The 55,704-nt window shown below is 73.7% G+C and carries 58 protein-coding genes and 1 tRNA gene (1 of these 59 only partly in view); 12 read left to right on the top strand and 47 right to left on the bottom strand.

Annotated features, from left to right (window positions below):
* The 6 genes from ACFPK1_RS29995 to ACFPK1_RS29970 all read right to left on the bottom strand — a co-directional run.
* Positions 1-602: the 5' portion of an MmgE/PrpD family protein gene (locus tag ACFPK1_RS29995; protein WP_378024606.1), read on the bottom strand. It extends 796 nt beyond the left edge of the window; 602 of the gene's 1,398 nt are visible here — the first part of the coding sequence; the start codon lies at positions 600-602; its stop codon lies off the left edge, out of view.
* A gap of 95 nt (positions 603-697) precedes the next feature.
* Positions 698-2,083, bottom strand: a complete 1,386-nt coding sequence (locus ACFPK1_RS29990; protein WP_378024605.1) for an amidase — start codon at positions 2,081-2,083, stop codon at positions 698-700.
* A complete protein-coding gene (locus ACFPK1_RS29985) occupies positions 2,080-2,277 on the bottom strand; it encodes a hypothetical protein (RefSeq protein WP_378024604.1) in 198 nt (65 codons plus the stop codon). The genes ACFPK1_RS29990 and ACFPK1_RS29985 overlap by 4 nt, the downstream gene beginning before the upstream one ends.
* On the bottom strand, positions 2,274-3,437 hold the full coding sequence (locus ACFPK1_RS29980; RefSeq protein ID WP_378024603.1) for an acyl-CoA dehydrogenase family protein: 1,164 nt from the start codon (positions 3,435-3,437) through the stop codon (positions 2,274-2,276). The genes ACFPK1_RS29985 and ACFPK1_RS29980 overlap by 4 nt, the downstream gene beginning before the upstream one ends.
* Positions 3,437-4,651 carry a CaiB/BaiF CoA transferase family protein gene (locus tag ACFPK1_RS29975; protein ID WP_378024602.1) on the bottom strand — a complete coding sequence of 405 codons (1,215 nt, stop codon included), beginning with the start codon at positions 4,649-4,651 and terminating at the stop codon, positions 3,437-3,439. Before ACFPK1_RS29975 ends, ACFPK1_RS29980 begins: the two co-directional genes overlap by 1 nt.
* Entirely contained in the window at positions 4,648-5,205 is a 558-nt protein-coding gene (locus ACFPK1_RS29970) for a MaoC family dehydratase (RefSeq protein WP_378024601.1), read from the bottom strand. Before ACFPK1_RS29970 ends, ACFPK1_RS29975 begins: the two co-directional genes overlap by 4 nt.
* 66 nt (positions 5,206-5,271) lie before the next feature.
* Between ACFPK1_RS29970 and ACFPK1_RS29965 the strand changes: the two genes are divergently transcribed.
* Complete coding sequence (locus ACFPK1_RS29965; RefSeq protein WP_378024600.1) at positions 5,272-6,036, top strand: FadR/GntR family transcriptional regulator; 765 nt, start codon at positions 5,272-5,274, stop codon at positions 6,034-6,036.
* On the opposite strand, the gene ACFPK1_RS29960 is transcribed toward ACFPK1_RS29965, so the two are convergent.
* Positions 6,009-7,400 (bottom strand): HNH endonuclease signature motif containing protein, encoded by a 1,392-nt coding sequence (locus tag ACFPK1_RS29960; RefSeq protein WP_378024599.1) that lies wholly within the window; start codon positions 7,398-7,400, stop codon positions 6,009-6,011. The two genes, ACFPK1_RS29965 and ACFPK1_RS29960, sit on opposite strands and share 28 nt — an antisense overlap.
* Positions 7,401-7,601: 201 nt before the next feature.
* On the opposite strand from ACFPK1_RS29960, the gene ACFPK1_RS29955 reads away from it, so the two are divergent.
* Positions 7,602-8,099, top strand: a complete 498-nt coding sequence (locus ACFPK1_RS29955; protein ID WP_378024598.1) for a hypothetical protein — start codon at positions 7,602-7,604, stop codon at positions 8,097-8,099.
* 4 nt (positions 8,100-8,103) lie between these two features.
* Here ACFPK1_RS29955 and ACFPK1_RS29950 read toward each other — a convergent pair whose 3' ends face one another.
* From ACFPK1_RS29950 to argS, 25 genes are all read right to left on the bottom strand, one after another.
* A complete protein-coding gene (locus tag ACFPK1_RS29950) occupies positions 8,104-8,547 on the bottom strand; it encodes a DUF2550 domain-containing protein (protein WP_378024597.1) in 444 nt (147 codons plus the stop codon).
* A gap of 19 nt (positions 8,548-8,566) precedes the next feature.
* Positions 8,567-8,965 (bottom strand): F0F1 ATP synthase subunit epsilon, encoded by a 399-nt coding sequence (locus ACFPK1_RS29945; protein ID WP_378024596.1) that lies wholly within the window; start codon positions 8,963-8,965, stop codon positions 8,567-8,569.
* Positions 8,965-10,416, bottom strand: a complete 1,452-nt coding sequence (atpD, locus tag ACFPK1_RS29940; RefSeq protein ID WP_378024595.1) for a F0F1 ATP synthase subunit beta — start codon at positions 10,414-10,416, stop codon at positions 8,965-8,967. Before atpD ends, ACFPK1_RS29945 begins: the two co-directional genes overlap by 1 nt.
* An 11-nt stretch (positions 10,417-10,427) precedes the next feature.
* Positions 10,428-11,435, bottom strand: coding sequence for a F0F1 ATP synthase subunit gamma (locus ACFPK1_RS29935; RefSeq protein WP_378024594.1), 1,008 nt, complete (start codon positions 11,433-11,435; stop codon positions 10,428-10,430).
* Positions 11,436-11,440: 5 nt separating this feature from the next.
* Complete coding sequence (gene atpA / locus ACFPK1_RS29930; protein WP_378024593.1) at positions 11,441-13,135, bottom strand: F0F1 ATP synthase subunit alpha; 1,695 nt, start codon at positions 13,133-13,135, stop codon at positions 11,441-11,443.
* A gap of 43 nt (positions 13,136-13,178) precedes the next feature.
* A complete protein-coding gene (locus ACFPK1_RS29925; RefSeq protein WP_378024592.1) occupies positions 13,179-14,024 on the bottom strand; it encodes a F0F1 ATP synthase subunit delta in 846 nt (281 codons plus the stop codon).
* Positions 14,021-14,614 carry a F0F1 ATP synthase subunit B gene (gene atpF, locus ACFPK1_RS29920; RefSeq protein WP_378024591.1) on the bottom strand — a complete coding sequence of 198 codons (594 nt, stop codon included), beginning with the start codon at positions 14,612-14,614 and terminating at the stop codon, positions 14,021-14,023. Before atpF ends, ACFPK1_RS29925 begins: the two co-directional genes overlap by 4 nt.
* A gap of 40 nt (positions 14,615-14,654) precedes the next feature.
* Positions 14,655-14,861: an ATP synthase F0 subunit C gene (gene atpE, locus ACFPK1_RS29915; protein WP_116706531.1), complete on the bottom strand. Its 207-nt coding sequence runs from the start codon at positions 14,859-14,861 to the stop codon at positions 14,655-14,657.
* An 88-nt stretch (positions 14,862-14,949) separates the two neighbouring features.
* Positions 14,950-15,780 carry a F0F1 ATP synthase subunit A gene (gene atpB / locus ACFPK1_RS29910; RefSeq protein ID WP_378024590.1) on the bottom strand — a complete coding sequence of 277 codons (831 nt, stop codon included), beginning with the start codon at positions 15,778-15,780 and terminating at the stop codon, positions 14,950-14,952.
* Positions 15,777-16,076 carry an AtpZ/AtpI family protein gene (locus tag ACFPK1_RS29905; RefSeq protein ID WP_378024589.1) on the bottom strand — a complete coding sequence of 100 codons (300 nt, stop codon included), beginning with the start codon at positions 16,074-16,076 and terminating at the stop codon, positions 15,777-15,779. The genes atpB and ACFPK1_RS29905 overlap by 4 nt, the downstream gene beginning before the upstream one ends.
* 87 nt (positions 16,077-16,163) lie before the next feature.
* The gene (locus ACFPK1_RS29900; RefSeq protein ID WP_378024588.1) at positions 16,164-16,685 is read right to left on the bottom strand and encodes a hypothetical protein; all 522 of its coding nucleotides are present in this window, start codon (positions 16,683-16,685) and stop codon (positions 16,164-16,166) included.
* Positions 16,686-16,713: 28 nt separating this feature from the next.
* A complete protein-coding gene (locus ACFPK1_RS29895; RefSeq protein WP_378024642.1) occupies positions 16,714-17,847 on the bottom strand; it encodes a glycosyltransferase family 4 protein in 1,134 nt (377 codons plus the stop codon).
* Between the two features lie 99 nt (positions 17,848-17,946).
* Positions 17,947-19,233 (bottom strand): serine hydroxymethyltransferase, encoded by a 1,287-nt coding sequence (locus ACFPK1_RS29890; RefSeq protein WP_378024587.1) that lies wholly within the window; start codon positions 19,231-19,233, stop codon positions 17,947-17,949.
* A gap of 67 nt (positions 19,234-19,300) precedes the next feature.
* Positions 19,301-19,945, bottom strand: coding sequence for an L-threonylcarbamoyladenylate synthase (locus ACFPK1_RS29885; protein ID WP_378024586.1), 645 nt, complete (start codon positions 19,943-19,945; stop codon positions 19,301-19,303).
* A 10-nt stretch (positions 19,946-19,955) separates the two neighbouring features.
* Complete coding sequence (gene prmC, locus ACFPK1_RS29880) at positions 19,956-20,777, bottom strand: peptide chain release factor N(5)-glutamine methyltransferase (RefSeq protein WP_378024641.1); 822 nt, start codon at positions 20,775-20,777, stop codon at positions 19,956-19,958.
* Positions 20,774-21,877, bottom strand: a complete 1,104-nt coding sequence (gene prfA / locus ACFPK1_RS29875; RefSeq protein ID WP_378024585.1) for a peptide chain release factor 1 — start codon at positions 21,875-21,877, stop codon at positions 20,774-20,776. Before prfA ends, prmC begins: the two co-directional genes overlap by 4 nt.
* A gap of 82 nt (positions 21,878-21,959) precedes the next feature.
* Positions 21,960-22,181, bottom strand: a complete 222-nt coding sequence (gene rpmE / locus ACFPK1_RS29870) for a 50S ribosomal protein L31 (protein WP_337712024.1) — start codon at positions 22,179-22,181, stop codon at positions 21,960-21,962.
* 84 nt (positions 22,182-22,265) lie between these two features.
* Positions 22,266-23,840, bottom strand: coding sequence for a phenylacetate--CoA ligase family protein (locus ACFPK1_RS29865; RefSeq protein WP_378024584.1), 1,575 nt, complete (start codon positions 23,838-23,840; stop codon positions 22,266-22,268).
* On the bottom strand, positions 23,837-24,895 hold the full coding sequence (locus ACFPK1_RS29860) for a nitroreductase family protein (protein WP_378024583.1): 1,059 nt from the start codon (positions 24,893-24,895) through the stop codon (positions 23,837-23,839). Before ACFPK1_RS29860 ends, ACFPK1_RS29865 begins: the two co-directional genes overlap by 4 nt.
* Before the next feature lie 125 nt (positions 24,896-25,020).
* Positions 25,021-27,174, bottom strand: coding sequence for a transcription termination factor Rho (rho, locus tag ACFPK1_RS29855; protein ID WP_417281745.1), 2,154 nt, complete (start codon positions 27,172-27,174; stop codon positions 25,021-25,023).
* A 409-nt stretch (positions 27,175-27,583) separates the two neighbouring features.
* On the bottom strand, positions 27,584-28,504 hold the full coding sequence (gene thrB / locus ACFPK1_RS29850; RefSeq protein ID WP_378024581.1) for a homoserine kinase: 921 nt from the start codon (positions 28,502-28,504) through the stop codon (positions 27,584-27,586).
* Between the two features lie 14 nt (positions 28,505-28,518).
* Positions 28,519-29,535, bottom strand: a complete 1,017-nt coding sequence (gene thrC / locus ACFPK1_RS29845) for a threonine synthase (RefSeq protein ID WP_378024640.1) — start codon at positions 29,533-29,535, stop codon at positions 28,519-28,521.
* Positions 29,536-29,615: 80 nt separating this feature from the next.
* A complete protein-coding gene (locus ACFPK1_RS29840; RefSeq protein WP_378024580.1) occupies positions 29,616-30,977 on the bottom strand; it encodes a homoserine dehydrogenase in 1,362 nt (453 codons plus the stop codon).
* Entirely contained in the window at positions 30,978-32,411 is a 1,434-nt protein-coding gene (gene lysA / locus ACFPK1_RS29835) for a diaminopimelate decarboxylase (protein WP_378024579.1), read from the bottom strand.
* Positions 32,412-32,445: 34 nt separating this feature from the next.
* Complete coding sequence (argS, locus tag ACFPK1_RS29830; protein WP_378024578.1) at positions 32,446-34,098, bottom strand: arginine--tRNA ligase; 1,653 nt, start codon at positions 34,096-34,098, stop codon at positions 32,446-32,448.
* Positions 34,099-34,206: 108 nt separating this feature from the next.
* On the opposite strand from argS, the gene ACFPK1_RS29825 reads away from it, so the two are divergent.
* Together ACFPK1_RS29825 and ACFPK1_RS29820 are read left to right on the top strand one after the other, a co-directional pair.
* Positions 34,207-35,106, top strand: a complete 900-nt coding sequence (locus ACFPK1_RS29825) for a DUF3105 domain-containing protein (protein WP_378024577.1) — start codon at positions 34,207-34,209, stop codon at positions 35,104-35,106.
* 26 nt (positions 35,107-35,132) lie between these two features.
* Positions 35,133-35,873, top strand: coding sequence for a DUF305 domain-containing protein (locus tag ACFPK1_RS29820; protein WP_378024576.1), 741 nt, complete (start codon positions 35,133-35,135; stop codon positions 35,871-35,873).
* A gap of 143 nt (positions 35,874-36,016) precedes the next feature.
* Here the strand turns inward: ACFPK1_RS29820 and ACFPK1_RS29815 are convergent, their stop codons facing one another.
* Positions 36,017-37,015, bottom strand: a complete 999-nt coding sequence (locus tag ACFPK1_RS29815; protein ID WP_378024575.1) for an NAD(P)-binding domain-containing protein — start codon at positions 37,013-37,015, stop codon at positions 36,017-36,019.
* A 51-nt stretch (positions 37,016-37,066) separates the two neighbouring features.
* Between ACFPK1_RS29815 and ACFPK1_RS29810 the strand changes: the two genes are divergently transcribed.
* Positions 37,067-37,141 (top strand) — tRNA-Arg (locus ACFPK1_RS29810).
* Positions 37,142-37,429: 288 nt separating this feature from the next.
* On the opposite strand, the gene ACFPK1_RS29805 is transcribed toward ACFPK1_RS29810, so the two are convergent.
* The 6 genes from ACFPK1_RS29805 to ACFPK1_RS29780 all read right to left on the bottom strand — a co-directional run bounded on the left by ACFPK1_RS29805 (position 37,430) and on the right by ACFPK1_RS29780 (position 41,131).
* A complete protein-coding gene (locus tag ACFPK1_RS29805; RefSeq protein ID WP_378024574.1) occupies positions 37,430-37,606 on the bottom strand; it encodes an RGCVC family protein in 177 nt (58 codons plus the stop codon).
* Between the two features lie 85 nt (positions 37,607-37,691).
* Positions 37,692-37,889: a hypothetical protein gene (locus tag ACFPK1_RS29800; RefSeq protein ID WP_378024573.1), complete on the bottom strand. Its 198-nt coding sequence runs from the start codon at positions 37,887-37,889 to the stop codon at positions 37,692-37,694.
* Positions 37,890-38,368: 479 nt separating this feature from the next.
* Positions 38,369-39,112 (bottom strand): hypothetical protein, encoded by a 744-nt coding sequence (locus ACFPK1_RS29795; RefSeq protein ID WP_378024572.1) that lies wholly within the window; start codon positions 39,110-39,112, stop codon positions 38,369-38,371.
* 310 nt (positions 39,113-39,422) lie between these two features.
* The gene (locus ACFPK1_RS29790) at positions 39,423-39,629 is read right to left on the bottom strand and encodes a hypothetical protein (protein WP_378024571.1); all 207 of its coding nucleotides are present in this window, start codon (positions 39,627-39,629) and stop codon (positions 39,423-39,425) included.
* A gap of 158 nt (positions 39,630-39,787) precedes the next feature.
* Positions 39,788-39,991 (bottom strand): cold-shock protein, encoded by a 204-nt coding sequence (locus ACFPK1_RS29785; RefSeq protein WP_378024570.1) that lies wholly within the window; start codon positions 39,989-39,991, stop codon positions 39,788-39,790.
* 150 nt (positions 39,992-40,141) lie between these two features.
* Positions 40,142-41,131, bottom strand: a complete 990-nt coding sequence (locus tag ACFPK1_RS29780) for a fatty acid desaturase family protein (protein WP_378024569.1) — start codon at positions 41,129-41,131, stop codon at positions 40,142-40,144.
* 270 nt (positions 41,132-41,401) lie between these two features.
* On the opposite strand from ACFPK1_RS29780, the gene ACFPK1_RS29775 reads away from it, so the two are divergent.
* Positions 41,402-41,773, top strand: a complete 372-nt coding sequence (locus ACFPK1_RS29775; RefSeq protein ID WP_378024568.1) for an STAS domain-containing protein — start codon at positions 41,402-41,404, stop codon at positions 41,771-41,773.
* A 58-nt stretch (positions 41,774-41,831) separates the two neighbouring features.
* Here ACFPK1_RS29775 and ACFPK1_RS29770 read toward each other — a convergent pair whose 3' ends face one another.
* Together ACFPK1_RS29770 and ACFPK1_RS29765 are read right to left on the bottom strand one after the other, a co-directional pair.
* Complete coding sequence (locus ACFPK1_RS29770) at positions 41,832-42,017, bottom strand: hypothetical protein (protein WP_378024567.1); 186 nt, start codon at positions 42,015-42,017, stop codon at positions 41,832-41,834.
* A gap of 50 nt (positions 42,018-42,067) precedes the next feature.
* Positions 42,068-43,213 (bottom strand): fatty acid desaturase family protein, encoded by a 1,146-nt coding sequence (locus ACFPK1_RS29765; RefSeq protein WP_378024566.1) that lies wholly within the window; start codon positions 43,211-43,213, stop codon positions 42,068-42,070.
* Positions 43,214-43,773: 560 nt separating this feature from the next.
* Between ACFPK1_RS29765 and ACFPK1_RS29760 the strand changes: the two genes are divergently transcribed.
* From ACFPK1_RS29760 to ACFPK1_RS29750, 3 genes are all read left to right on the top strand, one after another.
* Positions 43,774-44,775, top strand: a complete 1,002-nt coding sequence (locus ACFPK1_RS29760) for a GAF domain-containing protein (RefSeq protein ID WP_378024565.1) — start codon at positions 43,774-43,776, stop codon at positions 44,773-44,775.
* Entirely contained in the window at positions 44,775-45,524 is a 750-nt protein-coding gene (locus tag ACFPK1_RS29755) for a GAF and ANTAR domain-containing protein (protein WP_378024564.1), read from the top strand. Before ACFPK1_RS29760 ends, ACFPK1_RS29755 begins: the two co-directional genes overlap by 1 nt.
* 211 nt (positions 45,525-45,735) lie before the next feature.
* Positions 45,736-45,969: a hypothetical protein gene (locus tag ACFPK1_RS29750; protein WP_378024563.1), complete on the top strand. Its 234-nt coding sequence runs from the start codon at positions 45,736-45,738 to the stop codon at positions 45,967-45,969.
* 187 nt (positions 45,970-46,156) lie between these two features.
* Here ACFPK1_RS29750 and ACFPK1_RS29745 read toward each other — a convergent pair whose 3' ends face one another.
* The 6 genes from ACFPK1_RS29745 to ACFPK1_RS29720 form a co-directional block, all read right to left on the bottom strand.
* Positions 46,157-46,588, bottom strand: coding sequence for an ATP-binding protein (locus ACFPK1_RS29745; RefSeq protein ID WP_378024562.1), 432 nt, complete (start codon positions 46,586-46,588; stop codon positions 46,157-46,159).
* Positions 46,589-46,661: 73 nt separating this feature from the next.
* Positions 46,662-48,074, bottom strand: a complete 1,413-nt coding sequence (locus ACFPK1_RS29740; RefSeq protein ID WP_378024561.1) for a wax ester/triacylglycerol synthase domain-containing protein — start codon at positions 48,072-48,074, stop codon at positions 46,662-46,664.
* A gap of 169 nt (positions 48,075-48,243) precedes the next feature.
* A complete protein-coding gene (locus ACFPK1_RS29735; RefSeq protein ID WP_378024560.1) occupies positions 48,244-48,600 on the bottom strand; it encodes a hypothetical protein in 357 nt (118 codons plus the stop codon).
* 13 nt (positions 48,601-48,613) lie between these two features.
* The gene (locus tag ACFPK1_RS29730) at positions 48,614-48,886 is read right to left on the bottom strand and encodes a hypothetical protein (protein ID WP_378024559.1); all 273 of its coding nucleotides are present in this window, start codon (positions 48,884-48,886) and stop codon (positions 48,614-48,616) included.
* 436 nt (positions 48,887-49,322) lie between these two features.
* A complete protein-coding gene (locus ACFPK1_RS29725) occupies positions 49,323-49,922 on the bottom strand; it encodes a GNAT family N-acetyltransferase (protein WP_378024558.1) in 600 nt (199 codons plus the stop codon).
* A 148-nt stretch (positions 49,923-50,070) separates the two neighbouring features.
* Positions 50,071-53,301, bottom strand: a complete 3,231-nt coding sequence (locus ACFPK1_RS29720) for an ATP-binding protein (RefSeq protein ID WP_378024557.1) — start codon at positions 53,299-53,301, stop codon at positions 50,071-50,073.
* A 124-nt stretch (positions 53,302-53,425) separates the two neighbouring features.
* Between ACFPK1_RS29720 and ACFPK1_RS29715 the strand changes: the two genes are divergently transcribed.
* The 3 genes from ACFPK1_RS29715 to ACFPK1_RS29705 all read left to right on the top strand — a co-directional run.
* The gene (locus ACFPK1_RS29715) at positions 53,426-54,283 is read left to right on the top strand and encodes a class I SAM-dependent methyltransferase (RefSeq protein ID WP_378024556.1); all 858 of its coding nucleotides are present in this window, start codon (positions 53,426-53,428) and stop codon (positions 54,281-54,283) included.
* Positions 54,280-55,257 (top strand): carbon-nitrogen hydrolase family protein, encoded by a 978-nt coding sequence (locus ACFPK1_RS29710; protein ID WP_378024555.1) that lies wholly within the window; start codon positions 54,280-54,282, stop codon positions 55,255-55,257. The genes ACFPK1_RS29715 and ACFPK1_RS29710 overlap by 4 nt, the downstream gene beginning before the upstream one ends.
* Positions 55,258-55,361: 104 nt before the next feature.
* Positions 55,362-55,704, top strand: a 343-nt coding sequence (locus ACFPK1_RS29705; protein ID WP_417281744.1) for a mechanosensitive ion channel family protein, incomplete at its 3' end; no start/stop codon positions are given.

The following is a 55,704-nucleotide window of genomic DNA, read 5'->3' as shown; positions in this document are numbered from 1 at the left end:
TCCAGCAGCCCCGCCGACATCGACCCGACGACGCCCTGCGCCGCCGCGATCCCGGCGGCGTCGAGCCCGGAGAGCTTGCCGGCCGCCACCGCGGCGCCGAACGCGCCCGCGACGGCGGTCGGGTGGAAGCCGACGTCGTGGAACCCGCCGGCCCCGCCGAGCCCGACGCGCGCGGACACCTCGACGCCGAGCACGTAGGCGGCCAGCAGGTCACGGGTGCTGGCCCCGGCGACGGTCGCCGCCGAGATCGCCGCGGGCAGCGCGGCGGCGGAGACGTGGGTGACCGCGGGGATGTGGGTGTCGTCGAAGTCCATGCCGTGCACGAGCACGCCGTTCAGCACCGCGGCGTCGCGCGGCGAGAGCCGGTCGGGCATGCCGAGCACCGGGTGCTCGCCCCCGCCGAACGTCGCCAGCGCCTCGCGCGCCACCCCCGGGAAGCGGTAGGCCGTGGACGCGAAGGCCAGCCCGACCGCGTCGAGGACGAGGTACCGCGCCCGCTCGAGGACCTCGTCGGGGATGTCCGTGGCGTCGAGCCCGGCGGCGAAGTCGGCGACCCGACCGGCGTGGCCGGTGGTCGCGCGGGTGGGGCTGTCCAGGGACAAGAGGGCTCCTTGGCGGCACGTAGCGCAGCGGAGCTGCCGCGCCGGAGGCGGACGACTGTCGGGTGACTGGCCTCACAGGACCATACGTCAGACGTTTAACGGGCGGAAGGGGGCGCCTGGAGGTGGTGCGTCGTCCGCTCCTGGAACACGCGCGCCGCCCACAGCGCGAGCCCCTCGCGGTGCGGCGGCGCGACGAGCTGCGCCGACACCGGGCAGCCGTCGGGCGCGAGGCCCGTCGGCACGGCGAGGCCGGGCGCGCCGGTGAGGTTGCCGAGCATCGTCGAGCGCGACTGCGCGGCGTAGAGCGGGAACTCCTCGCCGTCCACGACCACCGTGCCGTCGGGCAGGCGCGGCGCCGTCGACGGGCAGGTCGGCACGACGAGCAGGTCGGCGCCGGCGAACACCGCGTCGAGCTCGCGCTGCAGCTCGACGCGGAACTGCAGGGCGCGCAGGTAGTCGACGGCGGGCGTGACGATGCCCTGGCTGATCCGCCGGACGACGACGGGGTCGTAGGTGTGCCAGCGCTCGGCGTCGACGCGGTGCAGCGTGGCCGCCTCGGTGAACACGATCTGGTAGCCGATCGGCAGCGCGTCGCCGGCCGACGGCACCTCGCCCGGCACCACCTCGGCGCCGGCGGCGGCGAGCTCGCCGACGAGGTGGTCGACGCCCGCCCGCACCGCGGCGTCGCAGAGCTCGGTGAACGCGCCGCCGGGCACGGCGATGCGCAGGCCGGTGAGGTCGTCGCGGGCCGGCACGTCGAGCGGGGGCAGCGGCTCGGTGCGGGGGTCGGCGCCGTCGGGCCCGCGCAGCACGGCGAAGAGTGTCGCGACGTCCCGCGCGCTGCGGGCCAGCGGGCCGACGGTCTCGGTGGTCCACGACAGCGGGAAGACGCCGGTGCGCGGGATCGCGCCGGACGTCGGCTTGAGCCCGGTGAGCCCGCACCACGCCGACGGCAGGCGCACCGAACCACCGACGTCGGTGCCGAGGGCGAACGGGACCGCGCGCGCGGCGACCGCGGCCGCCGACCCGGTCGACGACCCGCCCGCCCAGCGCTCCGGGTCCCACGGGTTGCGCACCGCGCCGAACCGCGGCGGGTGCGGCCCGCCGACGGCGAACTCGGTGGTGCCGTCCTTGCTGACCGGGATCGCGCCGGCGTCCTCGAGGCGCCGCACCACGGTCGCCGACACGCTCGCCGGGGTGTCGCCGTGGTTCCACGACCCCTGCGTGGTCGGCACCCCCGCCACGTCGATGACGTCCTTGACCCCGAACGGGACGCCCTCCAGCGGGCGCGCGCTGCCGTCGGCCCAGCGGCGGGCGGACTCGCGGGCCGCCGCCCGGGCGCGGTCGTCGAGCACGGCGATGGTGCAGTTCAGCGCTTCGTGCGCGGCCTTCAGCCGGGTCAGGGCGTCGTCGACGGCCTCGACGGGGTCGGTCTCCCCCGTGGCGTACGCGTTCAACAGGTCGGTGACGTCCGGGGTCACGGGTGCACCCACCGATCGCCGTGGGCCGGGTCGGCGGCGCCGTCGGACGGGAGCGGGCGGGCCCGCAGGCGGGCGACCGCGGGCTCGGCGGCCTCGACGGCCGCCCGCATCACGTCCACGATCTCGTCGTCGACGGTGTAGCCGAGGCGGGCGGCGAGGGCGGCGAGCTCCTCGGCGCCGGGGACATCGCTCACCCGATGGTCGCCTTCCCCGCCAGCAGCGACCGCGCGACGACCGTGCCGAGCATGTCGTTGGTGCCCTCGCCGATCGACATCAGCGGGGCGTCGCGGTACAGCCGCTCGACCTCGAACTCCGTGGAGTAGCCGTAGCCGCCGTGGATGCGCATGGCGTCGGTCGCGCACTCCAGCGCCGCGTCCGACGCGAAGATCTTCGCCATGCCGGACTCGGTGTCCATCCGCACGCCCTCGTCCATCCGCGACGCCGCCCAGTAGGTCATGAGGCGGGCGGCCTGCAGCTTCACGGCGATGGCGGACAGGCGCAGCTGCACGGCCTGGAAGTCGCCGATCGGCTGCCCGAACGCGCTGCGCTCGCGGGCGTAGGCCAGCGATTCCTCGTAGGCCCGCTGCGCGATCCCGACCGAGCGCGCGGCGATGTTGATCCGCCCGGTCTCCAGCGACGAGAGCGCCTGCTGCAACCCACGGCCCTCGACGCCGCCGAGCAGCTGCGAGGCCGGCACCCGCACGTCGTCGAGCACCACCTCGCAGGACTCGGTGCCCTTGTAGCCGAGCTTGCCCATGTCCTTGGTGATCTCGAGGCCCGGCGAGTCCGCCTCGACGAGCAGCATGCTCATCCCGCGGTGCGCCGGGGACGCGCCCGGGTCGGTCTTGACGAGCACGGGCAGCGGGTCGGCGTGCCGGGCGTTCGTGATCCACATCTTGGTGCCGCGGACGACGTAGTCGTCGCCGTCCTTCTTGGCCGTCGTGGTGATGCTCTGCAGGTCGGTGCCCGCGCCGGGCTCGGTGAGCGCGATCGCGGTGCGCCGCTCCCCCGTCGCGAGCTCGGGCAGGTAGCGCTGCTTCTGCTCGTCGGTGCCGTGGCGGGCGATCATCCAGCAGGACACCGAGTGGCTGCCGAGGATGCCGGCGATGCCCATCCAGCCGCGCGAGATCTCCTCGAACGTCAGCGCGAACGAGACGGTGTCCGCGGCGAGGCCGCCGTACTCCTCGGGGACGGCCAGGCCGAACAGGCCGAGGTCGCGCATCCCCTGGACGATCTCGGTCGGGTAGCGGCCCTCGTGCTCCCAGTCGCGCGCGACCGGCACGATCTCGCGGTCGACGAACGAACGCAGCGTCTCGCGGAAGAGCCGCTGCTCGTCGTTGAGCCGGAAGTCCATCAGGAGTCCTTTCCTGGCCCGAAGGCCCCAGCAGCACGGAGCGCGTCCAGCCACTCGTCGTCGTAGCCGAGGCCGCGCAGCACGGCGTCGGTGTGCTCCCCCATCGCGGGCCCGCCGCGGACGGGCCGGGTGTCGTCCCCGGGCGGGCCGACGCGCACGGGTGAGCGCAGCGACCGCACGGTGCCCCAGTGCGGGTGCTCGGTCTCCGCGATGAGCCCGCGGGCGACGGTGTGCTCGTCGGTCAGGGCCTCGCCGACGTCGTGGATCGGCGCGCACGGGATGCCGGCCGCGCTCATCATGGCGATCCAGGTGGCGACATCGCGCCCGCGGAACAGGTCCTCGAGGAGGGGCACCAGGACGTCGCGGTGCCGGTCGCGGTCGCGGAACGTGGCGAAGCGGGGGTCGGTGGCGAGGTCCGGGTTCTCGAGCACGACCGTGAGCCGCTGCCAGAACTTCTCCTTGGCGCACCCCACGACCAGCCAGCCGTCGGCGGCCTCGAACGCCTGGAACGGCACGAGCGAGGGGTGGGCGGAGTGGTGGGTGCGCGCCGGCTCGTAACCCTCGGTGAGGTGCCACGTCGCCGGGTAGGTCAGCAGGCTCACCGCGGTGTCGTAGAGGCTGACGTCGCAGTCGGTCCCGACGCCGTCGCGGCGGGCGGCGTGGATCGCGGCCAGCAGCGAGATCGCCGCGACGAACCCGCCGCTGTAGTCGACGAGCGACAGGCCCGCCTTCTGCGGCGCCCCGCCGGGCTCGCCGGTCAGCGACATCCACCCGCCGAGGGCCTGCAGGACGTAGTCGTAGCCCGGCTCCCCCGCCCGCGGCCCGGTCATCCCGAACCCGGTCAGCGAGCAGCAGACGATCCGCGGGTTGACGTCCTGCAGGTCGGAGTAGCGGATCCCGAGCTTCGCGGGGACGTCGCCGCGCAGGTTCGAGTAGACGGCGTCGGCGGAGCGCACGAGGTCGTGGAACACCTCGCGCCCCGCCGGCGTGCGGATGTCGAGCAGCACCGAGGACTTGTTCTTGTTGAACGACTCGAAGAACAGCGAGTCCCCGTCCTGCGCGTACGGCGGGACGTAGCGCCCGACGTCGCCGCCCGACGTCGGGTCCTCGATCTTGACGACCTCGGCGCCCAGCTCGGCCAGGTGCATCGAGCCGAACGGCCCCGCCCCGTACTGCTCGAGCGAGATGATCCGGATGTCCTCGAGCGGCCTCACTGCTCGTTCTCCCGGGTCTCGTTCTCCAGCGCCTCGTTCTCCAGGGACAGCGGCACCGCGGCCTGCGGGAAGTGCGACGCGGCGCGCGGGGCGTCGCGGCGGTGGACGTAGAAGGCACGCTTGAACGTCAGCACCTCGACGCCGTCCTGGTTGAGCCCGCGGCTGCGCACGCGCACGATCCCCGCGTCCGGGCGGCTCTTCGACTCCCGCGTCTCGAGCACCAGCGACTCCGACCAGAGCGTGTCGCCCGCGAACACGGGGGTGGTCAGCCGCAGCTCGTCGATCCCCAGGTTGGCGAAGGCGTTCTGGCTGGTGTCCGACACCGACTGCCCGAGCACGATCGAGATCGTCAGCGGCGAGGCCACGATCATGCGCCCGAACTCGGAGTCGGCGCCCACCTGCGCGTTGAAGTGCGCCTGGTTCGTGTTCATCGTCAGCAACGTGAACCAGGTGTTGTCGGTCTCGGTGATCGTGCGCCCCAGCGGGTGCTGGTAGACGTCACCGACCACGAAGTCCTCGAAGAAGCGTCCCTGCCACCCCGCGACCACGGCCATGCTCCGGGACGCTAAAGGTCAGACGTTTTCCCCACAAGGATCGTCCGACCGTCTACGCTCACTTCCGTGCCCGCGCAGCCGCCCACTCCCGGCACGACCGGCTCGCCTGCACCCGTCGCCCACCTGCGGGTGCAGCGTGTCCGTCCGGCCTACCGACAGGTGGCCGACGAGCTGCGCACCCAGATCCTCGCCGGCAGCCTGCCCGCGGGCACCCGGCTGCCCAACGAGGCGGAGCTCGGGCGGGCGTTCGGGGTCAGCCGCAGCACCGCCCGCGAGGCTTTGCGGGTGCTCTCCAGCCAGCACCTCGTCGAGACCCACCGCGGCGTGCAGGGCGGCACGTTCGTCAGCGAGCCCGACCCCGCGCGCGTGGTCGAGGACGTGGGCAGCGCGCTCGGCGTGCTCGTGATGACGCCACAGCTGCACGTCAGCGACCTCCTCGAGGCCCGGCTGCTGCTCGAGCCCGCCGCCGCCCGCCTGGCCGCGCAGCGCGCCGACGCCGAGACCGTCGAGGCCGTCCGGTCCGCCGCCGCCGCGCCGCGCGACGACCGTGATCCGAGCGGCTTCGTCGGGCACCTCGACTTCCACACCACGCTGCTCATGGCCACGGGCAACCTCATGCTCACGCTCATGGGCCAGCCGGTGAACGACGTCCTGCGCACGCGCCTGCGCCGCGCGGGCGTCGAGGCGGGCGAGTGGGACAAGGTCGACGCGTGCCACCGCGAGATCGCCGAGCACATCGCCGAGGGACGCGCGGGCGAGGCCGAGGAGGCCATGCGCGACCACATCATCGAGCTGCGCCGGCTCTACGAGCGCGACGGCATCTGGGCCTGACCCGGGGCCGGCGGGGGTGGTCGCCCGCCGATCCTCGGTCGCCGGTCGAGGTCGATCCAGGCCGGCGGGGTGAACCAGGGCCGGCCGTGGACCATCTCGACCCGCCAGTGGCCGTGGTGGACCACCTGGTGGTGGTGCGAGCAGAGCAGCACCAGGTTGTCGAGGGCCGTGGCGCCACCCGCGATCCAGTGGACGATGTGGTGGGCGTGGCAGCGGCGGGGACGCCGGGTGCAGCCAGGGAACGCGCAGCCGCCGTCGCGGACGTTGAGCGCCCGGCGGATGGCGTCGGTGACCGTGCGGGAGCGCCGCCCGACGTCGAGGGGCTCGGAGCGCGTGCCCAGCACCATCGGCACGACATCGGCGTCGCACGCCCACCGCCGGACGGTGTGTACGTCGACGAGGGCCTCGTCGTCCAGCGTCCCGTATCCGGTCGCCCGACGGAGCCACCGGTGGTCGATCGTGATCGTCAGCAGGGCCCGGCCGGCACCCGCCGGCGCGGACGCCCGCTCGGGGCGTCGGGGCGCGGGGACGAGAGCGCCCTGGACGCCGTCGGCCTCGGGCGCGGTGGCATCGGGGTCCGGCGAGCCGGCATCGGCGCCCTCGCCCTCGTCCGGCGTTCCTTCGCGGCGGGTGTCGGTGATCAGCCCGCCCGGGCCGTGCGCGGCGGCGAACAGCTCCTTGAACGCGTCCGCCCGGCGTCTCGGCAGGTCCCGCGGGTCGTCGGGCCCGGCCGGGGTCGACATGACGTCGAAGCCCTCGTCGATCATCGCGGCCGCGGCGGCGTCGGCGATGACAGCCCTCAGGTCGAGGGTGCCGTCACGGCGCCGCAGCAGCTGCACCCCGTCCGACCGACCCTTCCCCGGATCAGGCGCGGCGCCGTCGGGGTCCAGGCGGGCGAGCAGGCGGTCGGCCACCTTGCCCAGCCCGTTCGGTGAGAGCTCGCGGGCGTGCTCCGCGAGCGCCTGCTCCGCGTCGGTCACGACCGCGGGGTCGAGGTGCTCCACGGCCGCGAGACGGCGCATGGCCCGGCGGATGACGACGACGTGGGCGTCGCCGATCGCGCCGGCGGCCAGCGCCGCGGCGGTGTGCGGGAGGCGGGGCGGCAGCGGCTCCCCGGACAGCTCGACGCGCGGCACGAGATCGCGGGCCTCGTCGACCAGCCGCATCGCCTCCGCGCGGTCACAGCGCCCGAGGTCCTGGACGAGCCGCTCGACCAGCCGGTCGCCGGTGCGCTCGGCGACGCCCTGACGGTCGAGCTCGGCGACCTCCACGAGCAGGCGGTAGTGCTCGACGTTGCGAGCGACCAGGCGCGTGCGGGTGCGCTCGAGCAGCTCCCGCTCGGCCGGTCCCACCCGTTCGCTCATATGTTCGATTCTAGCGCAGAAGGACGACATCCGCGACATCGACGTCAGCTCCGCCGGCGAGCGACACGGGTGGCGGCGCCGGTGATCGTGGGGGCTCCCCTGACGCTGAACGTCAGCCTGGCCGCCAGGCTGGGACACCCGCACCCCGCCGGCCCCGGCCGCGTCCTTGACCCTCGCTGCCCGCCCCAGCACGGTGAGGTCGTGGGTGCGCGCAACCTCATGTCTCACGCCATCACCGTCGACGACCTCCCGCCGTCGTTCGCGGAGTTCGTGCGGGGGCAGGGGCGCGCGCGGGGGCTGGACGACCCGCTGCCCGCCGTCACCCACGGGCTGCGCACCGACGAGGAGACGATGAACCGGGAGTCGCGCGGCGGCCCGACCTCGGACCGCTACGTCGTCGAGATGCTGCTGACCCCGGATCTGCTGATCGTCGCCCACCGGCAGAGCGACGACGCCGAGACCGACCCGGGCGCGCGGGTGCGCTTCCACCGGCTCGAGCAGCTCGAGGTCGCGACGGACACGGGCTCCGCGAAGGCGGCCACGGCGCGCCTGGCGATGCCCGCGAAGTCGATCCCGGTGACGAGCACGCCGCTCGGGGGCATGAAGCGCGCCACCTACCAGCTCCCGATCGCCATCGACCCGGACGTGCAGCGCTTCCGCGACGCCCTGGTCGCCGCCGTCGACGCCGCGCGCGCCTGACGGGTCAGCTCGCCTGCCGGTACCCCGTGCTCCGTCCCGGCGGGATGGACTCCAGCCAGGACGAGAAGCCCGTCAGCGCGTCGGCGCCGATGGCGAGCTCCCACTCCCGCCCGCCCTCGCGGCACAGCAGCACGGTCGAGCCGGCGGGGTGCATCTCGCCGGCCACGGGGGCGCGGCGGTCGACGATCTCGAGGCGGGTGCGGTCGAGGACCACGTTGGGTCCGGAGCGCAGCCCGCTGATGCGGTACCAGCGGAACTCGTCGCCGCGGTAGCGCCCGAGACCCGAGTGCCAGCCGCGCCCGTCGTCGGGGTCGCGCCGCTCGCGCAGGGCGACGTCGACGCCGCCCTTGCGCAGCAGCCGGACGCGGCGCAGCAGCAGAAACAGGATGACGAGCAGCACCGCGAGCACCACGATGGCCGCCAGCTCGGCGATCATCGTCGTCCCCACCGGTGCTGCTCGCCCTCCCTCAGCGGCCGGGGTTCTCGCCGGCGGCCCGCAGGCGGGCGCGTGCCCGTGCGGCGGCCGCGGCCGTGTCGTCGACGTCGTCGCCGCCGCCCTCGGCGCGCTGCAGCTCGTCGCGCGCCGCGGCGACGTCGATCTCGGAGGCCAGCTCGGCGAGCTCGGCCAGGACCGTCACCGACTCCGCGGTGACCGAGAGGAACCCGCCGAAGACGGCCGCGTGGAACGACTCGCCGTCGGTCGGGTCGATCCGCACCACGCCGGCCTCGTCGAGCGCGGCGATCATCGGCTGGTGCCCGGGCAGCAGACCGATGTCGCCCTCGACCGTGCGGGCCGAGACGAAGCTCGCCTGGCCCGACCACAGCCGCTTCTCGACGCCGACGATGGCGACCTCCATCTCGGCCATCAGGACTGGTACTTCTTGATGTTCGCCTCGACGTCGTCGAGACCGCCGCTCATGGCGAACGCCTGCTCGGGCGCGTTGTCGTACTCGCCCTTGGTGATCTTGTCGAACGCCTCGACGGTGTCCTTGACGTCGACGAACGAGCCCGGCTCGCCGGTGAACTGCTCGGCGGCGTACATGTTCTGCCCGAGGAAGCGCTCGATGCGCCGCGCGCGTGCGACGGTGAGGCGGTCCTCCTCGGAGAGCTCGTCGATGCCGAGGATGGCGATGATGTCCTGCAGGTCGTTGTAGCGCTGCAGGATGCGGATGACCTCGCGGGCGACCCGGTAGTGGTCCTCGCCGACGTACTGGGCGTCGAGGATCGTCGAGGTCGAGGTCAGCGGGTCCACGGCCGGGAAGATGCCCTTGGCGAACACCGACCGGGAGAGCTCGGTGGTCGCGTCCAGGTGGGCGAACGTGGTGGCCGGCGCCGGGTCGGTGTAGTCGTCGGCGGGCACATAGATCGCCTGCATCGAGGTGATCGAGCGGCCGCGGGTCGAGGTGATCCGCTCCTGCAGCTCGCCCATCTCGTCGGCCAGGGTCGGCTGGTAGCCCACCGCCGAGGGCATGCGGCCCAGCAGCGTCGAGACCTCCTGGCCGGCCTGCGTGAACCGGAAGATGTTGTCGATGAACAGGAGCACGTCCTGCTCCTGCACGTCGCGGAAGTACTCCGCCATCGTCAGCGCGGAGAGCGCGACGCGCATGCGGGTGCCCGGCGGCTCGTCCATCTGACCGAAGACCAGCGCGGTGTCCTTGAGGACGTCCGCCTCGCCGAGCTCCACCCAGAGGTCGTTGCCCTCGCGGGTCCGCTCGCCCACGCCGGCGAACACCGAGGTGCCGCCGAAGTTGCGGGCGATGCGCTGGATCATCTCCTGGATGAGGACGGTCTTGCCCACGCCGGCGCCGCCGAACAGGCCGATCTTGCCGCCCTCGACGTACGGGGTGAGCAGGTCCACGACCTTCAGGCCCGTCCACAGCACCGAGGTCTTGCCCTCGAGCTGCTCGAACGGCGGCGGGTCGCGGTGGATGCCCCAGCGCTCGGCGTCCGAGGCGTAGCCCGGCTCGTCGAGGCAGTCGCCGAGGGTGTTGAACAGGTGGCCCTTGACGACGTCGCCGACGGGCACCGAGATCGGGCCGCCGGTGCTGCGCACGTCCTGGCCGCGCACCGCACCGTCGGTGGGCTGCATGGAGATCGTGCGCACCTGGCCGTCACCGAGGTGCTGGGCGACCTCGAGCGTCAGCTTCTTCGTGACGCCGGACAGGGTCACGTCGATGTTCAGGGCGGTGAACAGGTCGGGCACCTCGCCGCGCGGGAACTCCACGTCGACGACGGGCCCGAGGATGCGGGTGATGCGGCCGTCGGCACCAGGCGAGCCCTGCTCGGTGCCCTCGGCCGTGGCGGTGGACTGGGTCATCGTCAGCTCCCCTACTCGGCGAGGGCGTTGGCGCCGCCAACGATCTCGCTGATCTCCTGCGTGATCTGGGCCTGGCGCGCCTGGTTCGCCTCACGGGTCAGGTTGTCGACCAGGTCGTTGGCGTTGTCGGTCGCGGCCTTCATGGCGCGCTGCCGGGCCGCGGACTCCGACGCCGCCGCGTCGAGCAGGGCCGCGAACACGCGCGCGCGGAGGTACTTGGGCATGAGCCGGTCGAAGAGCACCTCGGGCTCCGGCTCGAACTCGTACTCGGCCTCCCGCTCCTCGGAGCTGCTCGAGGACTCGTCCTCGGAGGACTCGTCGTCCTCGAGCTCCAGCGGGGCGATCTGCCGAGACACGACGGTCTGGCTCGCGACCGAGTTGAACGCGGTGAACACCACGTGCAGCTCGTCCACCCCGTCCAGACCCTCCGCGTCCTGCGGCGGGACGAACGACACCGAGCGCGACGAGCCGCCCTCGCCGTCGCCGCTCTCGTCGTCGTCGGACGGGCGCTGCACCGTCTCGTCGCCGCCGGCGAGGAACGTCGCGGTCAGCGTGTCCGCCGCCTGGGCCGCGTTCGGGTAGTCGGGGACCTCGGAGAAGCCCGTCCACTGCCCCGCGGTCTCCCGGTTGCGGAAGCGGAAGTACGCGACGCCCTTGCCCCCGATGACGAACAGCGAGGTCTGCTTGCCGGCGTCGGACTGCTCGCGCAGGACCCGCTCGGCCTCGCGCAGCACGTTCGCGTTGTAGCCGCCGCACAGACCGCGGTCGCTGGTGATGACGAGCACGCCGGCCCGGCTGGGCTCCTCGCGGGCGACGAGCAGCGGGTGGTCGCTCGCCCCCGCCTTCGCCGCCGTGGTCAGCACGTGGGTGAACTCGTCGGAGTACGGACGCGCCGCGTGGACGCGGGCCTGCGCCTTCGCGATGCGCGAGGCCGCGACCATCTCCATCGCCTTCGTGATCTGGGCGATGTTCTTGGTCGACCGGATGCGCCGTCGCAGGACGCGGAGGGATGCAGCCATAGGGCCTAGCTCCCCGAGCCCTGGGTGGTGGACGAGTTGGACGAGGCGTCGGTCTCCGAGTCGTCCGACGACTCGCTCGGGCCCTCGTCGGAGTCCGTCCCGGACTCGTTCTCGCCGAGGAGCTCGCCGCTGCCGCCGTCGTCGGCCACGCCCTCGCCCGACCCGGTGGAGAACTGCTCCTTGAAGTCGGAGACGGCCTTGGTCAGCCGCTCCTCGTTCTCGTCGGAGAGCTGCCCGGTGTCGCGGATCTCGGCGAGGATGCCGCCGTCGCGCCGGACGTGCTCGAGGAACTCGGTCTCGAAGCGGGCGACGTCCTCGACGGGCACCGAGTCGAGGTGACCACGGGTGCCGAGGAAGATGCTCACGACCTCCTCCTCGACCGGGTACGGCTCGCCCTGGCCCTGCTTGAGCAGCTCCATGAGGCGGGCGCCGCGGTCGAGCTGCGCCTGGCTGGTGGGGTCAAGGTCGGAGCCGAAGGCCGCGAACGACTCGAGCTCGCGGTACTGCGCCAGGTCGACGCGCAGGCGGCCGGCGACCGAGCGCATGGCCTTGACCTGCGCGGACCCACCGACGCGCGACACCGAGTTTCCGACGTTCAGCGCGGGCCGCTGGCCCTGGTTGAACAGGTCGGCCTCGAGGAAGCACTGGCCGTCGGTGATCGAGATGACGTTCGTCGGGATGTAGGCCGCGATGTCGCCGCCCTTGGTCTCGACGATCGGCAGGCCGGTCAGCGAGCCCGCGCCGAGGTCGTCGGAGAGCTTCGCGCAGCGCTCGAGCAGCCGCGAGTGCAGGTAGAAGACGTCGCCCGGGTAGGCCTCGCGGCCCGGCGGGCGGCGCAGCAGCAGCGAGATCGCGCGGTAGGCCTCGGCCTGCTTCGACAGGTCGTCGAAGACGATCAGGGTGTGCTTGCCCTGGTACATCCAGTGCTGCGCGATCGCGGAGCCGGCGTACGGGGCGATGTACTTGAAGCCCGCGGGGTCGGAGGCGGGCGCGGCGACGATGGTCGTGTACTCCATCGCGCCGGCGTCCTCGAGCGCCTGGCGGACACCGGCGATCGTGGTGCCCTTCTGGCCGACGGCGACGTAGACGCAGCGGACCTGCTGCTCGGGGTCGCCGGTCTCCCAGGCCTCGCGCTGGTTGATGATCGTGTCCGTGCAGACCGCGGTCTTGCCGGTCTTGCGGTCACCGATGATCAGCTGGCGCTGGCCGCGGCCGATCGGGGTCATGGCGTCGATGGCCTTGATCCCGGTCTGCAGCGGCTGCTTGACCTCCTTGCGCTGCACGACCGAGGCGGCCTGCAGCTCCATCTCGCGCTCACCCTCGGCCTCGATCTCGCCGAGGCCGTCGAGCGGCTGGCCGAGCGGGTCGACGACCCGGCCCATGAAGCCGTCGCCGACCGGCACCGAGAGCACGCGCCCGGTGCGCGTGACCTGCTGCCCCTCCTCGATGGTCTCGTACTCACCGAGGATGACGACGCCGATCTCGCGCTCCTCGAGGTTCTGGGCCAGGCCCAGCACGCCTCCGGGGAACTCGAGGAGCTCGTTCGTCATCGTCGAGGGCAGACCCTCGACGTACGCGATGCCGTCACCCGTCGAGGTGACGATGCCGACTTCCTGACGGGTCGAGTCCGCGGAGTACGAGGACACGTAGTCCTCGATCGCGCTACGGACCTCGTCGGAGGTGATGGTCAACTCGGCCATGGCTTCCGCTCTCGCTAGTCGTTAGGGGTCACGTGCTGGGGGCTCAGCCGAGCCGGCGGCTCAGTTCGTCGAGCCGGCCGGCCACGCTGCCGTCGATGACCTCGTCCCCCACCTGGATCACGAGACCACCGACCAGACCGGGGTCGACCTCGAGGTGCAGGGTGATGTCCCGACGGTAGATGCGCGTGAGGGCATCGGCCAGTCGTCGTTGCTGCTGGTCGGACAGGGCGATCGGGGAGCGCACGGTCGCGACCGACCGCTCCCGGCGCTCGGCCGCGAGCTCGGCGAGGCGCTCGAGGCCCTGGGCGATGCCGCGGCCCACGGGGTGGGCCACGAGCTGGGCGGCGAGCTTGCGGGTGGTGGGCTCGGCCTTGTCGGCGAGCAGCGTGTCGAGCACCTGCTGCTTGCCCTCGGCGTCCGCCGCGGGGTCGCCGAGCAGGCGCTCGAGGTCGGGCTGCGCGGCGACGATGCGCCCGAGACGGAACAGCTCGTCCTCGACGGCGTCGAGACGGCCGTCCCGCTCGGCCGAGGCGAGCAGGGCCTCGCGGGCGACGATGCGCAGGCCGGAGACCAGGTCGTCGGGACGCGACCACGCCGACGACACCGCGGTGCGCACGACGTCGGCGGTCGCCGAGGTGACCTGCCGGCCCACCAGGCGGTCCGCCAGGCCCTCACGGTCCTCGGCGGGGCGCGACGAGTCGGCGAGCGTGCGCCGCAGCACCGCCTCGCGCCGCAGCAGGTCCGCGACGGCGTCGAGCTGCTCGGCGACCGTGCCGAGGTCGCCCGCCGACGCCTGGGCCGTGGACTCGTCGAAGCGGCGACGGGTGGCGTCGAGCGCGTCACGGCTCGCGGCGTGGAAGTCGGCCAGGAGACCGCTGGTAGCGCTCACGTCTGCGCTCCGTTCCCGCTGATGACGGACCTGTCGGGGTCGTCCGACGACCCGCCCATGGCCTCGAGCTCGTCGAGGAAGCGGTCGACGCTCTGACCCTTGCTCGCGTCGTCGGACAGCGCCGAGGTCACGATGCGCCGGGACAGCTCGACGGACTCGCGCCCGGTCTGGGCGCGCAGCTCCGCGATCGCACGGGACCGCGAGGCCTCCAGGGACTGCTGCCCCTGGGCGCGGACGCGCTCGGCCTCGTCCTGGGCCCTGGCGTCCATGTCCTGGCCGATGCGCTCCGCGTCGGCCCGGGCGTCGTCCCGGATACGCGCGGTCTCGTCGTCGACCCCGGCCAGCCGCTCCCGGCTGCGCGCGAGCTCCGCCTTGGCGTCGGCCTCCATGGCCTCGGCCTTGGCGATCCCGCCCTCGATCTGCTTCTTCGTGTCCTCGTGCGAGGTCACGACGTTCGGCCACGCGAACTTGCCGATCACGTAGACGAGCAGCGAGAAGGCGATCAGGCCGACGATGATCTCCGCGACGTGCGGGAACGCGGCGTACGGCTCGCCCGCCGGCTGCTCGGCGAGCACCTCGATGGCACTCATGTGTTCACCTCCCGCCCCTCCGGCGACCGGTCAGGGGGAATCAGATGGCGAACGCGAGCACCAGACCGATGATGGCCAGCGCCTCGGAGAGCGCGAAGCCGATGAACGCGATGGTCTGCAGCTGGCCACGGGCCTCGGGCTGGCGGGCCACGCCGTTGATGAACGCCGCGAAGACGATGCCGACGCCGATACCGGGGCCGACGGCGGAGAGGCCGTAGCCGACCATGTTGAGGCTGCCCTGAACCATGAGGGGTTCCTTTCCGGTGTTCGTTCTCTGATCGGGGGAAGGACGGCGCCGGTGGTTGCGGCGACCCGGTGGTCGTGCGTCGTGCTCGCTAGTGCTCGTCGGCCAGCGACGCACCGATGTACGACGCCGTGAGGACGGTGAAGATGTAGGCCTGCACCACCTGGATGAAGGCCTCGAAGAACGTCATGACGATCGCGAAGAGGAACGCGAACGGCGACAGGACGTTGAGGACGAGGTCGTCCGCGACGGTGAGCATGTACTCGCCGCCGAAGATGAAGACCAGCAGCAGCAGGTGGCCGGCGAGCATGTTGCCGAACAACCGCAGCGAGAGCGTGACCGGCCGCAGGATGAAGTTCGAGAGGAACTCGATCGGGGTCAGGATCACCCGGACCCAGCCCGGCACGCCGGGGGGCCACGTCATGAGCCGGACGTAGCCGCCGAAGCCCTGCTTCTTGATGCCGACGTAGTTGTAGATCAGCCATGTGATGGCCGCGAGCGCGTACGCCATGCCCGGGTGCGAGAACGACGGGAACTGCACGAACGGCAGGATCCCGAAGACGTTGTTCACCAGGATGAACGCGAACAGCGCGACCAGGTAGGGCACGTACTTGCGGAACTCGGGGCCGATGTTGTCGCGCGCGATCTGGTCGCGCACGATGCCCTGGAACTTCTCCGCGAGGAACTGCAGGCGCCCCGGCACGACCTTCGGGTCCTTCGTCGCCAGCGCGAAGAAGGCCCACACGAAGAGCGCGGCCACGATGAACTGGATCGAGACCTTGTCGACCCACTCGAGGACGGGGATGCCCTCGAAGATCGGGGGGAGGTTGAAGTCCTCGACACCGGGCGCCTTGAAGCCCTCGGCCGGCGTGCCGGGCGGGACCGGCGGCGCCGGCACCTGCGTCACCAACGACGAGATCACCCGTGCTGCTCCTTCCGGTCCTCCGGGCCGGCGGGTTCACCGGGTCGAGGGGGGTCGGGGGGGACGTAAAGGTATCGGATGTAGATCAACGCGATGGATGCAGCCCCGCCGGCCAGCAGGCCGACGAGGAGGAACCAGCGCGTCGAGAGCAGGGCGTCGAGTACCCATCCCAGCCCTCCGAACACCAGGATTCCGGTGATCAGGTGGGAAAGGACCGTCCATGCCTCGGACGGGGAGTGGTCGGACCCCTGCGGAGGGGTGCGTCCCGCATCTCCGCGGAGGCTGTCCTGCGCCATCGAGGCGCACCATATCAGCACGTTCGTCGCAGTCCACTACGGGCCGTCGGAGGCTCTACCCCAGGTCGGAGCCCTCTGGGACGCACATCACACCGCGATCGTGGGCCCCGGCTTCCGGGCGTACGCGATGACCTCGCCGACGATGAAGGCGATGGCCGTCGGGCCCAGGGCGAGCGCGGCGATGCGGGTGTCGACGACCTCGAGCGCCTGCAGCACCAGGAAGATGACCAGCAGCAGGCCGAGCTTGCCCATCATGCTCACCAGCGCCGCGGCCATGACGACCATCGGGTCGGCGGCCGCCGTCCAGCGCATCACCAGCGGCCCGAGCGCGCAGACGGCGATGACGACGACCGCGCCCACGATCGCCGCCACGACCCCGGTGACGCCGGCGAGCAGGCCCGCCACCACCGCGGCCAGCACCGCGACGACCACCGCGGGCCACAGGCCGCCGCGCAGCATCGCTGAGCTGGCCTCGAGCACCTGCGCGGTCGTGGCGGGGGTCGCGTGCGGGGTCGCCGAGGACGGGGTCGGCGGCGTCTGCGGGGTCGGAGGCGTCTGCGGGGTCGGAGGCGTCTGCGGGGTCGGGTCGGGCGACTCGGGGCTGGTCATCGGGGTCTTTCCTCTCGGGGAGCGCCGGTCAGGCGCGGGCGCGCAGGCGCGGGACGGCGGAGGCCAGGACGGCGACGAGCACGCCCGCGGTGACCATCCAGATCACGAGGAACGCGTTGTCGACCAGCGCGAGGGCCACGGCCCCGAACGACAGCACGCCCGCCCACAGGTAGATCAGGAGCACGGCGCGGCGCTGGGAGTGGCCGATCTCGAGCAGCCGGTGGTGCAGGTGCATCTTGTCCGGCGCGAAGGGGCTGGTGCCCGCGCGGGTCCGGCGGACGACGGCGAGCAGCAGGTCGAGCAGCGGCACGAACACCACCGCGGCGACCACGATCAGGGGCGTGACCAGCGCGAGCGCACCGGTGGCGCCGGTGGTCGAGTAGTTGGTGCGCCCGGAGGCCGTGGTGGTGGCCGCGGCGAGCGTGAGGCCGATGAACATCGAGCCCGAGTCGCCCATGAACAGGCGCGCGGGCTGGAAGTTGTGGGGCAGGAACCCCGCGAGGGCCCCGGCCAGGACCGCGGCGATGAGCGCGGGCGGGTAGGCGTTGACGTCGCCGTTCTGCTGGCCGAGCAGGCCGAGGGCGAACGCGCACGTGGCGGTGGCCGCGATCGTCCCGATGCCCGCGGCGAGCCCGTCGAGCCCGTCGACGAAGTTCATCGCGTTGATGAGCAGGACGCACAGGAACACCGTGATGAGCACGCCCTGGTCCTGGCCGAGCAGCAGCACCGAGCCGGTGCTCCCGCCGGTGCCGCCCCACGGCAGGTAGATCGCGGTCCACTGCACGCCCATGAGCACCAGCACGCCCGCCGCGGTGGCCTGGCCGGCGAGCTTGGTCAGCGCGTCGAGGCCGAAGCGGTCGTCGAGCACCCCGACCAGCACGATGACGCCGCCGGCGACGAGCACGGCGAGCGTCTCGTTGGAGTAGTCGAAGGCGCGGCGCAGCACCGGCAGCTGCGAGGCCACGAACACGCCCCCGACGACGCCGAGGTAGATGCCGACGCCGCCGAGGCGCGGGATCGGGATGGTGTGCACGTCGCGCCCGCGGGGCACCGCGATCGCGCCGATGCGCAGCGCGAAACGGCGCACCAGGCCGGTCAGCAGGTAGGTGACGACCGCGGCGGACAACCCGACCAGGAGGTACTCCCGGATCGGTAGCCCCATCGGGGCGAAGTCCGCTGACGGGCCCACGGAACCCGAGGGTAGCCCCGGGCCCGTGCGCGGACCGTCAGTGCACCCGTGTCGCGGCCGGTCGGTCGCGGTCTAGCGCGCGTACGCCGGGAAGCGTGACACCAGGGTGCCGACCTCCTCGCGCACCTCGGCCAGGGTCTTCGTGCCGACGTCGGTGGTCTCGTCGGCGGTGATCGCCGACGCGATGAGGCGGGCGACGTCACCCATCTCGGCCTCGGTCATGCCCTGCGTGGTGATCGACGGCGAGCCGACACGGATGCCCGACGCGGTCATCGGCGGCTGCGGGTCGTACGGGATGGCGTTCTTGTTGAGCGTGATCCCGGCGAGCCCGCTGCGGGCCTCGGCCTCCTTGCCGGTGACCCCGAGCGGCTGCAGGTCGAGCAGCGCGAGGTGTGTGTCGGTGCCCCCGGAGATGGCGCGCATCCCCTGGGTCTCGAGCGCGGAGGTGAGCGCCTGCGCGTTGGCGATGACCTGCCGCGCGTAGCGCTGGTAGTCCGCGGTGGCGGCCTCGGCGAGCGCGACGGCCTTGCCGGCCACCGCGTGCATCAGCGGACCGCCCTGGAGGAACGGGAACACGGCCTTGTCCAGCGCCTTCGCGTGCTCGGCCTTCGAGACGAGCATGCCGCCGCGCGGCCCGCGCAGGACCTTGTGCGTCGTGAACGTGACGACGTCGGCGTAGGGCACCGGGCTGGGGATCGCCTGGCCGGCGACGAGGCCGATGAAGTGGGCGGCGTCGACCCAGAGGATCGCGCCGGCCTCGTCGGCGATGGCGCGGAACTTCTCGAAGTCGATGAGGCGCGGGTAGGCGGTGGCCCCCGCGACGATCATCTTCGGGCGGTGCTCGAGCGCCAGGTCGCGCACCTGGTCGTAGTCGATGAGCCCGTCGTCCTCGCGCACGGTGTAGGGCACCGGCTCGAACCACTTGCCCGAGAAGCTGACCTTCGCGCCGTGGGTGAGGTGCCCGCCGTGGGGCAGGCTCATCGCCAGCACCTTGTCGCCCGGCCGGCAGAACGCCGCGTACACCGCCAGGTTGGCGTTGGCGCCCGAGTGCGGCTGCAGGTTGGCGTGCTCGGCGCCGAAGAGCTTCTTGGCGCGGTCGATGCCGATCAGCTCGGCCTGGTCGACGACCTCGCAGCCGCCGTAGTAGCGGCGCCCCGGGTAGCCCTCGGCGTACTTGTTCGACAGCGTCGACCCGAGCGCGGCCAGCACCGCCGGGCTGGTGAGGTTCTCGCTCGCGATGAGCTGGAGCCCGCCGCGCAGCCGGGTGAGCTCGTCGTCGACGACCTGGGCGATCTCGGGGTCGACGGCCTTCAGCGCGTCGTAGTCCGGGCCCCAGAAGTGCTGCGAGTCGGCTGCCATGTCCCCGCACGTTACCGGCCCTTCACCGGCGCGGGCTGCCCCCGTGGTAGCTAGCTCACAGCCCTGCTCACAGGGTCACCGGGACGCCGACCACCCGCGACACGTCCTCGGCGCTGACCGCGCCCTCGCGGCGCAGGCGGGGCGTCTCGCCGGTGAGGTCGACGATCGTCGAGCCCACGCCGGACGCGCAGACCCCGCCGTCGAGGTAGACCTCGACCGCGTCGCCGAGCTGGTCGCGCGCCTCCTGCGCGGTGGTCGCCGGCGGCTGCCCGGAGACGTTCGCGCTGCTCTGCGCCAGGGGCCCGACCTCGCGCAGCAGCTCGAGGGCCACCGGGTGCAGCGGCATCCGCAGCATCACGGTGCCGCGCGTGGTGCCGAGGTCCCAGGCCAGGCTCGGCGCGTGCGGCAGGACGATCGAGAGCCCGCCGGGCCAGAACGCCTCGACGAGGTCGCGCGCGACCGGGGGCACCGAGCCGACCAGCCCGTCGATCGTCGACCAGCTGCCGACGAGGACCCCCAGCGGCATGTCCGGCCCGCGGTGCTTGGCGGCCAGCAGGTCGGCCACCGCGCGGGCGTCGAACGCGTCCGCGACGATGCCGTAGAGCGTGTCGGTGGGGGTGACGACGAGCCGGCCCGCCCGCACCGCGGCCGCCGCGGCGGCCAGCCCCGTGGGTCGTGTCGCCGGGTCCTCGCAGTCGTACACCGTGGCCACGGGTCCGAGCCTAGGCCCGGTGCCCGACGGCCACGCGGGGGCGTCCCGTGAGGTCGGGCAGCGTCGTGACCTCGGCGAACCCGGCCGCGGTGAGCACGTCGCGCACGGCGGCGGGGTGCGAGTCGTCGTGCTCGACGCCCACCGCTCCCCCGGGCCGCAGCAGCCGGTGGGCCAACGTCGCGACGGGCCGGACGACCGCGAGCCCGTCGGCGCCGGCGAACACCGCGCCGTGCGGGTCGGCGTCGACCTCGGGCGGGACGGCCAGGCCCTCGGGGACGTAGGGCGGGTTGCAGACGACGACGTCGACGGTGCCGGCGAGGTCGGCGAGCACGCCGGGCGCGGTCACGTCGGCCTCGTGCAGGACGACGCGCGAGCCGGCGAGGTTGCGCCGGGTCCAGGCCAGCGCGGCGGGGTCGACCTCGACGGCGTGCACGGCGGCGCCCGGGCGCTCGTGGGCGATCGCCAGGGCGAGCGCGCCGGTGCCGGTGCACAGGTCGACGACTCTCGAGCCGGGCTGCCCGAGCGCCCACTCCAGGAGCACCTCGGTCTCCGGGCGCGGCACGAACACCCCGGGCCCGACGGCCACCTCGACCGGTCCGAGGACCGCGGTGCCCAGCAGGTGCTGCAGGGGCTCGCGCGCGGCGCGCCGGGCGACCAGGTCGTCGAGGGCACCGCGGGCGGCCTCGTCGGCGGGGGGATCGGCGAGCAGGAGGCGGCCCCGCGGGATCCCGAGGACGTGGGCGGCGAGCTGCTCGGCGTCCGCGCGGGGCGAGGCGACGCCGGCGGCGGCGAGCCGGGCGGTCACCCGGGCGAGCAGGTCGCGCACGGTCAGGAGGTGCTCGCCTCGTCCGCGGCCTTCGCCATGCGCTCGGAGCGGTCGGCCGCGCGCAGCGCGTCGAGCACCCCGTCGAGGTCGCCGTCGAGCACCCGGTCGAGGTCGTGGGACTTGTACCCGATGCGGTGGTCGGAGATCCGGTTCTCCGGGTAGTTGTAGGTGCGCACGCGCTCGGAGCGGTCGACGGTGCGGACCTGGCTGCGGCGGTCGGCCGAGGCCTGCGCCTGCTCGGCCTCGTCGGCCATCGCCTGCAGGCGGCTGCGCAGCACCTCGAGGGCGCGCGCCTTGTTCTGCAGCTGCGAGCGCTCGTTCTGGCAGCTCACGACCACCCCGGTCGGCAGGTGCGTGATCCGCACCGCGGAGTCGGTGGTGTTGACGCCCTGCCCGCCCTTGCCCGACGAGCGGAAGACGTCGACGCGCAGGTCCTTCTCGTCGATCTCGATGGCCGAGGCGGCCTCCGCCTCGGGGTACACGAGCACCCCGGCCGCCGAGGTGTGGATCCGGCCCTGCGACTCGGTGACGGGCACGCGCTGCACGCGGTGCACCCCGCCCTCGTACTTGAACCAGGACCAGACGCCGTCGGGGTCGCTGCCGGGCGCGGTCACCGTCACGGTGACGTCCTTGTAGCCGCCGAGGTCGGACTCGGTGGCCGAGAGGACCTCGACCTTCCAGCCGCGGCGCTCGGCGTAGCGGGAGTACATGCGCAGCAGGTCGCCGGCGAACAGCGCCGACTCCTCGCCGCCCTCCCCCGACTTGACCTCCACGACCACGTCGTTCGCGTCGGCGGGGTCGCGCGGCACGAGCTGCTCGGCCAGGCGCGCCCGCAGCGTCTCGACGCGGGACTCGAGCTCGGTGGCCTCCGCGGCGAACGCCGGGTCCTCCCGGGCGAGCTCGCGGGCGTCGGCGAGGTCGGCCTCGGCGGCGGACAGGTCGCCGACCGTGGCCACCACCGGCGAGATGGCCGCGTACCGCCGCCCCAGCGACCGGGCCAGCGCGGCGTCGGCGTGCACGTCGGGGTCCGCCAGGCGCGCCTCGAGGCCCGCGTGCTCCTCGAGCAGCGCGGTGACGCCGGGCGAGGACGTCATCCCCTGGGTCATGCCCCGACCTCCCTCCGAACGGTCCTGTCACGCAGAACGCCCGCCACCCCGCGCGGACGCGGGGCGACGGGCGTCGCGGGAGCTACTTCTTGTTCGGGGTGCGCTTGCCGTAGCGCGCCTCGAAGCGGGCGACGCGGCCACCGGTGTCCATGATCCGCTGCTTGCCCGTGTAGAACGGGTGGCAGGCGGAGCAGATCTCGACGGTGATGTTGCCGCCCGGCTTGGTGCTGCGGGTGGTGAACGAGTTGCCGCAGCCGCACAGCACCTGGGTCTCGTGGTAATCGGGGTGGATGCCGCTCTTCACGGATCGGGGTCCTCTCGCGTCGTGGTCGCCGGGTCCCCGTCGTGCGCGTGGGGTGAACCGGAACCGGATGTGCGGGCCATTCTCTCAGGACCGCCCGCTGTGCTGGACAACCACCTCGGGGGTCGGGATGTTCCCGTCCCGCGGGGCCACCACCTGCTCGTCGAGGCCCGCCGCCTCCGCCGCCGCGGTGTCGAGGATCCACAGGTACTCGTTCTTGAGCCGGGCCCCGTCGCCCGCGAAGACGCCGGTGCGGAAGGGGTAGACGCCGACCGTGGGCTCGGTGCCCGGCGAGCTCGTCCGGATCGCGTGGTCGAGGTCGCGGTTGGCCCGGCGCATCGCCGCGAGGAGCCGGTGGCCCGCCGCGGCGGGGTCGGCGAGGGTGTGCCCCTCGGCGAGCTGCAGGGCCAGGTGCAGGCGGCGGTCGCCGGCACGGTCCTCGTACGACACCACCCGGTGGTTCTCGACGGCCGCCACGAGCTCGGGGTCGCCGGCGACGGCGTCGCGCACCCCGTCGGGCGGGACGACGGCGCCGTTGTGGTCGACCGAAGAGTCGCTGCGGCCGTACTGCAGCAGCAGGGGCAGGTCGAGCACGCGCTCGTCGAGCACGTCGGTCAGCCCGAACCGGCGCAGCACGGGCAGCACGTCGCGCATCCGCAGCACGTGCCCGCGGTCGTGGATGTTGTAGCGGATGCGGGGATCGACGTTCTGCGGGCGCGTGATGGTGACGACCAGCTCGCCCGCCGCGTTCTCCTCGACGAGGTAGGCGTACGGGTTGAACTGGAAGATGTTGGGCAGCACGCCGTACTCGTCCTGCCTGGTCAGCGCGCTCGCGAGCGCCGGGTCCGCGGCGATCGCCCGGCGCAGCGCGATGGTGAACTCGGTCTCCACGGCGATCGAGATCTCGAGGTCGCTGGCCCCGTACGCCCCGACGACCTTGCGCGCCCGGCGCAGGATGTGGTCGCGCATGCCCTCGCTGATCCCCTCGCCCCCGAAGGCGCAGACCACGTCGTAGGCGGCCCAGTCGAGCCGGTCGTCGGCGAGCAGACCCTTGAGGAACGGCGGGTAGCTGGTGATCACATAGGTGTAGCCGGTGCCGAACTCCCGCATCGTGTTGATGATCTTGTCGCGGTCGGGCCCGCACGACTTGATCGTCGAGACCCGGGTCAGCGCCGCGGTGACGTTCATGCCGGTGGCCCACGCCCCGAGCGAGAACGCGTTGATGACGAAGACCGGCCGGTCGGGGGTGGTGTGGCGCAGGAAGCCGACGCGCAGCACCTCGCGCGACGCCCGCCGCTCCACGGGCCCGCGCACCCAGCTCGTCGGGGTGCCCGTCGAGCCCGAGGACTCGTCGACGACGACCCCGCGGCGCGGCAGGCGCCCGCCGACGCAGCGCTCCGGGATCGGGTACCGGGTGATGTAGGAGCCCTTGTCCGTCTCCGGCAGGGCGTCGAAGGCCGCGCCCGCCGCACCCTGCTCGGTCAGGAACCGGCGGTAGGCGGGAACGCGACGCGCGGCGCGGGCGGCGGTGCGCGCGGCGCGGCGGCGGCCCAGCCACCAGCGCAGCCGCTCGAAGCCGGGGGCCAGCAGCAGGGCGTGGGTCCGCGGGGAGCGCCCGAGCAGGTCGACCAGGAGCTCCTGGAGCCACCACAGGATCCTCACGACGCCACCGCCGTGGTCTCCCGGTCCAGCAGCATCGCGTCGAGGCTGCGCCGCCACGCCCGCGGCGGTGGCTTCCCGGTGCCGTAGCGGAAGAGCATCCACGCCATCCGGCCCTCGGCTTCCTCGATGCCGGTCCGCGCGACGAACGCGGCGTGCGAGCGCGGGTTGGTGATCACCGTGCCGAAGGGGTGCAGGTCGACGCCGTGGCGGGTGAAGGCCAGCCAGACGCGCAGGAAGCAGCGGCCGGCCTCGACATGGTCGCGGGGGCCGTCGAACGGGCCGGTGAGCCAGCCCAGCTCGCGCACCCCGCGCATGGTGCGCAGGTACACGCGGCGGAAGAGGCCCCCGACGACGGGCAGGTCCCACAGCCATCGGTGGCGCATCGCGATCCGCAGCAGCGGGCCGGGGATCAGCATGGTCTCGGCCGAGAGCCCGTCGCGCGTGGCGGCCGCCTGCCGCGTCGACGTGCGGATCCAGCTGAGGATCTCGGCGTGCACGGCGTCGTCGCGCAGGTCGTCGAACAGGGTCTCCTGGTTGATCCGGACGAGGTCGTCGACGAGGTCCTGCTCGCCGGTGCGGCCGAACTCCTGGCCCATGCCGGCGGCGATCGCCCCGACCTCGGCGGTGACCCGGGGGTCGACGGGGCGGCGGTCGTAGGGGCGCCGGGAGGTCCGGCGCCGGCGGAACGCCGCCATCTGCTCGCGCGCCGCGTCGGTGACCGGTGTGGGCGCCAGCTCGACGGTGCCCAGGAGGTGATGGCGCTGCGGGGAGGAGAAGTCCATCTCGGCGAGGCGCAGGTCCTCGCGGACGGCCCAGCCGTGCGCCGCGGCCACCGTCGCGAGGGACTCGAGGAACACCCCGGCGCACACGTGCGCGAACGGGATCCCGAAGTTCTCGGCGGGCAGGCCGCGGTCGAGGTCGTAGAACAGCTCCGCGCGGCGATCGTCGAGCACGCGCGCGGCGATCGGCTGGGAGTTGTGCGGCGAGGGGTAGCGGCGCGCCTCGTCGAGGATCGCCGACCAGGGTCCGGGGAGGGCGCCGGGCTGGGCTGTCATGCACCACAGCCTCGGGCGCCACCCCGCCCCCGGTCTCCGGGGGAACTACTCAACCCGCGTCGGAGCGAACGCGCTGTTCGCTGCTTCTATGCGTACGAGCAGCGCGTTCGCTCCATCATCGGGTACTAGTCGTCGTCCTTGCCGGGCGTCGTCTTGGCCACCTGCATGAGGAACTCGATGTTCGTCCGGCTCTTGCGGAGCCGGTCGAGGACGAGCTCGATGGCCTGCTGGGAGTCCAGCGCGGCCAGCACGCGGCGCAGGCGGTGGGTCACCGCCATCTCGTCCGGCGAGAGCAGCAGCTCCTCCTTGCGCGTGCCCGACGGGTCGGGGTCGATCGCGGGGAAGATGCGCTTGTCGGCGAGCTTGCGGTCGAGCTTGAGCTCGGCGTTGCCGGTGCCCTTGAACTCCTCGAAGATCACCGTGTCCATCGTCGACCCGGTCTCGACCAGGGCCGTCGCGAAGATGGTGAGCGAGCCACCGTCCTCGATGTTGCGCGCCGCGCCGAGGAAGCGCTTCGGCGGGTAGAGGGCGGTGGAGTCGACGCCTCCGGACAGGATGCGCCCGGAGGCCGGGGCCGCGAGGTTGTAGGCGCGGCCGAGGCGGGTGATCGAGTCGAGCAGGACCACCACGTCGTGACCCATCTCGACCAGGCGCTTCGCCCGCTCGATGGCCAGCTCCGAGAGCGAGGTGTGGTCCGACGGCGGCCGGTCGAAGGTCGAGGCGATGACCTCGCCCTTCACCGAGCGCTGCATGTCGGTGACCTCCTCCGGCCGCTCGTCGACGAGCACGACCATGAGGTGGACCTCGGGGTTGTTCGTGGTGATCGCGTTGGCGATCGCCTGCAGCACCATCGTCTTGCCGGCCTTCGGCGGCGAGACGATCAGCGCGCGCTGGCCCTTGCCGACGGGCATGACCAGGTCGATGACGCGCGTGGTCAGCAGGTGCGACTCGGTCTCGAGACGCAGCCGCTCGTTGGGGTAGAGCGGCGTGAGCTTGGTGAACTCCGGCCGCCGCTTCGCCGCCTCCGGGTCGAGCCCGTTGATCGAGTCGATGCGGACGAGCGGGTTGAACTTCTGGCGGTTCTGCTCGCCCTCGCGCTGCTGGCGCACCTGGCCGGTGACGGCGTCACCGCGACGCAGGCCGTGCTTGCGCACCAGCGACATCGACACGTAGACGTCGTTCGGCCCCGACGCGTAGCCCGACGTGCGGACGAACGCGTAGTTGTCGAGCACGTCGAGGATGCCGGCGACCGGGATGAGGACGTCGTCGTCGCGGACCTCCGGCTCGCCGCCGCCCTGGCCGCGCTCGTTGCGCTCGCCGCGGTCGTTGCGGTTGCGCCGACGGTCGCGGAAGCGCCGGCCGCGCCGGCGGCCACCGCCCTCCTCGTCGTCGTCGTCATCGTCGCCGCGCTGGTTGGTCTGCTGCTGGCCGCCACCCTGCTGCTGGCCGCCCTGCTGCTGGCCGCCCTGCTGCTGGCCGCCCTGGCCACCACCCTGCCGCTGGCCGCCGCCCTGCTGGCCGCCCTGACCGTTCTGGTCGGGCCGGCCGCCCTGCTGGCGGTCACGGTCACGGTCACGGTCACGCTCGCGCTGGCGGCGGGACTGACCCTGCCCCTGCTGGCCGCCGTCGCCGTCGCCGTCGGGCGTCGTGTCGGTGCGCTCGGTGGTGGGCGTGCTGTCGGTGGGCGTCTCGGTCGCTGTCGCCTCGGCGTCCGCGGCGGCGGCACCGTCGGGCGACTCCACGCCCGGGCCGGCCTCGCGACGCGAGCCGCGGCGGCCGCGCCGCGACGAGGTCGGGGCCTCGGCGGGCGTCTCGGCGGGGGCGTCGTCGCCGGCGGGCGCCTCGGTCGCCGCCGCGGCCGCGGTCTCGGCGCCGGGGACGGCGTCGGTCGCGGCAGTCACGGCGCCCGCCTCGGAGGCGGGGCCGCTGCCGTTGGCCGCGGCGGCCGGCTCGCCGGCCTCGGGGGCCGACGACGCGTCGCCCGCCGCGGGCGGCGGGCCCGACGCGGAGGTGGCGCGGCGGCGACCGCCACGGCGGCGGGACGGCGCGCCGTCACCGGCGCCGGCGTCGGTCGCGGCCTCGCTCGGCGCCTCGGCGGACGCCTCGGCCGGGGCCTCGCTCGGCGCCGCGGCGGGCGCGGCGTCGTCGCCGAGCGGGAGCTGGTCGCCCCCGCCGGACTGCCGCTTCTTGATCTCGGCGATGAGGTCGTTGCGCCGCATCCCCGTGGTGTCGGAGACGCCGAGCGAGGTCGCGAGGTCGCGCAGCTCGGCGAGCACCATGCCGGAGACACCTCCCCGCCGACGCCGCTCGGGCGCGGGAGTCGCAGCGCCGTCGGCGCCGTCGGTGGAGATGACGTCGGTTTCGGTCACGCAGGTCCTTCCTGACCGGCCCGGGGACCACCCGTGCCAGCGGACGTGTCCGCCCCGCACACGGCGAGGCTGCTCGCGGGGCCGCTCCGGCCCGGCGGACCGACGGGTGTCGATCTCGGGTGGGATGGCCCGCGGAATTCTCTTGCAGCGATCATGAGTGTCCGTCCGCCGGGAGAACCCGACGGCTGGGGAAGAGGGTTGGCCCCGGAGAGCGGGACCTGGGCGCCGACGCGCCACACGCGTGGTCGCTGTGGCCCTCAATGTAGACCCCGGTCCTGCCACCGGCAACAACCACCCCCCGCGTGCCGCAACGGGGATTTCAGAGCGGTCGGACGACCTCGGCGCGGGCGCCCTCGGTGTCGACGGCCAGCGGGCGCACGGTGAAGCCGGTGGTGTCGAGATCGTCGGGCAGGCGGCCGTCGAGCGTCAGCGCGAGCACCGTCGGCCCGGCCCCCGAGACGACCGCGGCGACGCCGGCGCCGCGCAGCTGGTCGACAGCGGCGGCGGTCTCCGGGTAGGCGGGCCGCCGGTAGGGCTGGTGCAGGCGGTCCTCGGTGGCCGCCAGCAGCAGCTCGGGCTCGCTGGTCAGCGCGTGCACGATCAGCGCCGCCCGCGCCGCGGTGAAGGCCGCGTCGGCGTGCGGGACGCGGTCGGGCAGCAGGCCGCGGGTGGCCTCGGTGGAGCTGGACCGCTCGGCGATCAGCGCCACCGGGCGCAGCGCCGGGTGCGGCGTGAGGTGCGCGGCGTGCCACGCCCCCTCGTGCCCCCAGCTGACGACGAGCCCGCCGTACAGGCACGCGGCGACGTTGTCGGCGTGGCCGTCGAACCCGGCCGCGAGGTCCAGGACGGTGGCGTCGTCCACCGGAGACGTCGAGGACAACAACCCGCGGGCGGCGACGATTCCCGCCACGGCGGCGGCCGCCGACGATCCGAGCCCCCGGCTGTGCGGGATGACGTTGCGGCACCGCAGGCGCAGCGACACCCGCGGGACCCCCGCCCGGTCGAACGTCGCGTGCGCGGCGCGCAGCACCAGGTGGCGCCCGTCGCGGGGCACCCGCGCCGCGCCCTCCCCCTCGACGTCGACGACGCACCGGTCGCCGTCGCCGACCGAGAGCTCGACCTCGTCCCACATGCCCAGCGCGAGGCCGAGCGTGTCGAACCCGGGTCCGAGGTTGGCCGACGTGGCGGGCACGCGGACCCGCACCACCGTGCCCGCCGGAGGGGCGGCGTCGCGCGCCACCTCCGCCCCGGCGCTCAGCGCAGGCCCAGGGCGTCGGCGACGGCGTCGACCTGCGGCGGCAGCACGACGGGGTCGGGCGCGTCGGCGAGCGCGGTCGCCGGGTCCTTGAGGCCGTGCCCGGTGACCGTGCAGACCACGAGCTGACCGGTGTCGAGACGCCCGGCGCGGGCCTTCGCCAGCAGCCCGGCCACCGACGCCGCCGACGCGGGCTCCACGAACACGCCCTCGCGGGCGGCGAGCAGCCGGTAGGCCTCGACGATGGCGTCGTCGTCGACCGCGGTGATCTCGCCGGCGGACTCGTCGCGGGCCGCGATGGCGCCGTCCCACGAGGCGGGCGAGCCGATGCGGATGGCCGTGGCCAGCGTCTCGGGATCGGCGACGGGGGCGCCGTGCACGAGCGGGGCGGCGCCCGCGGCCTGCACCCCGAGCATGCGCGGGGTGCCCGCGACGACGCCGTCGCCGGCGTACTCGGTGTAGCCGCGCCAGTAGGCGGTGATGTTGCCGGCGTTCCCCACGGGCAGCGCGTGGACGTCGGGCGCGCGCCCGAGCTGGTCACAGATCTCGAACGACGCCGTCTTCTGGCCCTCGATGCGCGCCGGGTTCACCGAGTTGACCAGCGCGATCGGATACTGCTCGGCGGCGCGGCGGGCGAGCTCGAGGCAGGCATCGAAGTTGCCCTCGAGCTGCAGGATGCGGGCGCCGTGCACCGTCGCCTGGGCCAGCTTGCCGAGCGCGATCTTGCCCTGGGGCACGAGCACGGCGCAGGTCATGCCCGCGCGCGTGGCGTACGCGGCGGCCGAGGCCGAGGTGTTGCCCGTCGACGCGCAGATCACGGCCTGCGCGCCGCCGGCGAGGGCCTCGGTCATCGCCACGGTCATGCCGCGGTCCTTGAACGAGCCCGTCGGGTTCGCGCCCTCGATCTTGAGGTGGACCTCGCAGCCGGTGAGCTCCGAGAGGTGCGGGGCCGGCAGCAGGGGCGTGCCGCCCTCGCGCAGGGTCACGACCTGCCAGCCGGGCTGCACCCGGGGCATGCGGTGACGGTAGGCCTCGATGATGCCGGGCCACTCGACGCGGGCGCCCAGCGCCTGCGCGGGCACGGCCGGCACAGCGGTCACGATCCACCCCCCAGCTCGGTCACCGGACGGCCCAGCCCCTCGACCCGCAGCACCCCGGCGACACCCTGGACGGCGTCGAGCCCGGTGAGCGCCTCGACGGTGGCCGCGAGCGCGGCGTCGGAGGCGGAGTGCGTCACGATCACCAGTGTGGCGTCCTTCGGGCCCGGCGCGCCATCGTCCGCGTCACGCCCGGCCGCACCGTTCCCGTGGCCGCGGCCCTCCTGGCGCACGGTCGCGATCGAGACCCCGTGCTCGGCGAACACCCCCGCGACCTGCGCGAGCACGCCCGCGCGGTCGATGACGTCGAGCGCGACGTGGTAGCGGGTGTGCGTGTCGCCCATCGCCAGCACCGGCAGGGCGGCGTGCGCGGTGTCGCGCGGCCCCCGCCCCCCGATGACGCGGTTGCGCGACGCCGCGACGAGGTCGCCGAGCACGGCGCTCGCGGTCTGCGGGCCGCCCGCGCCCTGCCCGTAGAACATCAGCTGCCCGGCCGCGGCGGCCTCGATGAACACCGCGTTGTAGGCGCCCGACACCGAGGCCAGCGGGTGCGAGCGCGGGATCATCGCCGGGTGCACGCGGGCGCTCACGCTGCCGTTCGTCTGCTCGCAGATGGCCAGCAGCTTCACCGTGCAGCCCAGGGCCTTCGCGGCGGCGATGTCGGCGGCGGTGACGTCGCGGATGCCCTCGCGGTACACGTCGTCGGCGGTCACGCGGGTGTGGAAGGCGAGGCTCGCGAGGATGGCGGCCTTGGACGCGGCGTCGTAACCGTCGACGTCGGCGGTGGGGTCGGCCTCGGCGTAGCCCAGCCGGCCGGCCTCCTCGAGCGCCTCGGTGTAGTTCGCGCCCGACGACGCCATCGCCGAGAGGATGAAGTTCGTGGTGCCGTTGACGATGCCGGCGACGCGCACGATGCGGTCGCCCGCGAGCGACTGCTGGATGGGGCGCAGCAGCGGGATCGCGCCGGCGACCGAGGCCTCGTAGTAGAGGTCGGCGCCCGACTCGTCCGCGGCCGCCGCGAGCGCCGCGCCGTCCTCGGCCAGCAGCGCCTTGTTCGCCGACACCACCGACTTGCCGGCCTTGAGCGCGGTGAGCAGCAGCCCGCGCACGGGCTCGATGCCGCCGACCAGCTCGACCACGACGTCGACCTCGTCGCGGCTGACGAGCTCGGCCGCGTCGGTGGTCAGGAGGTCGGCGGGGACGTCGGGGTGACGCTGCGGGCGGCGCACGGCCACCCCGACCAGGCGCAGCGGCGCGCCGACGCGCGCGGCCAGCTCGTCGGCCTGCTCGGTGAGCAGCCGCACCACCTGCGAGCCGACGACCCCGCAGCCCAGGAGTGCGATGTTGATCGAGCCGGTCACCTACGACACCTCCAGTCGCGCCAGGTCGTCGAGGGTCTCGCGGCGCAGCAGCGTCCGCGACGTGCCGTCCGCCACGGCGACGACCGCCGGCCGCGGCACCTTGTTGTACGCGCTGGCCATCGCGTAGCAGTACGCCCCCGTCGCGGCGACCGCCACGAGGTCGCCGGGCGCGAGGTCCGCGGGCAGCCAGCAGTCGCGGACGACGACGTCGCCGGACTCGCAGTGCTTGCCCACGACCCGCGAGCGCACCGGCGGCGCCGGGGCGGCCGAGCGCGACACGACCCGGCAGTCGTAGTGGGCGTCGTAGAGCGCGGTGCGGATGTTGTCGCTCATCCCGCCGTCGACGCTGACGTAGCGGCGCCGGGCGCCCCCGCCGAGCTCGACGTCCTTGACCGTGCCGACCTCGTAGAGCGTCACCGTGCCCGGCCCGACGATCGCGCGGCCCGGCTCGACGGCGATCCGCGGCGGCGTGAGCCCGACCCGCGCGGACTCCCGCTCGACGATCGCACGCAGCTCCCCGGCCATCCACGCGGGCGAGCGCGGCTGGTCGGCGACGGTGTAGGCGATGCCCATGCCGCCGCCGAGGTCGACGGTGCCCAGGGCGTCGGCGACCTCGGGGTGGTCGGCGCCGTGCTCGTCGCGCAGCTCGGCGAGCAGCCCGATGACCCGCCGCGCGGCCAGCTCGAAGCCGTCGGCGTCGAAGATCTGTGAGCCGATGTGGCTGTGCAGCCCGACGAGGTGCAGCCCCGGCGACTTGAGCACTCGGCGCACGGCCTCGGCGGCGTCGCCCGCGGCCAGCGAGAACCCGAACTTCTGGTCCTCGTGGGCGGTGGCGATGAACTCGTGGGTGTGCGCCTCGACCCCGACGGTCACGCGCACCATCACCTGGGCGCGCAGGCCGCGCTCGCGGGCGAGCTCGTCGAGCCGGGCGATCTCCACGTAGGAGTCGAGGACGATCGCCCCGACGCCGGCGTCGAGCGCGGCGGCGAGCTCGTGGCGGCTCTTGTTGTTGCCGTGCACCGTGATCCGCTCGGGCGGGAAGCCGCCGCGCAGCGCGGTGCGCAGCTCCCCCTCGGTGCACACGTCGAGGCCCAGGCCCTCGTCGGCGACCCAGCGCGCGATCTCCGCGGTCAGGAACGCCTTCGCGGCGTAGTGGACGAGCGACGGGTCGCCGTAGGCCGCGGCGTGCTCGGCGCACCGCGCGCGGAAGTCGGCCTCGTCGACGACGAACAGCGGCGTGCCGTGGTCGCGGGCCAGCGTGGTGACGTCGACGCCGGCGAGGCGCACGACACCGTCCGCACCGCGGGCGGCGTGGCGGGGCCACACCGCGGCGGGCAGCACGTCGAGCGCGGCGGCGTCCGGCGGGCCGGCGCCGTCCTCGGGCTGCGGGAGGACGTCGGCGTGGCGGGGCCCGGCGGGATGGGCGCGGGTCATCAGCGGATCCAGCTCTGCTCGTGGGACGGGTGGGTCACATGCGCTCGGGCGCGGTGACGCCGAGCAGGGCCAGGCCGTTGGCCAGCACCTGGCGCGCCGCGGAGCACAGCGCCAGGCGCGCGGTGTGGATTCCCGCGGGCTCCTCGTCGCCCTGGGGCAGGACGCGGCAGGTGTCGTAGAAGCGGTGGTAGGCGCCGGCCAGCTCCTCGAGGTAGCGCGCCACCCGGTGCGGCTCGCGCAGGGACGCGGCCGAGGAGAGCACGCGCGGGAACTCGCCGAGCGTGCGGATGAGGTCGCCCTCGCGCGGGTGCTCGAGCAGCCCGAGGTCCGGGTCGGCGGCCGAGACGCCGAGGTCGGCGGCGTTGCGGGCCAGCGACGCGAGCCGGGCGTGGGCGTACTGCACGTAGAAGACCGGGTTCTCGTTGGTGCGGCTGGAGATCAGGTCGAGGTCGATCTCGAGCACCTGGTCGACCGAGCTGCGCGCCAGCGTGTAGCGCGCGGCGTCCACGCCGACGGCGTCGACGAGGTCCTCCAGCGTGATGATCGTGCCGGCGCGCTTGGACATCTTCACCGGCTCGCCGTCGCGCACCAGGTTGACCAGCTGCCCGATGAGCACCTCGACGCGCGCCGGGTCGTCGCCGAACGCCGCCGCGACGGCCTTGAGGCGGTGGATGTAGCCGTGGTGGTCCGCACCGAGCATGTAGATCGCGAGGTCGGCGCCCCTGGCCCGCTTGTCGCGGTAGTAGGCGATGTCGCCCGCGATGTAGGCGGGGCGCCCGTCGGACTTGATGACGACGCGGTCCTTGTCGTCGCCCTGGGCGGTGGAGCGCATCCACCACGCGCCCTCGGCGAAGTAGAGGGCGTCGTCGTCCTTGAGGTCCTGCACGGCCTGCTCGACCGCGCCGGAGCTGTGCAGCGCGAGCTCGGAGGACCACACGTCGAAGTGGGTGCCGAACGACTCGAGGCTCGCCCGCATCTCGTCGAGCATGACCTGCACACCGAGGCGCTTGAACGCCGCGAGCTCCTCGTCCGCGGGCTGGTCGAGCACGCCGGGCTCGATGTCGACGACCTTCTGCGCGACCTCGGCGACGTACGCCCCGCCGTAGCCGTTCTCGGGCACCGGGCGGCCCTCGGCGGCGGCGATGAGCGACTCGGCGAACCGGTCGATCTGCGCGCCGGCGTCGTTGACGTAGTACTCGCGGGTGACCGCGGCGCCCTGGGAGGCGAGCACGCGGCCCAGCGCGTCGCCGACCGCGGCCCAGCGCGTGCCGCCCAGGTGGATCGGGCCCGTGGGGTTGGCCGAGACGAACTCGAGGTTGATCGCCTGGCCGGTGAGCGCGTCGGTGTGGCCGTAGCCCTCGCCCGCGGCGAGGACGTCGGCGACGATGCCGCCCTGGGCGTCGGCGGCCAGCCGCAGGTTGAGGAAGCCCGGTCCCGCGACCTCCGCGGCCGCGATCCCGTCGGACTGCTCGAGGCGCTTGGCCAGCCAGCCGGCGAGGTCGGCCGGGGGCACCCCCGCCTTCTTGGCCGAGCGCAGCGCGAGGTTGGTGGCGTAGTCGCCGTGCTCCGGGTTGCGCGGACGCTCCACCGTGACCGTCTCGGGCAGCACCGCGGTGTCGAGGCCGCGCTCGGTGAGCACGTCCACGGCGACGGCGCGCAGGAGGTCGGCCAGGGCTGCGGGGGTCACCCCGTGGATTCTAGGGACCGCTGCCTGCGGGTCCTCGTCCCGGAGTCACCGGACGGACGATCACGGGGGGTCACCGGGGCGTGACGGCCCCTCCGTAAACTCGCGGGCATGGCGAGTGGTGGGTCCGGCCGCAGATCCGGGTCGAGCTCCGGGTCGAGCACCGGGCGGTCGTCCTCCGGCTCCGGGCCGGCGCGCGGGAAGAGCGGCGGCCAGCGGGGCAACGGGCAGCGCGGGGGTCAGCGCGGCAACGGCCAGCGCCCGAACGCGAAGCGCGGGCCCAACCCGGTCACCCGCGGCAAGCGCCCCGCCGTCGCCACGCGGCGCCAGGTGCCGTGGCTGCTGATCGGCGCGATCGCGGTCATCGTCGTGCTCGCCGTCGGTGTCATCGGCTTCGCGCTCTCCCGCGAGAGCGAGGTCAGCGCCTGGCGCCCCAGCGACGACAACCGCGACCCCTCGCTCGCGATCCCGGGCATCGTCACCGGGCAGTACGCCGGCCAGCAGCACGTCAACGCCCAGCAGCGCGTCGCCTACGACCGCTCGCCCCCGTTCGGCGGCCCGCACGACGCCTACTGGGCGGCGTGCAACGGCGTCGTCTACCCGACCCCGGTGCGCAGCGAGAACATGGTCCACTCTCTCGAGCACGGCGCGGTGTGGATCGCCTACAACCCCGACCAGATCTCGGGGCCCGCGGTGCAGACGCTCGCGGCCAGGGTGCAGGGCCAGGACTACACGATGATGTCGCCCTACCCGGGCCTCGACCAGCCGATCTCGCTGCAGTCGTGGGGCCACGAGCTCAAGCTCGCCGACCCGAACGACCCGCGGATCGACCAGTTCATCTCCTCGCTGCGCCAGAACCAGTACACCTACCCCGAGGTCGGGGCGAGCTGCGACGCGCTCGGGCCGGGCTACTTCGACCCGGACAACCCGCCGCCCTTCGACGCCTCTCCCCCGCCGCCGGACGCGGTGACGATGGACGGGCGCGGGGCCCAGGCCGGGAACGGCGGCTGATCGTGGCGGCCGGCACGGAGACCGAGGTGGACCGGACCGACCCGCCCCCGCCCGTCGACGACGACGGCTCCGGGGACGGCGGCGGACCGGGCGGCTGGTGGTCGGCGAGCCCGCCGTGGGCGAAGGCGGTCGTGGCCGGGGGCCTGGCGCTGCTGCTCGTGCTCGTCGGCGTCATCGGCGGCATCGCGCTCGGGCGCTCGACGGCGACGACGTACGGGCCCGCCGAGGGCTCGATCGACGTCGGCTTCCTGCAGGACATGGTCGTGCACCACGGCCAGGCCGTCGAGATGGCCGTGTGGGCGCGGAACAACACCGCCGACCCGCAGATCCGCCAGATCGCCTTCGACATCGAGTCGACGCAGACCTCGCAGGTCGGGCGCATGGAGGGCTGGCTGACCCTGTGGGGCCAGCCGCTCCGGCCCCCCGGCGGGCAGTACATGGGCTGGATGGGCATGCCGACCGCGGCCATGCCGGGCATGGCCTCGCCGGACGACCTCGCGCGGATGCGGGCGTCGACCGGGCGCGACCTCGACGTCGCGTTCCTGCAGCTCATGCTGCGCCACCACCAGGGCGGCCTGTCGATGATGCAGGCGGCGGCCGCGCAGGCCTCGGTGCCGGCGGTGCGCGCGCTCGCCGAGAGCATGGTCGCGTCCCAGACCGCCGAGTCGGCGACGATGACGCAGATGCTCGCCGAGCGCGGCGCGGCGCCCCTCCCCGCCCCCGCCGACCCCCACGCCGGCATGCCGCACGGCATGCACGGCGGCTGACCGACGCACGGGGTGTTGTCAGCGTGGGGGCCACGCTGACGTCAGACGTCAGGAAATCCGCCCGCTCGATCCTCGGCGGTCATGATCGCGGTCTCGGTGACGATCCCGGTCGGATCCGACGCCGATCGTCACCGAGACGGCGATCAGTCCCCCAGGCGCGCCCGCACCTGTGCCTCGGCCGCCGCGATCGGGCTCGCGGCGACCTCGCGGTGCAGCGCCTCGAGCCGCTCCCCCGCCTCCGGCCGGCTCCACTCCCGCGCGAACTCCCCGGACAGGATGTCGTCGTGCATCACGCGGGCGAAGCGCGACGCGAGCTCGCCCTGCTCGTCGAGCGCCGTCAGCGACCGCAGCTGCCCGTACTGCGACGTCCGCGAGTGCAGCCCCAGCTGGCCGAACAGGCCGTCGCGGGCGACGTGCGCGAACACCTCGGCGGGCTCGGCGGACAGGTAGAGCTCGTTGAGCACGGCCTCCTCGCTGAACCCCGCCTCGATCGCGACGCGGTGTGCGGTGCGCACGACGTCGAGGATCGCCGGCCACACCGCCTGCTCGCTGAACAGGTCGAGCGCCGCCTCCTCCCGCGCGCTGGAGACGATCGCTCCGCCGAGCGTGCCCCCGATCGCCCGCGCCACCGCCAGCGTCGTCTCCCACGCCCGCCCCGTGGCGTCGCGCTCCACCGAGACGAAGCAGGGGAAGCCGTGCCGGTCGACGTAGCGGTCGCGCACCGCCGCGCCGATCATCCGCGGGGCCACCATGACGACGTCGACGCCGTCGGGCACGTCGAGCAGCCCGAAGTGCCAGTTGTAGCCGCTGGCGACGACCAGGGTGTCGCCCGCGCGCAGCCCGGGCGCGACCTCGCTGCGCACGAGGTCGGGCTGCACCTCGTCGGGCACCAGCAGCAGGGCGATGTCCGCCGCCTCCGCCGCGGCGGCGATGGAGCGCAGGTCGAAGCCCTCCTCGCTCGCCGCCGTCGCGTACTCGTCGTCCCGGTTGCCGACGACCGGCGTGTGCCCCGAGTCGCGCAGGTTGGCTGCCTGGGCCGCGCCCTGGTTGCCGAACCCGATCACCGCGAGGGTGCGCCCGGCGAGGGCGGCGAGGTCCGCGGCGTCGATACTGTGGTCCTGGTGGATCTCTGCGTGGGCCATCACCCGAGCGTCGGGGCTGCGTCGCCCGTGCGCTAGGCTCGTGACCGGTTCGCCCCCGTAGCTCAGGGGATAGAGCACCGCCCTCCGGAGGCGGGAGCGCAGGTTCGAATCCTGCCGGGGGCACCATGTGGTGTCTCAGGACATCCGCATAGCCCCGAACCCTCGCGGGTTCGGGGTTTCGTGCGTTCTGGGTCGGGTTGGTTGGTAGTCGCGGGTGGGGTCGAGGACGAGCTTGCGGACCAGTTCGCCGGTGGTGGCGACCGACCGGCGCCCACGGCGACGGCAGGTCCACCGACACGACCCGCGCCCCTTCGCGACGCTCGAAGAACGGCTCCCGAGCGTCGGGTGATCACACCTGACCGCGCGTCCTCACCACCTCGGACGCGTCGGTGCCGTTGAAGCGCTCGAGGGCGGTCAGCTGCCCGGGGGCGTGAGCGCCGGGCAGATGCACGTCCGGGACCAGCGCACGTCGCAGGTGGCGGTGCAGAAGCGTCGCCCGAGTGCGTCGTGGGCCGACCAGGCATGCGGGCAGACGGTGCACGACGGGTCCGCTCCGTGCTCGGTGACGCTCGTGGCCTCGGTGGAGCTCATGGTCGTCCTTCGTCGTGCTGTCGGCTGTGGTGGATCGCGAGGGGTCGGCAACGCCAGGGCAGACTGCGGGCCGGGTCCGGCTCCCCTACCAGAGCTCGTCGCGGGGGCTGGTCGACACCGCAGCGAGCGCTGCAGCATGGAGCGAGATACCGGCGTGCGCGGCGCGGTCTCCCAGCGCGTGGAAGCCCTGAGCACTGGTCAGTCCGTGCGCGTCGGCGATCATCCGCGCGGCTCGCTCGACGTCGCGCTCGTCCTGCCGCGCATGCGGGCTCTTCCGGGCCATGTCTGTCCTCTCTGGCGCCCCGAGCGCAAGGGGCGGCGGGCCGGCTGGTGCGAGCGACCCTCAGCGGCGTCGATGTGGAGGGGGTCGGGCGTGGCTCGTCGTCGTCGCGTCCGGGGGGAGCGCGTACAGGTGTCTGTCAAGCGTCCGCTGCTCCGGTGTCGGTGGCGGGTCGATCAGCAGCTGCTCGATCGGTCCGGTCGACAGCACGGCGAGTGCTGTCGCGTGCAGGGATACACCGTCGGCCGCAGCGCGGTATCTCAGCGCCTCGGCACTCGCCTCACGAGCGAGCCCGGACGCCAGGGAGAGCATGAACTCGGCCCAACAGATGTCTCGCCGCTTCTGCGGCTCGTGCTGGTCCTCGCAGATCATGGTCCTCCCGAGGAGGCGGCAGCGGCGCCGCTCGGCCCCCGGAACGGGTGCCACGGTCGACGGGACGATCGGGGCTCCATCCGCGGGAGACCGGCGATCAGGTGATCGCTTCAGGCCGAAGAGGCGCCGAGTTCGGTGCACGTACGGGCCACGCTGTCCCACATGCGTCGTGCCACGGGGTCGTGGGCCATCCACTTGTCCGCGTGAGCTGCGGCGGCCGCGTCGCCGTTGGCGGCCAGGACATGGAGCTCGACGAGACGGTCGCGATCGAACCACTCGGTGGCCTTCGTGCTGTCGGTACTGGTCATTCCGGCTCCCTCGCTCATGATCAGAGAATCGATGTCGTGGTCGGCGCGAGCGTGCCGGGGAGCGCCGGTTGCGTCCGCCGAGTCCCCCCACGGTGCGGCGGACGCAACCAGGCCCCGAGCCGACGCCGATGTGGCTATCGGTGTCGGCCCGGGCATCCACGCGGACACGGCGCTGCGGCCGGGTACCGGTGGGACGGTCGTGGTCGGGGCGGTGTCGTGCAGGCACGCGGCCCGGTAGACGGCGAACAGCTCGTCGAGGGGCGCCTCGTGGAGAGCCGCGAGCACCGCAGGGCGGTGCAGTCCGACGAGGAACAGCTCGCAGCTGTGCGCTCGAGTCGTCGTGGTCAGCCTGGCGAGGGTGGTGACGAAGCTGGGGTAGGCGTCGCCGAGGGCCGACAGGTCCACAGTCAGCTCGGCGATGCCGCAGGACAGTAGACCCTCGGCCGACCTGCGCAGCGAGGCTGCGGCCAGGTCGTCTCCGAGGCCACCGACGCTCAGGTGCGCGCTCGCGTGCGATCTCCGGGTGACGTCGTCCGGCGTGGTCATGGCTCAACGCCGACCGTGCAACTGTGGAAGCCTGCCGCGACGCGGCCGTGAATCGAGCATGGGGGGGGACCGGCAACTCTCTGGGGACGCCCAATGGTCCCCGGGGGCCGTACTACCGAAGTCCGCCAGCCCTGATGGTCGATGGCGATGCCCGCAGCTGCCGTCGACGGTGTCATGTACTCCTCTCCGCGCACAAGGACGGCCCGACAAGTGGTGCCGTTGTTGGGCCGGGTGGCGGTGCGTCTCAGCAGATGGCCGGGGTCTTGGCGCCGGGTCGGCGGGGCCACGGGCGCGCCGGCGGACCTGAACCTCAGTCCGGGCGTGTCCCCGGGCCGTTCTCCTCGGCGAGCGCGGCGACGAGCGTGTCGTAGGCAGCCCCGACGAGAGCGAGGCGCTCGATGAGGCGACCGGTGTCGACCTCGGCCTCGACGACGGAGCGGCCGTTCCTGAGCAGGGTGATCCGTGTGCGCGACCCGAGGGGCTGGATCCGGGCGCAGCGCCCGTGGGCGTCGAACACCGATCCGCCGCCGTCGTCGGAGAACGACGGCGCGGGAGCGTTTCCACGACGTGCGTGTGCGGACCATACGGCGGCGCGGAGCGCCGTGGCCGACTCCGTCGGGGCGAGAGGTGTGGCCGGGCGGCTTCCGCGGACTCCGCCCGGCGACACACCGGTGATCAGAGCGGACGCACCGAGTCGGCCTGCAGACCCTTCTGGCCCTGCGAGACGGTCAGGCCCACGCGCTGGTTCTCCTCGAGCGAACGGTAGCCGCCCGACTCGATGGCGGAGTAATGGACGAAGACGTCCTTACTCCCGTCATCGGGCGCGATGAAGCCGAAACCCTTCTCGGCGTTGAACCACTTGACGGTTCCTTCGATCACAGGATTTCTCTTCTCGGTCGCGTGGCCGCCGCAGGGACCTGCCGGCGGCATTGCCGGTCGCTGCACCGAGGTCGTTCCCGGATGCGCGCAAGCCGTTGTCGTGTGGTCCGGCGCGCAAAGCGAGGAAAACAGGACTGCAACGATTCGAGACTACACGGCGCAACGGTCGACGCGTGGGGGGTGAGACGACCGGAGCGGTGCGCCGAGGGCGTGCAGGTGGCGCAGGACCTGCCCGTAGGAGTCGAGCGCGCCGGTCCGGGTGTAGGGCAGGGCGTGCTCGGCGCAGAAGGCGGCCACGAGGACCTGGGCGCGCCGCAGGTTGGGCCGCGGCATGCCGGGGAAGAGGTGGTGCTCGACCTGGTGGTTGAGGCCCCCGAGGAGGTAGTCGACGACCGGGCCGCCGCGCACGTTGCGGGCGGTCAGGACCTGCTTGTGCAGGTGGTCCAGGCGTCGGCCGGGTTCGATGATCGGCATGCCTTTGTGGTTGGGCGCGAACGCGAGCCCCATGTAGACCCCCCACACGCCCTGGTGCACGACTGCGAAGACGATCGCCTGCAGCGGCGTGAGGATCCAGAACAGGACGCCGAGGTAGCCGATCACGTGGACAGCGAGCAGGGCCAGCTCGAGCCGGCTGCGGCGCACCTCGCCGCGCAGCGCGGCCTGCGCCGAGGTGAGGTGCAGGCTCCAGCCCTCCAGGAGCAGCAGCGGGAAGAACAGGAAGGCCTGGTGGGCGACGATCCACCGCGCCGGACCCCGCCGACCCGCGACCTGATCGGCGCTGAAGGCCAGCACCGGGATGTCGATGTCGGGATCCTCGTCGGCGTGGTTGGGCTGCGCGTGGTGGCGGTTGTGCTTGTCCACCCACGCGCCGAAGCTCATCCCGACCAGACAGCCGTGCAGGTACCCGACGACGTCGTTCGTCGGCTTCCGGGCGAAGATCTGCCGGTGGCCGGCGTCGTGGCCGACGAACGCGAGCTGGGTGGAGACGAGCCCGGCGAACACAGCGGTCAGCACCTGCCACCACGACGCCCCGAGCACGACGAAGGTGGCGACGCCCATGGCCACGAGGACGTAGGTGAAGGCGAACAGGCCGAGGTAGGCGCCGCGACGCCGACGCAGGAGCCCCGCCTGCTTGACCATCCGGACCAGCTCTGGGAACAGGTCTCGACCGGGAGCGGTCGCCGGTGCGGGGCGACCGCCGGTCGCGGGTTCGCTGTTCATGGCCGTGGATGTCGGTTCCATGCTCTCGCCTTCGTGGGCAGCGGGTCGCCGGAGGTCACCGGTGAGGGCTCCCGCGAGTGGTGGGTGATCGTCCGCGCGGCTAGCGTGGCGGGCGGCTCGCCCGGTGATCGGGTGGCGTGTCCCCGGCCCCGGACACCGTGTCGGTCACGTGGTGCTAGGGGGTCGTCCGTGCACGTCCGTCCGGGGGTGCTGGTGGTCTGGACCGCGGGTGACGTCGTCCAGATCCTGCTGACGGGATGGGCACGTCCGCCGCTGATGGACTCCCTCGAGCGCGCCGTCGACGACCTGATCCGCGCCGGCGGCCGACACCTGAGCGTCGACCTCACCCGCCTGCGGGGAAGTGACGCTCCGGTCCTCGAACTGCTGGCCGCCCTGAGCCATCGTTTCCGGTGGGCGGGCGGGTGCCTCCACGTCGAGGGGCTCGGGCGCCGTCTCGTCTCGGCGCCCGAGGTGTCGTCGTTCCCCGAGCTGTTCGGGGACGTGGCGGCTGCGCCTCCGATGGGAGCCGACGCCTGCGGGTGCGGCGCCGGCGCCCGGTGAGAGACCGGGGCGGAGGGCCGGCCCCACGGACCTCCGAGACCCCGCCCCGGCCAGGTCATCAGCGCCGGGCGCGCCGGGCGCCTCGGGAGTCCAGGGCGACGGTGCGCTCGGTCTGATCGACCGACGCGCCCGCCGGGCTCGCCGTCTGCTGCTGGGTGTACTGCTGGGCCTCGGCCTGGGCGCGCTGCTGGCCGGCCCGCAGCGACTGCAGGATGTTGAAACCTCCGCCGGAGGGGCTGGGCACGGTGTTCTCCTCGAAGTGGTGACTCGATGGGGACGCGGACGGCGCCCGCGTCAGGACCGGGCGCCGCCGGGCAGCGACATCCGGGCGATGGTGGCGAGCACACCGGCGTACTGCCGGTGTAGCGGACCGCTGGTGTACGGGAGCCCGTAGCGCTCGCAGAGGGCGCGGACCGCGGGGGCGACCTCGGCGTAGCGGTTGGAGGGCATGTCCGGGAACAGGTGGTGCTCGATCTGGTGCGAGAGGTTGCCGGTCATCAGGTGCATGAGCGGCGAGCCGTCGAGGTTGGCCGAGCCCAGCAGCTGGCGCAGGTACCACTGGCCGCGGGTCTCGCCGTCGAGCTGCTCCTCGGCGAAGGTCTCCGCGTCCGCCGGGAAGTGACCGCAGAAGATCACCGCGTGGGTCCAGACGTTGCGGACCACGTTGGCGGTCAGGTTGGCCGCGAGTGTGGTCGGCGCCGACAGCCCGGACAGCAGCGGCCAGCGGAGGTAGTCCTTGGCGATCTGGCCGCGGACCTTGCGCCACAGGCCGCCGAGCTCGGTGCGGGCCTGGGCCCAGGGCTTGCGCCCTGCGACGACCTCCTCGAGCTCGATGTCGTAGATGGCGATGCCGTACTCGAAGCCGAGCGCGAGCCCCGCGTTGATCAGCAGCTGCGCCAGGTGGTGCGGCTTCCAGGGCTGCTCGGGATCGACGCGCAGCGTCGCGTAGCCGATGTCGCGGTCCTTGCCGAGCACGTTCGTGTAGGTGTGGTGCACGTAGTTGTGGGAGTGCTTCCAGCCGTCGGCCGACGACGCGGAGTCCCATTCCCAGGTCGAGGAGTGGATCTCGGGGTCGTTCATCCAGTCCCACTGCCCGTGCAGGACGTTGTGGCCGATCTCCATGTTCTCGAGGATCTTGGCCACCGAGAGCGCCGCCGTCCCGCCGACCCAGGCGGGCGGCAGGACCGAGACGAGCAGCAGGGCGCGCCCGCCGGTCTCGAGGCCGCGCTGCACGGCGATGACGCGCCGGATGTAGCGGGCGTCGTCGTCGCCGAGGTCGTCCACGACGCCGCGGCGGATCCCGTCGAGCTCGACGCCGAGGGCCTCGACGTCAGCATCCGAGAGGTGCGCGGTCGTCGGGGTCGTGGCCGTCGTCGTGTCGCCGGCGGGCGGTGCGGGGATCGTGTCCGCCGCGGGCTCGCTCGACGGGCGGTGCTCCATGGCGGGACGATCGGCCCGGGTGGTCCGTGCCAGGGTGGTCGAGCTCAAGTGGCCTCCGTGGCCTCGTGGTCGTCGCGTCCGACCGGCCCTGCGCGGACCGGGGAGGCGAGGAGCACGGGTCTGGGCACCAGCTCGCCGAGCGGTCGGGTGTCCGGCCGCAGCACGTTCACCCGAGGGGTATCCCGTCCGCGCCACCCGCACGCGTCGAGGAGGGGTGGCGCACAACCGGCTCCGGTCGCCGGGACCCTCCAGCACGCCCTCCCCGACCGCGCCGCGCCGCGGGAGGCGGCGAGTCGCGGCCGGACGATCCCGGCGAGGGAGTGTCAGCGACGGCCCCATCGGGCACCAACGGGGGTCCGACCGGGAGCACGACGTGCCCGGCGACGACGTCCAGCTCGGTTGACCCGGCAGCCGGCGGCCCCCACTCGCTCGATCGCGCGTGGGTTCATCGACCACGACCGGTGGTCCGGCCACCTCCTGGGTCGCTCGGGTGGTGACGACACCCCGAACGCCCTTCGGGTCGCGCGGGCCGGGACGGGCGCAGCGGGAGGGGGCGACCGGTGACCGCCCACGACGGCGCCGAGGACTCCGGCGAGACAGACGTCGACGCGCGGCGTCGGCGACTGGTGGCCCTGCTCGACGACGCCGGGGACGCCCTCCGGACGGAGGACGGCTCGGCGACGGCACGCGTCCCGGCGGGAGGCCCGACAGCGAGCTCGGTCCGGCCGCCGCGATGGACGAACGCGCTGTGGAGCCAGTTGAACCGGCTGTGCGTGGTCACCGTCCTGGAGGTCGGGGTGGACGGTGCCGGGATCACCGTGATGGGCAGCGCCGACGCCGCCCGGAGCGGGCACCGCGACCAGCTCGCGGCCACCGGTGCGTCGACGGAGCGGCTCGAGGACCTCCAGCTCACCACCGGAGAGGGCCCGTGTCTGGACGCCTACAGCGCCGCGGCGCCGGTCCTGGTCGCCGAGCTCGCCGCGGAGACGACCCGCTGGCCGGGGTTCGCGCCCGAAGCGCTCCGCGCCGGGGCGGCCGCGGTGTTCTCCCTCCCGTTGCAGGTGGGCGCGGTCCGGTTGGGCACCCTCGACCTGCACCGGTGCACCGTCGGCGGGCTCTCCGACGACCAGCTCGCCGACGCCGTGGCCCTCGCGGGGCTGGCGACCGAGGCGCTGCTCGAACTCGCCGGGAACCCCGAGCCGGCCGAGGGTCCGCTCACCGCGGACACCTCCCGCACCGAGACACGGCCGGAGGGCTCGGGCCCGGATCGGCAGCGCTGGCCCCCCGTGACGTGGTTGCCCCACGTGCACGCGAACGTCCACGTGGCGTCCGGGATGGTCTCCGCCCAGCGGGACATCGACGTGGGCGCCGCGATGCTGCGCATCCGGGCCTACGCCTTCAGCCGCGGAGAGCCGGTCGACGACGTGGCCCGGCGCATCATCGACCGCGACCTGGTCCTCGGCGACGTCGCGACCGAGCAGCCCGACCGGCACGGCCATCCGCCGGCGAACCCGCACGAGAGCCCCCAGCCCCTTGATACGTCCCCGGAGACCGACGACTGATGAACGACGGCCGCGAGACCCAGGTCATCGACACGTTCCTGACCCTGACCGACACCCTGGTCCAGGACTTCGACGCCCTGGACATGCTGACCATGCTCGCCGAGCGCTGCGTCGAACTGCTGGACGTCTCCGCCGCCGGCGTGATCCTGACCGACGGCACCGGTCCCACCGGCGGCCTGTCGGTGGCCGCGGCCTCGTCGGAGCGTTCCCGGCTGCTCGAGGTGTTCGCCGTCGCGATCGACGGTGGCCCGTGCGTGGACTGCGTCCGCACCGGGATGCCGGTGATCAGCGAGGACCTCACCACCTCCGGGGCTCACCAGCGGTGGCCGCAGTACGCCCGGGGCGCCGAGGATGCCGGGTTCCGCGCCACGCACGCGCTGCCGATGCGGTTGCGTGGCGAGATCATCGGGGTGCTGACCCTGTTGCACATCGACCGGCACACCCTCGGTGACCCCGACGCCCGGCTCGGTCAGGCCCTCGCCGATGCCGCGACCATCGGACTGCTGCACGAACGCGCGGTGCGCCGCGCCGAGACCGTGCAGGAGCAGCTCCAGGGCGCGCTCAACAGCCGGGTCATCATCGAGCAGGCCAAAGGCGTGGTCGCCGCCACGGGCGACGTGCATCCCGACGAGGCGTTCACGCTGCTGCGCGGTCACGCCCGCGAGCACGGGCTGCGCCTCACCGACCTGGCCCGCAGCGTCGTGGGCCGCACGGTCGACCTCACCAGCATCCTCCGGCCGGGATCGTGACCCTGCAGACCCACCCGCCCGGCTCAGCCACCGACTGCGGAGAGGGCCAGAGCGAGCCGATCGCGCCGGCTCCGGCAGGGTGTCGTCGTCCGCACCGATCGGCGAACGGAACGCCCGGAGCCGGACTCGAGGTGGGCCACCTGGTCGACGGTCGCCCGCTGACATCGTGGCCTGTCCGTGCCACGGTGGCGACGACGAGAGGTGAGCGGAGATGAGCAGGCGGGTGACGGTTCTCCTGCGGGGCGGGCACGAGATCGTGCTGCAGGGTGTCGACGACGAGCACGCGGAACAACTTCTCCACCGTCTTGCCGAGTCCTTCGAGCAGAGCGAACCGACGGGCTGCACGACGACGCCCGACGGCACCTTGATCCGGCACTCGGAGGTGGTCGGCGTGCGCGACTCCAGCGAACAGGCGCTGAGCAATCGCTCGGGTCGACGCACCTGAGAGCCGCAGAACCAGCGACGACCCGGCAGGGCGTCGTGCCACCCGACACGTTCGGACCCGCCGCCGAGGCCGCGCTCGACACGGCCTCCACGCCGGGCGACCGACGCTCCACAGCGAGCTCCTGACGGACACCACGAGCACACGGACGACGTGACGTGCACGGTGTGCCCGCACCCCCGAGCGGGTCTCAGCCACCGACCCCGTAGAGGGTCAGAGCGATGTGGGTGCCGCCCGCGCCGACGTGGACGGCGACGTCGTCGACCAGCGTGCGCATCATGGCCAGGCCCCGTCCGCGTGTCCCGGGTGCGGCTGTCGGCTGCCAGTGGCCGTCGTCGCCCACGGTGATGACCACCCCGTGGTCGACGGGACGGGCCGCCAACGTCATCTCTCCGCTGACCGACGCGCCCGCGTAGGCGTGGTCACAGCTGTTCTCCAGCGCCTCGGAGGTGGCCAGGACGAGGTCGTCGATGACATCGGCGTCGATGTGGTCCCCGTCGAGCCAATGCGTGAGGTGCCGGCGCAGGACCCGCACCTGGTCACCGTGGGCGGCTGTGGTGATCCGCAGTGGCTCGGGCCAGCGCGGCAGGGTGGCGGCGCCGCGGTAGTCCGTTGTCGGCATGGTGCGTTCGGGTGCCCGACCGGACCGCCCCGGCAACCCCCGCAGTGAGCGAGCGCTCAGCCGCCGGGGCAGCTCAGTCCACGGGAGCGAGGGCGAGGACTTCGTCGAAGCCGGCCCGGAGGTCCTCGAGGAACGCGTCCGGGTCGGTGATGGCGGCCGGGTCGAGGGTCACCGCGACACAGCACGTGTCGCCGTGGGAGGTCAGCGTGATCATCGCCGCGCCGCCCGGCAACGGCGCGAACGCGTAGCTGCGCACGATCTGGGCGCCCGCCAGGTAAGCCGGCCCCGTCATACCCGGGACGTTGCTGGCCTGCAGGTCGTTGGCGCTCGTCGCCCCGCCCTGGATCAGCGCGAGCAGCGGCGGCGGCAGCACGGCCAGCAGCGGGGCGATGAGGCCGAGGCCGTCGACCACCCGCTCGCCGGTGGTCCGCCGGACGACCTCCCGGACGTGCCGGATGCGCGCGACGGGATCGGCGTCGCCCAGGGGTGCCGCGAAGCGGGTACCGGCCCAGTGGTTCCCGCCGACGGGGTCGTCGGCGTCCCGCGTGTTCACCGGCATACCCATCGCGAGGTGCTCGGGGATGGCGCCGAACCGCTGGTGGTAGCGACGCATCCCGCCGAGCAGAGCGGCCAGGTACGCGTCGTTGAGCGATCCGCCCACCGCGCGCCCGGCGGCCTTGAGTGCGCCGAGGTCCACCTCGAGCGCCTCGAAGCGGCGCTCCAGGCTCCGGCGGCGCAGCAGCGGCGACCGGGGCACCACCGGCCCGACGGCCGCGCGCAGCGCCGACCCGAGGAACGCCGAGCCGTCGGAGACCGTCGCCAGGGGCCGCGTGACGAGCCGCCCGAGCAGGCCGGCGCCGGCGGACACCAGGTCCAGCGTCCGGGTCGGCACGGCCGCGACGGTTCGCGTCGCCTGGCTCACGGTGAGCCCCCACCGCGAGGGGCCGTGCCGGTCGGGCTCGGGGTGGTCGGGAAGGTCGGTGTGCTCGCGCACCCCGCTGTGCAGCATGCGCAGGATCTGCACCAGGCCCATGCCGTCGGCGACGGAGTGGTGCACCTTGAGCACGTACGCCGCCCGCCCGCCCGCGAGTCCGGTGACGATCTTCGCCTCCCACGGGGGGCGCTCCCGGTCGAACGGGGTCAGAGCCATCGACGCCGCGAGGTCGAGGAGCTCACGGCGCCCACCGGGTCGTGCCACCTGCGCGCGGCCGAGGTGGTGCGGGAGCGCGAAATCCGGGTCGGGCACCCAGGTCGGCGTGCCCCAGTCGCCCCACGGCTCCAGGACGCGCTCGCGCAGGCGCGGCACGAACCGCGTCGCCCACCCGTGGGAAGCGACGACCCGGTCCCGGTCCGGCGGCCTGTCCAGGACGTCGAGGATGACGACCGGCGACCGCAGGCGCGGGTCGACCTCGGCACGCCACATCATGGTCTCGAGCGGGTTCATCTCGCTCGAAGTCATGACCAGATCGCCGGGATCGCTCGTCATGCCGTCCCTCCGGGCCCGCCTGCCGTGCGGCCGAACCAGACTAGGCCCGCGTGTCCTGCTTCATGCTCATCGCACCACCGTCGGGAGCCTGCCCGGGGCGAGGGTGGTGCCGGCGTCGACCACGATCGATCCATCCCGCCCAGGGTGCGATGCCGGACTCCCGTGCTCGCTAGGCGAGCTCGGGTTCCGGGGTGGCGCCGGCGATCGGAGGCGGCAGGCCACGGACGAGTGTGCGAGCGGAGTCGCACAAGGCTCGGACCTCGAGCATGGGCGCGGTGCTGAGCATGAGCATGAAGTGGGCCCAACGCGCACCGCTGATGGAGATGGCCATGGTGGAGGGCCCAGCGATCAGCGCGTGCAGCCCGTCGAGGCCCACACGGTGGCAGTCCGTCACAGCTGTCATGTTGAGGTGCAGCTCGTGTTGTCCACTGCGAGCGAGCTGTTCGCAGTAGTAGGTGATACTCACCATCTCGAAGGAGCCCAGCGCGCCGGCCAGGAGGATCGTGCGCGGTGTCTCGGCGTACACGAGAGGCCCCCTATCAGCTGTCGGTGTACCAGCCTCTATCGTGGTGAGCGAGACGCTGCCCGGCGTGGGTCACAGATCGCCATCGGTCGCGCTGCGGGGGCGCGTTCCGTGGTGAGGCACCGGTCGACCGCGTGAGCTTCATGTCGGTGTCCTGGGAGGACTCGACCGGCATCTGGAACGCCGCAGCCAGCGGGTTCGACCGCAGACGACGACCGTACACCCGCCGCCAGACATCGACGGCGAGCACGGTGTACGTCACCACTACCGCACTGGCGACGAGCAGCACACCGATCGAACGTGGTCCAGGGGCTGTGCCAGTCACGACGAGTTGACGGCGGCGACCGGCGGCGACCGGCGGCGACCGCGCTGATCGGCGGGCTCGCCACCATGAGCACCACCCCGCAGCAGCCGCCGGCCGGCCGGCGACTTACGTCTCGACCGACAAGCTCGCTCGCCAACAGGGCGTCGGGGCGATCGATTCGGTGAAGGACCTCGCCCAGTCCGACCGCTGGGAGTCAGACCAGGAGTGCGTGGAGTGGCACGACTCCTGCCGGGGGCACCATCCTGATGTCTCAGGACATCCCGGACGCCCGAACCCACGTGGTGTGGGTTTCGGGCGTTCCCATCCGGGGTTGTCGGTCGTCCGAGCCGGCGGCACTCCGTACCGACCGCACAGCGATCAACACCGGGGCCCGTGAAGGACACAGTGAGCGGCAACTGACTCACCGTTCGATGTCGGGGTTCGAGGGCAACCGCAGCGTGGCGGTGGTGGTGGCCCCGGACACCTCGGTGTCCACGGGCCCGAAGTGGCGCAGGAGCCCGAGCAGAGCCGAGTTCTCGGTGAGGACTTCGGCGCTGATCGTGGTGACGTCCTCCTGGCGGGCCCGGCGCAGCAGTACGCGCAGGAGCTGGAACCCGACGCCGCGCCGCTGCCAGTCGTCGACGACGACGATGGCGAGCTCGGCGCTGGCCGGGTCGCTGTCGCTGCGGATGAACCGGGCGATCCCCACACCGTGCCCCGTCTCGGGCGCGACGGCCCCCACCGCCTCGTGGTCACGGTGATCGACGTGGGTGAAGAACCGCAGCTGTTGAGGTGAGAGCGCTGGCAGGATGGTGAAGAACCTCTGGTAGGCGCTTCTCTCGCTCAGCGACCGGTACCCCGTCGCCAGTTCCTCGGCGTCACGGGGCTCGACGCTGCGCACCAGCACCGTGGTCCCGTCGGACAGCGCCACGTCCTCCCAGACCGTGGGGGCCGAACGGTCACCGTCGCTTGCCTTGCCGTCGTCGCCGTCGCCGGTCGCCGATCGGTCGCGGGCGGGCACCCACCCATCGTGGTGCTTACCGGTACGAATTCGACACCCCGCAGGGAGTTCCTGGTCCCTTCGGGCGTACGGCATGGCCGGATGGGCGGTCAGCTCGCTGCACCGATCGTCTCCTGCGCAGTACGGATCGACAGTCGCAGACCAGGTCCTACCGCCCCGTACGTCCGGCAGGCGGTGGCGCCGCGTGCAACGTCCAGGTCATGCGCTCGCGCGGGTCGTACCGGCAGAGGGTGCCCGTCTGGACGGACCGGTCGAGGTGCGCGCCGAGCTCGGGGAGGACGGTCCCGACGCGCTGGATCGCTTCCCGCAGCCGGCCGCTGACGGCTTTCCGTGCCCGTTCCGTCGTCTCGACGCCGAGCGGCCGGTCACTGCCGGCCAGCCCGGCCGCCTCCCGGAGCTGGTCGAGCAGTGCCGTGCGCTCGGCGTCGGCGCGCTCCCTGCGTCCGTCGTCGTGGTCGCGGCGCGCCGACGCGAGGTCGTCGTCGAGCTCGGCCAGGCGGCGGCGGTAGGCGGCGCGGGCGGTGGCGTCGAGCAGCGGACCGCCTGCCCGGTCGTGCTCGACCGTCCCGGCCAGCTCGAGGACGTGGACGTCCCGGCCGGGCCGCGCGAGCAGCGCGGCGAGGTCGGCCAGCCCCTTCAGGTCGGGCAGGTGCACGGTGGTGTCGCCGTGGCGGACGCGCCACAGCTCGCCGTCGCGGCACAGCTCGGCGTCGGCCGGTGGGTCGCCGGGAACGTCCCGCGCGCCGGACGGCGCCGTGCCTCCCAGGCGCGCGGTCACGGCGTGCAGGCCCAGCTCCGCGGCGGTCCGCGCGGCCCGCTCGCGGTGGCCGTCCCCGGCCCCGAGCGCCGCCAGCTCCGCACGCGTCTCGGCCTCCCACGCGCGGGCGCCGAGCCGCCGGTGCACGTCCAGTGCCCGGCACAGCCACCGCTCCGCGCCGGCCCGGTCGCCCAGCGCTGCGGCCAGCTGACCGGCCCAGTGGGCGTTGCTGCCCATGAAGCAGACCAGAGCTCCGTTCACCCCGCACGCGTCGGTGACCGGTTCCAGCTCGGCCAGGAGCCGGGCGCACACCGCGCGGTCGTCGAGTCGCACCGCGGCCGTCGTCATGCCGCCGACGAACACCGGCCACAGGTAGGAGCGGTCGTCGCGCCACGTGTCCAGCGCCAGCACGATGTCCAGATGGTGGCGCGCGCCGTCGAGGTCGTCGGGCTCCCCGCTCAGCGCCAGGAACCCGGCTGCCGTCGCGTGCGCGTGCGAGGGGACGCCGACCCACCACCGCACGGCCTCGGCCGCGGTGGCCCGCAGCTGGTCGGGATCGCCGCGTGCGCGGACCAGCCCCAGCAGCTGGGACATCCGGACGTTGCCGGTGTCCGGCTCGCCGATCCGCTCGCCGAGCGCGCTCGCCTCGTCGATCAGCCGCTCGCCGTCGTCCAGCCGTCCGTCGACGACGGCCAGCGCGGCGCGCCGGGTCAGCGCCAGGTAGTCGTGCCGGGGCTGGTGGAACCGCTCGGCGGCGTGCAGGTAGTCGCCGAGCACGGCGCGGTACGCCGGCGACCCCAGCTCGAGCAGCGCGTTCGCGGTCAGCAGGAGGCCCTCGGCGTGCCGTTCGGCATCACCGGTGCGCTCGGCCAGCGCCGTGATCTCCCGTGCGAGCTCCCGGCGCTCCGCGGCCCGACCGGGCGTCCACAGCACGTCGTGCCGGGCGAGCAGGCAGGCGGCCAGCGTCGCCGGGTCGTCCAGCGTGCGGGCCACGTCCAGCGCCCGCTCGGACAGCGGCGCCGCCCGCACCCGGTGGGCGGGCACCGAATGGTGCAGCTCACGGGCGAGGCCGGCGGTGAGCTCGGCCTCCAGCGCGGTGCCGGCACCACGCACCCCGGCCAGCGCCGTCTCGAGCTCCTCGACGATCGCGTCGCGGGCCATCGCGAATCGCGCGCCCAGGCGCTGGACGCCGAGCGCGACCCGGCCGAGGCGGTCGGCGTCGCCGAGGGCGTCGGCGCGGCGGCGGGCGTCGTCGAGCAGGACCCGTGCCGCGGACGCGTCGCCGGAGCGGGCGCGCGCGTCGGCCTCGTCGACGAGGAGGTCGACCAGCTGCGGCCCGGCCCCCGGTGCTCCCGCGTCCTCGAGGGCCCGGCGGGCGCGGACGAGGTGGGTGGCGGCCTCGGCGAACGCGAGCCGGGAGCGTTCGGCGGCGGCGGCCGCGCGCGCCCAGTGGACGGCGGGCGCGCCGCCCCGCAGCGGGACGGCCGCGGCGGCGTGCCGGGCCACGTCCGCCGCCTCGACCGGGAGCCCGCGGGCGTGCCGGCGTTCGAGTGTCTCGACGAGCTGCTGGTGCAGCTCCAGCCGCCGTGCGACCGGGAGCTCCGCCGCGACGGTCTCCCGGACCAGGTCGTGGGCCAGCCGCGTCCGCGCCCCGCCCGCACCGGGGACGAGCACCCCCGCGCGCACGCCGTCGGCCACCCGCTCGGCCAGCTCGGTCGCGTCGACGCCGCAGACCTCGCCGAGGACGTCGGTCAGCAGCTCCGTGCCGGCCACCGCGGCGGCCTCGACGAGCCGGCGGCTGCCCTCGCCGAGCCGGTCCACCCGGCGCAGCACCAGGTCGCGCGCGGCGCTGGGTACGGCGTCCGCCGGCTGCGCCGGGTCGGCGAGCATCTCCGCGAGCTGGTGCACCAGGAACGGGTGACCGTCCGTGCGCCGGTGCACCTCGGCCGCCCATCGCTCGGCGGTGGCGGCGCCGCCCACGGCGCCGAGCAGCTCGTGCACCTCGCCGACGGCGAGGCCGTGCAGCACCAGCGACTCCCCCCGCGCGGCCAGCTCGGCGACCGTCGAGGCCCGGCCGCCGTCGAGCTCGTCGTGCCGGTAGGCCGCGACGATCACCAGCGGCACCGGCCGGTACGGGCGCGTGACGAAGTCCAGCAGCGCCAGCGTGGAATCGTCGGCCCACTGCAGGTCGTCCAGCACGACGAACGCGGGTGCGCGCCGCGCGAGCCGCTCCAGGGACCGGGCGACCGCGTCGAACAGGCGCAGCCGGGCCGCTTCCGGGTCGGCGGGCGGCTCGGCGGCCGGGAGGCCCGGCTCGGTCAGCTCCGGGAGGAGCCGGGCCAGCTCGGCGGCGTCCGCGGCCGGTGGCGCATCCTCCGGACCGGTCGCGCGCAGGCCCCGCAACGCCGTCGTCCACGGCCAGAACGCGGGCGCCCGGTCCGCATCCGCGCACGTTCCCCAGCCGACCGACCACTCGCTGCGGGCGGCCGCCTCGCCGACGAGCGTCGTCTTGCCGATGCCGGCCTCGCCGCCGACCAGCACGAGCCGGGCCCGCCCGCCGCCCGCCTCCGCGACCGCGCCGAGCAGGCGCGACAACGCACGGGCGCGGCCCACGAACGCCATGCGTCGGGATTATGCCGCGCCGCCCGATCCGATCGCGCGAATCGCGCGCCGGGTCCTGGCGGGTGCCAGCCGCTTCCTGGCGCCGTCGGGGTGGGGATCAGGCACCGACGACGAGGAGCTCCCGATGACCATCACGTTCGACCCCGCCCGGTACAAGGAGACGACCCGGGCCCAGTGGCAGGACGCGGCCCCGGCCTGGCACGCCTGGGGACCGACACTGGAGACCTGGCTCGGCGAGGCCACCACGCTGATGCTGGACGCCGCGGGCGTGACCGCGGGCAGCGTCGTGCTCGACGTCGCGGCCGGCGCCGGTGGCCAGACGCTCGCCGCAGCACGGCGGGTCGCGCCGTCCGGGCACGTCCTGGCCACCGACATCAGCCCGACGATCCTGGAGCGCGCGGCCGCGGACGCCGCCGCCGAGGGCCTGGACGAGGTCGTCGGGGTCCGCGAGCTGGACGGCGAGCGGCTCGACGTCGAGGCCGGCACCTTCGACGCCGTCGTCTCCCGCCTCGGCCTGATCTACTTCCCGGACCGGGCCGCCGCGCTGGCCGGCCAGTACCGCGCGCTGCGCCCGGGCGGGCGGGTCGCCGCGGTCGTCTACTCCACGGCCGAGCGCAACGCGTTCTTCTCCGTCCCGGTGTCGATCATCCGGCGCCGTGCGCAGCTGCCCGCCCCGGCACCCGGCCAGCCGGGGCCGTTCAGCCTCGGCGGGCCCGGCGTGCTGGAGGACGCGCTGCGCCGGGCCGGCTTCCGCGACGTCGGCGCGCGGACCGTGCCGGCCCCGCTGCGGCTGCCGTCGGCCGCCGAGTGCGTGCGCTTCGAACGGGAGTCGTTCGGCGCGCTGCACCAGATGCTGGCCGGGCTGTCGCCTGCGGAGCGCGACGCGGCGTGGCAGGAGATCACCGAGGAGCTGGCCGCCCACGAGACCGGCGACGGCTTCGAGGGCCCGTGCGAGCTCGTCGTCGCGTGGGGCGTGAAGTGAGGCCGGTCGTCGCGGCGGCGGTCCAGGCCACTCCGGTGTTCCTGGACCGGGACGCGACCGTCGAGAAGGTCGCCGACCTCACGGCGACGGCTGCGGCCGAGGGCGCCGGACTGATCGTGTTCCCCGAGGCGTTCGTCCCGACCTACCCGGACTGGGTGTGGCGGGTGCCGGCCTGGAGCGACGCCGGCTACTACCGCGAGCTCGCCGACCAGGCGGTCGAGGTCCCCTCGGCGGCGACCCGCCGGATGGGCGAGGCCGCGCGGTCCGCCCGGGCCTGGCTGGCCGTCGGCGTGAACGAGCGGGACCCGTCGGGCGGGACGCTCTACAACACACTGCTGTACTTCGCCCCGGACGGGTCGCTCGCCGGACGGCACCGCAAGCTCATGCCGACCGGGGGCGAGCGCACCGTGTGGGGCCAGGGCGACGGCTCGTCGCTGACCGTGCTGGACACCCCGTTCGGCCGGCTCGGCGGGCTGATCTGCTGGGAGAACTACATGCCGCTGGCCCGGGCGGCGCTCTACGCCCGCGGGATGGACATCCACCTGGCGCCGACGTGGGACACCAGCGACTGCTGGCCGGCCACCTTGCGGCACATCGCGAGAGAGGGGCGGACCTTCGTCGTCGGCACGAACTCCTACCTGCGCGGTTGCGACGTGCCGTCCACCCTGCCGGAGCGGGACGCGTCCTACGGCGGCGAGGAGGACACCATGTCGCGCGGCGGGGCGGCGATCGTCGGGCCGGACGGGACGGTCCTGGCCGGCCCGCTGTTCCACGCCGAGGGCATCCTGTACGCCGAGATCGACGCGGCCGTCGCGCGGCTGGCCCGCCGGGAGTTCGACCCGGCCGGCCACTACGCCCGGCCGGACGTCTTCGGGCTCACCGTCGACACGACGGCGCGCACGTCCGCCCGGTTCGTCACGGACGCCCGGGAGCCGGCCCGTGGTGGCGAGCCCGGTCCCGCATCCCGGAGCTGACGAGCCCCGGGAACCATTGTCGACCTCGACACGTTCCTCTCGGTTTCGCGGCAGGGGCCGATCGGGAAATGCCCGTGCCGGCCCGTTCCGACCGAGGAGAATCCATGCCTGCCGCACCCTCCAGTGGAGGAGGCTTCGACATTCTGCAGTCGCTGCAGAATGCCTTCACCACGTTCCTGAACTACGTGCCGAACGTGATCGGGGCCCTGCTGGTCCTGATCATCGGCTACATCATCGCCCGGCTCATCCGGGCCGGGATCAGCAAGCTGCTGCGCAAGGTCCGCGTCGACGAGAAGCTCACCCACGGCAAGGGCGGCGAATACGTCGCCCGGTTCTCGCCGCAGGGCAAGCCCTCCCAGCTCGTCGGGCTCGTCGTGCAGTACGTGCTGATGGTCTTCGTGATCGTCTCCGCGGTCGGGACGCTGAACATCCCCGCGGTCACCGGGT

This window comes from Actinomycetospora rhizophila (genome assembly GCF_042657905.1).
Classification (GTDB): Bacteria; Actinomycetota; Actinomycetes; order Mycobacteriales; family Pseudonocardiaceae; genus Actinomycetospora; species Actinomycetospora rhizophila.
This window is presented reverse-complemented; position numbering and strand designations above follow the sequence as displayed.

Bases quoted from the DNA above. Each gene is read 5' to 3' on its own strand.
- ACFPK1_RS29980 (WP_378024603.1), bottom strand. From the start codon at position 3,437: ATGGACTTCCGGCTCAACGACGAGCAGCGGCTCTTCCGCGAGACGCTG.
- ACFPK1_RS29970 (WP_378024601.1), bottom strand. From the start codon at position 5,205: ATGGCCGTGGTCGCGGGGTGGCAGGGACGCTTCTTCGAGGACTTCGTG.
- ACFPK1_RS29960 (WP_378024599.1), bottom strand. From the start codon at position 7,400: ATGAGCGAACGGGTGGGACCGGCCGAGCGGGAGCTGCTCGAGCGCACC.
- ACFPK1_RS29945 (WP_378024596.1), bottom strand. From the start codon at position 8,965: ATGGCCGAGATGGAGGTCGCCATCGTCGGCGTCGAGAAGCGGCTGTGG.
- atpD (WP_378024595.1), bottom strand. From the start codon at position 10,416: ATGACCCAGTCCACCGCCACGGCCGAGGGCACCGAGCAGGGCTCGCCT.
- ACFPK1_RS29935 (WP_378024594.1), bottom strand. From the start codon at position 11,435: ATGGCTGCATCCCTCCGCGTCCTGCGACGGCGCATCCGGTCGACCAAG.
- atpA (WP_378024593.1), bottom strand. From the start codon at position 13,135: ATGGCCGAGTTGACCATCACCTCCGACGAGGTCCGTAGCGCGATCGAG.
- atpF (WP_378024591.1), bottom strand. From the start codon at position 14,614: ATGAGTGCCATCGAGGTGCTCGCCGAGCAGCCGGCGGGCGAGCCGTAC.
- atpE (WP_116706531.1), bottom strand. From the start codon at position 14,861: ATGGTTCAGGGCAGCCTCAACATGGTCGGCTACGGCCTCTCCGCCGTC.
- ACFPK1_RS29905 (WP_378024589.1), bottom strand. From the start codon at position 16,076: ATGGCGCAGGACAGCCTCCGCGGAGATGCGGGACGCACCCCTCCGCAG.
- ACFPK1_RS29900 (WP_378024588.1), bottom strand. From the start codon at position 16,685: ATGACCAGCCCCGAGTCGCCCGACCCGACCCCGCAGACGCCTCCGACC.
- ACFPK1_RS29895 (WP_378024642.1), bottom strand. From the start codon at position 17,847: ATGGGGCTACCGATCCGGGAGTACCTCCTGGTCGGGTTGTCCGCCGCG.
- ACFPK1_RS29890 (WP_378024587.1), bottom strand. From the start codon at position 19,233: ATGGCAGCCGACTCGCAGCACTTCTGGGGCCCGGACTACGACGCGCTG.
- prfA (WP_378024585.1), bottom strand. From the start codon at position 21,877: ATGACCCAGGGGATGACGTCCTCGCCCGGCGTCACCGCGCTGCTCGAG.
- ACFPK1_RS29860 (WP_378024583.1), bottom strand. From the start codon at position 24,895: ATGACAGCCCAGCCCGGCGCCCTCCCCGGACCCTGGTCGGCGATCCTC.
- rho (WP_417281745.1), bottom strand. From the start codon at position 27,174: ATGGTGCTCGCCGAGCTGCGCGACCTCGCGACCTCGCTCGGCGTCTCC.
- thrC (WP_378024640.1), bottom strand. From the start codon at position 29,535: ATGCCCCGGGTGCAGCCCGGCTGGCAGGTCGTGACCCTGCGCGAGGGC.
- lysA (WP_378024579.1), bottom strand. From the start codon at position 32,411: ATGACCCGCGCCCATCCCGCCGGGCCCCGCCACGCCGACGTCCTCCCG.
- ACFPK1_RS29825 (WP_378024577.1), top strand. From the start codon at position 34,207: ATGGCGAGTGGTGGGTCCGGCCGCAGATCCGGGTCGAGCTCCGGGTCG.
- ACFPK1_RS29815 (WP_378024575.1), bottom strand. From the start codon at position 37,015: ATGGCCCACGCAGAGATCCACCAGGACCACAGTATCGACGCCGCGGAC.
- ACFPK1_RS29805 (WP_378024574.1), bottom strand. From the start codon at position 37,606: ATGAGCTCCACCGAGGCCACGAGCGTCACCGAGCACGGAGCGGACCCG.
- ACFPK1_RS29800 (WP_378024573.1), bottom strand. From the start codon at position 37,889: ATGGCCCGGAAGAGCCCGCATGCGCGGCAGGACGAGCGCGACGTCGAG.
- ACFPK1_RS29795 (WP_378024572.1), bottom strand. From the start codon at position 39,112: ATGACCACGCCGGACGACGTCACCCGGAGATCGCACGCGAGCGCGCAC.
- ACFPK1_RS29780 (WP_378024569.1), bottom strand. From the start codon at position 41,131: ATGGTCAAGCAGGCGGGGCTCCTGCGTCGGCGTCGCGGCGCCTACCTC.
- ACFPK1_RS29765 (WP_378024566.1), bottom strand. From the start codon at position 43,213: ATGGAGCACCGCCCGTCGAGCGAGCCCGCGGCGGACACGATCCCCGCA.
- ACFPK1_RS29755 (WP_378024564.1), top strand. From the start codon at position 44,775: ATGAACGACGGCCGCGAGACCCAGGTCATCGACACGTTCCTGACCCTG.
- ACFPK1_RS29750 (WP_378024563.1), top strand. From the start codon at position 45,736: ATGAGCAGGCGGGTGACGGTTCTCCTGCGGGGCGGGCACGAGATCGTG.
- ACFPK1_RS29745 (WP_378024562.1), bottom strand. From the start codon at position 46,588: ATGCCGACAACGGACTACCGCGGCGCCGCCACCCTGCCGCGCTGGCCC.
- ACFPK1_RS29740 (WP_378024561.1), bottom strand. From the start codon at position 48,074: ATGACGAGCGATCCCGGCGATCTGGTCATGACTTCGAGCGAGATGAAC.
- ACFPK1_RS29720 (WP_378024557.1), bottom strand. From the start codon at position 53,301: ATGGCGTTCGTGGGCCGCGCCCGTGCGTTGTCGCGCCTGCTCGGCGCG.
- ACFPK1_RS29715 (WP_378024556.1), top strand. From the start codon at position 53,426: ATGACCATCACGTTCGACCCCGCCCGGTACAAGGAGACGACCCGGGCC.